Source organism: Pseudomonas sp. B111 (genome assembly GCF_026428275.1).
GTDB classification, from domain to species: domain Bacteria; phylum Pseudomonadota; class Gammaproteobacteria; order Pseudomonadales; family Pseudomonadaceae; genus Pseudomonas; species Pseudomonas aeruginosa.
The window spans coordinates 1,065,587-1,122,706 of record NZ_CP097857.1; the positions used below are offsets into that span (position 1 = coordinate 1,065,587).

General features: G+C 68.3%; 45 protein-coding genes (2 of these 45 only partly in view). 13 read left to right on the plus strand and 32 right to left on the minus strand.

The features are described from left to right. Positions 1–1,083 carry the 3' portion of a CynX/NimT family MFS transporter gene (locus M6E97_RS04905; RefSeq protein WP_033938692.1) on the plus strand. 144 nt of this gene lie to the left of the window's left edge, so only the last 1,083 of its 1,227 coding nucleotides appear in the window; its start codon lies off the left edge, out of view; the stop codon is at positions 1,081–1,083. Positions 1,084–1,126: 43 nt separating this feature from the next. Here M6E97_RS04905 and M6E97_RS04910 read toward each other — a convergent pair whose 3' ends face one another. Continuing rightward, positions 1,127–1,294 carry a hypothetical protein gene (locus M6E97_RS04910; RefSeq protein WP_003089849.1) on the minus strand — a complete coding sequence of 56 codons (168 nt, stop codon included), beginning with the start codon at positions 1,292–1,294 and terminating at the stop codon, positions 1,127–1,129. Between the two features lie 103 nt (positions 1,295–1,397). After that, the gene (locus M6E97_RS04915) at positions 1,398–2,738 is read right to left on the minus strand and encodes a leucine-rich repeat-containing protein kinase family protein (protein WP_015502838.1); all 1,341 of its coding nucleotides are present in this window, start codon (positions 2,736–2,738) and stop codon (positions 1,398–1,400) included. A gap of 117 nt (positions 2,739–2,855) precedes the next feature. Here M6E97_RS04915 and M6E97_RS04920 point away from each other — a divergent pair, with 117 nt between their 5' ends. Continuing rightward, the gene (locus M6E97_RS04920; RefSeq protein WP_023091712.1) at positions 2,856–4,109 is read left to right on the plus strand and encodes an SMI1/KNR4 family protein; all 1,254 of its coding nucleotides are present in this window, start codon (positions 2,856–2,858) and stop codon (positions 4,107–4,109) included. 3 nt (positions 4,110–4,112) lie between these two features. On the opposite strand, the gene M6E97_RS04925 is transcribed toward M6E97_RS04920, so the two are convergent. Beyond that, the gene (locus tag M6E97_RS04925) at positions 4,113–4,730 is read right to left on the minus strand and encodes an immunity protein Imm33 domain-containing protein (protein ID WP_003089860.1); all 618 of its coding nucleotides are present in this window, start codon (positions 4,728–4,730) and stop codon (positions 4,113–4,115) included. 251 nt (positions 4,731–4,981) lie between these two features. After that, positions 4,982–6,328, minus strand: a complete 1,347-nt coding sequence (locus M6E97_RS04930; protein WP_003139115.1) for an OprD family porin — start codon at positions 6,326–6,328, stop codon at positions 4,982–4,984. Positions 6,329–6,690: 362 nt separating this feature from the next. Between M6E97_RS04930 and M6E97_RS04935 the strand changes: the two genes are divergently transcribed. Beyond that, complete coding sequence (locus M6E97_RS04935) at positions 6,691–6,909, plus strand: hypothetical protein (protein WP_033938693.1); 219 nt, start codon at positions 6,691–6,693, stop codon at positions 6,907–6,909. A 157-nt stretch (positions 6,910–7,066) separates the two neighbouring features. Here the strand turns inward: M6E97_RS04935 and catA are convergent, their stop codons facing one another. Genes catA through M6E97_RS04950 form a run of 3 tightly spaced genes read right to left on the minus strand, consistent with a single transcriptional unit; the run spans position 7,067 to position 9,487 of the window. After that, positions 7,067–7,999 (minus strand): catechol 1,2-dioxygenase, encoded by a 933-nt coding sequence (catA, locus tag M6E97_RS04940; RefSeq protein WP_009314156.1) that lies wholly within the window; start codon positions 7,997–7,999, stop codon positions 7,067–7,069. 44 nt (positions 8,000–8,043) lie between these two features. Continuing rightward, positions 8,044–8,334 carry a muconolactone Delta-isomerase gene (gene catC / locus M6E97_RS04945; RefSeq protein WP_003089864.1) on the minus strand — a complete coding sequence of 97 codons (291 nt, stop codon included), beginning with the start codon at positions 8,332–8,334 and terminating at the stop codon, positions 8,044–8,046. Between the two features lie 31 nt (positions 8,335–8,365). Continuing rightward, positions 8,366–9,487: a muconate cycloisomerase family protein gene (locus M6E97_RS04950; RefSeq protein WP_003139111.1), complete on the minus strand. Its 1,122-nt coding sequence runs from the start codon at positions 9,485–9,487 to the stop codon at positions 8,366–8,368. 161 nt (positions 9,488–9,648) lie between these two features. On the opposite strand from M6E97_RS04950, the gene M6E97_RS04955 reads away from it, so the two are divergent. Then, entirely contained in the window at positions 9,649–10,521 is an 873-nt protein-coding gene (locus M6E97_RS04955) for a LysR family transcriptional regulator (protein WP_003089870.1), read from the plus strand. A gap of 8 nt (positions 10,522–10,529) precedes the next feature. Here the strand turns inward: M6E97_RS04955 and M6E97_RS04960 are convergent, their stop codons facing one another. Beyond that, entirely contained in the window at positions 10,530–11,531 is a 1,002-nt protein-coding gene (locus M6E97_RS04960; protein WP_003089872.1) for an AraC family transcriptional regulator, read from the minus strand. 316 nt (positions 11,532–11,847) lie between these two features. On the opposite strand from M6E97_RS04960, the gene antA reads away from it, so the two are divergent. The 3 genes from antA to antC are packed head-to-tail and all read left to right on the plus strand — an operon-like array spanning position 11,848 to position 14,771. Then, the gene (antA, locus tag M6E97_RS04965; protein WP_003139109.1) at positions 11,848–13,242 is read left to right on the plus strand and encodes an anthranilate 1,2-dioxygenase large subunit; all 1,395 of its coding nucleotides are present in this window, start codon (positions 11,848–11,850) and stop codon (positions 13,240–13,242) included. Beyond that, entirely contained in the window at positions 13,239–13,730 is a 492-nt protein-coding gene (gene antB / locus M6E97_RS04970; RefSeq protein WP_003131295.1) for an anthranilate 1,2-dioxygenase small subunit, read from the plus strand. The genes antA and antB overlap by 4 nt, the downstream gene beginning before the upstream one ends. An 18-nt stretch (positions 13,731–13,748) precedes the next feature. Then, positions 13,749–14,771: an anthranilate 1,2-dioxygenase electron transfer component AntC gene (antC, locus tag M6E97_RS04975; RefSeq protein WP_033938699.1), complete on the plus strand. Its 1,023-nt coding sequence runs from the start codon at positions 13,749–13,751 to the stop codon at positions 14,769–14,771. A gap of 5 nt (positions 14,772–14,776) precedes the next feature. Here antC and M6E97_RS04980 read toward each other — a convergent pair whose 3' ends face one another. The 8 genes from M6E97_RS04980 to M6E97_RS05015 form a co-directional block, all read right to left on the minus strand. After that, complete coding sequence (locus M6E97_RS04980; RefSeq protein ID WP_003089880.1) at positions 14,777–15,538, minus strand: 1,6-dihydroxycyclohexa-2,4-diene-1-carboxylate dehydrogenase; 762 nt, start codon at positions 15,536–15,538, stop codon at positions 14,777–14,779. A 25-nt stretch (positions 15,539–15,563) separates the two neighbouring features. Beyond that, complete coding sequence (gene benC, locus M6E97_RS04985; RefSeq protein ID WP_003109537.1) at positions 15,564–16,577, minus strand: benzoate 1,2-dioxygenase electron transfer component BenC; 1,014 nt, start codon at positions 16,575–16,577, stop codon at positions 15,564–15,566. 33 nt (positions 16,578–16,610) lie between these two features. After that, positions 16,611–17,099 (minus strand): benzoate 1,2-dioxygenase small subunit, encoded by a 489-nt coding sequence (gene benB, locus M6E97_RS04990; RefSeq protein WP_003120077.1) that lies wholly within the window; start codon positions 17,097–17,099, stop codon positions 16,611–16,613. Beyond that, complete coding sequence (gene benA / locus M6E97_RS04995; RefSeq protein ID WP_003139108.1) at positions 17,096–18,463, minus strand: benzoate 1,2-dioxygenase large subunit; 1,368 nt, start codon at positions 18,461–18,463, stop codon at positions 17,096–17,098. Before benA ends, benB begins: the two co-directional genes overlap by 4 nt. Before the next feature lie 116 nt (positions 18,464–18,579). Continuing rightward, a complete protein-coding gene (locus tag M6E97_RS05000) occupies positions 18,580–19,536 on the minus strand; it encodes an AraC family transcriptional regulator (RefSeq protein ID WP_003109534.1) in 957 nt (318 codons plus the stop codon). A gap of 206 nt (positions 19,537–19,742) precedes the next feature. Next, positions 19,743–22,898 carry an efflux RND transporter permease subunit gene (locus M6E97_RS05005; RefSeq protein WP_019486587.1) on the minus strand — a complete coding sequence of 1,052 codons (3,156 nt, stop codon included), beginning with the start codon at positions 22,896–22,898 and terminating at the stop codon, positions 19,743–19,745. A gap of 22 nt (positions 22,899–22,920) precedes the next feature. Then, positions 22,921–24,375 carry an efflux RND transporter periplasmic adaptor subunit gene (locus M6E97_RS05010; RefSeq protein ID WP_003109532.1) on the minus strand — a complete coding sequence of 485 codons (1,455 nt, stop codon included), beginning with the start codon at positions 24,373–24,375 and terminating at the stop codon, positions 22,921–22,923. A gap of 52 nt (positions 24,376–24,427) precedes the next feature. Continuing rightward, on the minus strand, positions 24,428–25,714 hold the full coding sequence (locus M6E97_RS05015) for a TolC family protein (protein WP_003139105.1): 1,287 nt from the start codon (positions 25,712–25,714) through the stop codon (positions 24,428–24,430). Between the two features lie 511 nt (positions 25,715–26,225). Between M6E97_RS05015 and M6E97_RS05020 the strand changes: the two genes are divergently transcribed. After that, positions 26,226–26,900, plus strand: a complete 675-nt coding sequence (locus M6E97_RS05020; protein WP_003089900.1) for a heavy metal response regulator transcription factor — start codon at positions 26,226–26,228, stop codon at positions 26,898–26,900. Further along, positions 26,897–28,315, plus strand: a complete 1,419-nt coding sequence (locus M6E97_RS05025; protein ID WP_003089902.1) for a sensor histidine kinase — start codon at positions 26,897–26,899, stop codon at positions 28,313–28,315. The genes M6E97_RS05020 and M6E97_RS05025 overlap by 4 nt, the downstream gene beginning before the upstream one ends. A gap of 8 nt (positions 28,316–28,323) precedes the next feature. Here the strand turns inward: M6E97_RS05025 and M6E97_RS05030 are convergent, their stop codons facing one another. From M6E97_RS05030 to muxA, 5 genes are all read right to left on the minus strand, one after another. Further along, on the minus strand, positions 28,324–28,578 hold the full coding sequence (locus M6E97_RS05030) for a hypothetical protein (protein ID WP_003111752.1): 255 nt from the start codon (positions 28,576–28,578) through the stop codon (positions 28,324–28,326). Positions 28,579–28,690: 112 nt separating this feature from the next. Next, a complete protein-coding gene (opmB, locus tag M6E97_RS05035) occupies positions 28,691–30,190 on the minus strand; it encodes a multidrug efflux RND transporter outer membrane subunit OpmB (protein WP_003120075.1) in 1,500 nt (499 codons plus the stop codon). Continuing rightward, positions 30,187–33,297: a multidrug efflux RND transporter permease subunit MuxC gene (muxC, locus tag M6E97_RS05040; RefSeq protein ID WP_034005385.1), complete on the minus strand. Its 3,111-nt coding sequence runs from the start codon at positions 33,295–33,297 to the stop codon at positions 30,187–30,189. The genes opmB and muxC overlap by 4 nt, the downstream gene beginning before the upstream one ends. Next, positions 33,294–36,425 carry a multidrug efflux RND transporter permease subunit MuxB gene (muxB, locus tag M6E97_RS05045; protein WP_003089920.1) on the minus strand — a complete coding sequence of 1,044 codons (3,132 nt, stop codon included), beginning with the start codon at positions 36,423–36,425 and terminating at the stop codon, positions 33,294–33,296. The genes muxC and muxB overlap by 4 nt, the downstream gene beginning before the upstream one ends. Next, positions 36,422–37,702 (minus strand): multidrug efflux RND transporter periplasmic adaptor subunit MuxA, encoded by a 1,281-nt coding sequence (gene muxA, locus M6E97_RS05050; protein ID WP_003111498.1) that lies wholly within the window; start codon positions 37,700–37,702, stop codon positions 36,422–36,424. The genes muxB and muxA overlap by 4 nt, the downstream gene beginning before the upstream one ends. A gap of 256 nt (positions 37,703–37,958) precedes the next feature. On the opposite strand from muxA, the gene M6E97_RS05055 reads away from it, so the two are divergent. The 3 genes from M6E97_RS05055 to M6E97_RS05065 all read left to right on the plus strand — a co-directional run bounded on the left by M6E97_RS05055 (position 37,959) and on the right by M6E97_RS05065 (position 42,038). Next, positions 37,959–39,392 (plus strand): TldD/PmbA family protein, encoded by a 1,434-nt coding sequence (locus tag M6E97_RS05055; RefSeq protein ID WP_034005387.1) that lies wholly within the window; start codon positions 37,959–37,961, stop codon positions 39,390–39,392. Continuing rightward, complete coding sequence (locus M6E97_RS05060; protein ID WP_023111720.1) at positions 39,392–40,717, plus strand: TldD/PmbA family protein; 1,326 nt, start codon at positions 39,392–39,394, stop codon at positions 40,715–40,717. Before M6E97_RS05055 ends, M6E97_RS05060 begins: the two co-directional genes overlap by 1 nt. Before the next feature lie 196 nt (positions 40,718–40,913). After that, complete coding sequence (locus M6E97_RS05065) at positions 40,914–42,038, plus strand: pyridoxal phosphate-dependent aminotransferase (RefSeq protein ID WP_023111719.1); 1,125 nt, start codon at positions 40,914–40,916, stop codon at positions 42,036–42,038. Positions 42,039–42,187: 149 nt separating this feature from the next. Here the strand turns inward: M6E97_RS05065 and tpx are convergent, their stop codons facing one another. The 3 genes from tpx to M6E97_RS05080 all read right to left on the minus strand — a co-directional run bounded on the left by tpx (position 42,188) and on the right by M6E97_RS05080 (position 45,235). After that, positions 42,188–42,685: a thiol peroxidase gene (gene tpx, locus M6E97_RS05070; protein WP_058187926.1), complete on the minus strand. Its 498-nt coding sequence runs from the start codon at positions 42,683–42,685 to the stop codon at positions 42,188–42,190. A 134-nt stretch (positions 42,686–42,819) separates the two neighbouring features. Further along, positions 42,820–44,169 carry an alanine/glycine:cation symporter family protein gene (locus M6E97_RS05075; protein ID WP_003089954.1) on the minus strand — a complete coding sequence of 450 codons (1,350 nt, stop codon included), beginning with the start codon at positions 44,167–44,169 and terminating at the stop codon, positions 42,820–42,822. A gap of 154 nt (positions 44,170–44,323) precedes the next feature. Further along, the gene (locus M6E97_RS05080) at positions 44,324–45,235 is read right to left on the minus strand and encodes a LysR family transcriptional regulator (protein WP_009314146.1); all 912 of its coding nucleotides are present in this window, start codon (positions 45,233–45,235) and stop codon (positions 44,324–44,326) included. A gap of 118 nt (positions 45,236–45,353) precedes the next feature. On the opposite strand from M6E97_RS05080, the gene M6E97_RS05085 reads away from it, so the two are divergent. Next, positions 45,354–46,349, plus strand: coding sequence for an aldo/keto reductase (locus tag M6E97_RS05085; protein ID WP_024947863.1), 996 nt, complete (start codon positions 45,354–45,356; stop codon positions 46,347–46,349). Positions 46,350–46,536: 187 nt separating this feature from the next. Here the strand turns inward: M6E97_RS05085 and M6E97_RS05090 are convergent, their stop codons facing one another. The 8 genes from M6E97_RS05090 to M6E97_RS05125 form a co-directional block, all read right to left on the minus strand. Continuing rightward, positions 46,537–47,472, minus strand: coding sequence for a phosphatidate cytidylyltransferase (locus M6E97_RS05090; RefSeq protein ID WP_003089962.1), 936 nt, complete (start codon positions 47,470–47,472; stop codon positions 46,537–46,539). Between the two features lies 1 nt (position 47,473). Beyond that, positions 47,474–48,103 (minus strand): lysophospholipid acyltransferase family protein, encoded by a 630-nt coding sequence (locus tag M6E97_RS05095; RefSeq protein ID WP_003112154.1) that lies wholly within the window; start codon positions 48,101–48,103, stop codon positions 47,474–47,476. A gap of 11 nt (positions 48,104–48,114) precedes the next feature. Further along, entirely contained in the window at positions 48,115–48,567 is a 453-nt protein-coding gene (locus tag M6E97_RS05100; protein ID WP_003139079.1) for a hypothetical protein, read from the minus strand. Continuing rightward, entirely contained in the window at positions 48,560–49,909 is a 1,350-nt protein-coding gene (locus M6E97_RS05105) for a phosphatase PAP2/dual specificity phosphatase family protein (RefSeq protein ID WP_003116853.1), read from the minus strand. Before M6E97_RS05105 ends, M6E97_RS05100 begins: the two co-directional genes overlap by 8 nt. Continuing rightward, positions 49,909–51,669, minus strand: a complete 1,761-nt coding sequence (locus tag M6E97_RS05110; protein ID WP_033995243.1) for a bifunctional alpha/beta hydrolase/class I SAM-dependent methyltransferase — start codon at positions 51,667–51,669, stop codon at positions 49,909–49,911. The genes M6E97_RS05105 and M6E97_RS05110 overlap by 1 nt, the downstream gene beginning before the upstream one ends. Before the next feature lie 89 nt (positions 51,670–51,758). Beyond that, complete coding sequence (locus M6E97_RS05115) at positions 51,759–52,394, minus strand: CDP-alcohol phosphatidyltransferase family protein (protein ID WP_003139074.1); 636 nt, start codon at positions 52,392–52,394, stop codon at positions 51,759–51,761. Between the two features lie 134 nt (positions 52,395–52,528). Next, a complete protein-coding gene (locus M6E97_RS05120) occupies positions 52,529–56,194 on the minus strand; it encodes a translocation/assembly module TamB domain-containing protein (RefSeq protein ID WP_019484365.1) in 3,666 nt (1,221 codons plus the stop codon). After that, positions 56,191–57,120 carry the 3' portion of an autotransporter assembly complex protein TamA gene (locus M6E97_RS05125; protein WP_003122638.1) on the minus strand. Its footprint extends 810 nt past the window's final position, so the window shows 930 of its 1,740 coding nt (coding positions 811–1,740); the start codon falls outside the window, past its right edge — the gene reads right to left on this strand; its stop codon occupies positions 56,191–56,193. Before M6E97_RS05125 ends, M6E97_RS05120 begins: the two co-directional genes overlap by 4 nt.

A 57,120-nucleotide genomic window follows, 5' to 3' on the forward strand; every position in this document is an offset into this window, starting at 1 on the left:
ATCACCGCCGGCACCGGTCTCGGCTTCCAGGGCGCGTCGCTGCTGACGGTGTTGCCGGTGCTCTGCATGGGCCTGGTGGCGCTGTTGCTGCCCTGGCTCGGGCGCTGGCTGGCCGAGCACCGCGGCATCGTCTGCGGACTGCTGGCCATCGCCGCGGCCTGCCTCTGGCGCCTGGAACTGGATAGCGGGCTGGCGCTGATCGCCAGCGCCGCGCTGGCCGGCAGCGGCGTGGCGATCATCCAGGCGCTGGTACCGGGCGTGGTCAAGCGCTGGTTCCCGAGGCGGGTCCCGGCGGCGATGGGCCTCTACTCGGCCTCGCTGATGGCCGGCGGCGGAACCGCGGCGGTGCTCAGCCCACGGATCGCCGACCACTTCTCCAGCTGGCAGGCCGGCCTCGGCGCCTGGGCCGTACCGGCCCTGCTGGCGCTGCTGCTGTGGATGTTCGCGCGGCCGAGGGAGGTGCTGCCGAGCGCTGGCGAGGGGCCGGTCCGGCACTTCTTCGGCAATCGCCGTGGCTGGCTGCTGGCGGTGTATTTCGGGTTGATCAACGGCGGCTACACCAGCATGGTGGCCTGGTTGCCGGTGTACTACCGCCAGCTCGGCTGGAGCGCCCAGGACAGCGGCGGGCTGGTCGGGATCATGACCATCTTCCAGGTGCTCGCCGCGCTCAGCGTGCCGCTGCTGATTCGCCGCCGCCTCGACCGCCGGCCCTGGCTGCTGGCCGCGCTGCTGGTCCAGCTCGGCGGCTTCTGCGGCCTGCTGCTGATGCCGCTGCAGCACGCGGCGCTGTGGGTGGCGTTGATCGGCTACGGCCTGGGCGCCTGCTTCGCCCTCAGCCTGACCCTGACCCTCGACCACCTCCACGAGCCGCGTGCGGCGGGAAGCCTGGCGGCCTTCGTGCAGGGCATCGGCTTCATCATCACCGGCATCGTGCCCTACCTGACCGGCTGGCTGCGCGACGCCACCGGCAGCTTCCAGGCCTCCTGGCTGCTGCTCGCGGCGAGCGTGGTGGCGATGTTGCTGGTGACCCTGCGCTTCGCCCCGTCCGGCTATGCCCGGGCCATGGGCGATACGCGCGACTGAGCGGCGGACCTCCGCGCCCGCCATTGCGGGCGCGGGTGGCGCTTCAGTAATGGGTGGCGATATAGATGCGGTAGCTGATGATGGCCAGCATGCAGATCACCCCGACCCACATGAGGAACAGGCCGAACGGCGTGTCGCGCTTGGTGAAACCCGTGCCGATGAAGAGCATGCCCAGCACGATGATTGCGAAAGTGACGCCGTAGGAATCCATGTTTACCCTCGTTGGCCGCGTTCCTGACATACTTGTCAGTCTAGCTCCAAGCCCGCTAGAACTGCGTTGATATTTATCAGCCTGCGGTCAATCTCGGGCAAATTCATCGAACTTGAGGAAACGCCTGGCTGCGAGCGGCAAGGTCGCGCAAGATCGCCTGGATCTCGCCGAAGTCCGGCCGCTCGCTCACCCGTGGCAGCGCGCAACGTCGCTGCAACTCGACCAGCGCCGCACGTAGCGAGGCCTGCCCCGGCAGCGCCTCGCTGCGCTCGAGCAACTCTTCCAGCAGGCAGGCGAAGGCACGCACTTCCAGGCGCCGCAGGGCGCCGGCGAGCACGGCGTCGTCCGGGAGGAAGGACGCGGCGCCGAAATCGCCCAGCAGGCAGGCACCCTCCTCGCGCCAGAGGATGTTATGCGCATAGAAGTCGCCATGGCTGATGCCGCGTCCATGCAGATGGGCCATCAACCCGGCGAGCGAGGCCGCCAGGCGCAGCGCCGTGGCCAGCTCGAAGCGCAGTCCCGGCGGATAGACGTCGCGGGTACAGGACTCCAGGCTCGGCGGCCCCGCCAGGTTGCGATAGGCGTCGTCGAGCAGCTCCAGCACCAGCCCGTCGCGCCCTTGCGGATGCCCGGCGAGCCGGCCGAGCACCTCGATCAATTGCGCATGGCGCCCCGCCGCCAGGCAGGCGGCCATCTCGCTGGCAGGGGTGCCATCGCTGGTCACTTCGCCCTTGAACAGCTTCAGCGCCACCGTGCGCGTCGAGCCGTCCGGCTGGCGCCAGCCGGCGCGATGGATGACCCCGGAGGCTCCTTCGCCGATCAGCCCTTCCAGGCTCAGCTCGCTCCAGTCCAGCGCGGCGATGCCGCTGTCGGCCAGCGCCGGCAGGCGGCACAACGGGTTGCCGGCGTAGGCCAGCCAGGCCAGGCGCGGCAGCGTCGCCAGCCAGGCCGGCAGGCGCTGGAAACGGTTGGCGGCGATCCGCAGCAGTTCCAGGCCTTCGCAAGCGGCCATGCTCTCGGGCAAGGCCTCCAGGCGGTTGCCAGCCAGCATCAGCTTCTGCAACGGCCGGCGACCCAGTTCCTCGGGCAGCGTGGCAATCCGGTTGTCGGTGAGGATCAGCCAGCGCAACGCCGGCGGCAGGGCCGCGGCCGGCACCCGCTCGATGCGGTTGGACTTGAAGCCGACCATGCTCAGCGCCGGACAGTCGCCCACCGCCGCCGGCAATTCGGCGAAGTCGTTGGCGGAACAGAACAGCACCTTGAGACGATGCAGCCGGCCGAGGTCGTCCGGCAGGCTGTCCAGGGCGTTGCCGCTGAGGTTGAGCACCTCCAGGGAGTCGGCCAGTTCGAAGATTTCCCGGGGGAACTCGCGCAGGCCGCAGGACAGGTCCAGGCGCGTGGCGCCGGCCAGTTCGCCGCTGCGCAGTTGCTGCAAGGTGTGCATGGTTCGACGGACTCCGGCCAGGGCGGATGGAAAGCCGCGCATGATAGCCAAGGCGTTGCGGAACGCGCACCCTCGCCGTGCTAGAGTGGCCGCCCCGAATCGACAGGACCACAGAGAATGGAACTCTCCCCCGCCGAACGCCAACTCCTGCTGGCCCATCGCCTGGCCGTGTTCGACGGCTGCGTGGTATACGACGCCCAACCGCCGGTGTCCGCCGAACACGTCCAGCGTCTTGCCGAAGGCCTGGCCGGACCGATTCCAGAAGACCTGCTGCGCCTCTGGCGCACCTGTTTCGGCGGGCGCCTCGGCTATGACCTGGAAGTCGACTACGACGGCCACCGCCACCCGTTCTCTTTCAGCGAACTGTTCTATCCGGACAGCGACGGCTACCACGACCTCTGGGGCTGGATCGAACACGAGCGCGAGCTGGCGGCGGAAGCCGCGGCAGAAGAAGGCTGCGACTGGAACGGCAAGCTGGCCTACCTGCCGTTCGGTGGCTTCGAGTACCTGGAGCGGCTCTACGTCTGCGTCGAACCCGGCCCCGAGTATGGCGCGGTAATCGCCTGGAGCCACGGCCTGCCGCCGGCCTGGGCCGGACGCCTGCACCAGGATTCGCTGACGCGCCTGGCCGACGACGTCGGCGGGCTGTTCCGCCTGCTGTCCTTCGAACAGGACCCGTTCGACGCCGAGAACGCCTGCGGCGTGGCCGACGAGCTACTGGAAGCGCTGGACGCCCTGGAGGCCGCCGGGGAGCCCGGCAAGGCGCTGAAGGGCCGCCTGGAAGTCCTGCTGCGCCAGCGCATCCTCGACTGGCGGCCGGCCCTCGCCGACGGCAGCCTGGCCGCCGAGCCAAGGCTGCGTCAACTGGCCCTGGCCGAAGCTGCGCAAGACGGCGATATCGACCTGCTGCAACGCCTGCGCGATGCCGGCTGCGACTTCGCCGAAACCTTGCGCGGACGCGGCGGCGTGCTGGAGGCCTGCCTCGCCCGCGGGCGCCTGGAGGCCGCCGGATGGCTGCTCGACCAGGGCGTCGCGGTGCACCAGGACAGCCTGCAGATTGGCGCCGCGCACCTCGATGCGCTCCTGGCCGAACGCCTGTTGCGGCTCGGCGCGATCTCCGACCCGAATACGGTGCTCCTCGCCCTGCAATACGGCGACGCCGACGCCGCGCGGATCATGGCGCGACCGCTGCTGGAGGAGTCGCCGGCGCGGGCCAGCGCCCTGCGCCTGGCCCTCGCCAGCCGCGCCGAGCGCGAGCGCAGCGACGCCAGGCGGGTCAGGTCGGGAAAGATGGGCAGCAACCGCAGTCCCGACGACTACCTGGCCCTGGCCGAGCGCCTGGAGCGCTTCCTCGCCGAGCTGCCTGGCTGAGGCTCAACCCTCCGGTCCCTGCACCTCGATGAAGGAACCGTCGGCCAGTCGCTCGAACGCCCGTCCCGGCGGCGCGTCGAGCAGCGGCAGGATGCTGTCGTCGGCGTTCAGCACCGAGCCCAGGCTGACGTAGGCGGTGGTCCCGGCGGTATTCATGTAGTCGTCCGACTCGTCGCCGGCCATCAGCCGCCAGCCGCTGTCGTTTTCCTCTTCCGGCGCCTCGCGGTAGAGGTAGCCGACCGCCTTCCCCTCGTCTATCACCCGGCGCGTCACGAAGCAGCGCCGGGCATAGCGCGAGATCGGCGTTTCCCGCGGGTCGTGCTCGGTGTTGATGATGTGCCGCGCCTCGAAGACGATGCGCTCGCCCAGCGACAGGTCGCGGATGTATTGCGGATAGTTGTCCAGGCGGCCGCTGAAGGCGCCATCCGCCTCGATGCCCTCGACCGTCACCCAGAGCCGCTCGGCGCGCGGCGCATCGGGGTTGTCGGTATCGAAGGCGAAGATCAGCTTGACGCTTTCCCCGGCGGCGACCCGGTCGATGGTCTCCGCGTCCGGTTTGTAGAAGGTGTAGGGATGGCGGACAGCGATCGCGCTGGCGTCCACCAAGGTCCACGAGGCCATGTCGACTCCCGCTTGGCTGGCTACGCGGCGCCCGTAGCCTGGGCTGCCACGGGCACGCCGGTGCCCGGGCGGCATGGGTGGAATGGCGTGGCCGAGGTTCGGGTCGCGGCGCCCACCGGCAGGTCGAAGCCATGCCCGGCCAGGAACCGCCCTTCGGCCCGCCTACCCAGAGGAAAGTAGCAGCGCCGCCGCGCAGCCGCCAGCAACGGGCTGTCGCAGAGCGCCGCCCCGGATGGGGCGGCGGCGCGCCTTCAGAGGATTTGCAGCGGGTATTCGACGATCAGGCGGACTTCGTCGAGGTCCGACTCGAAGCTGTCGGAGCGCACCGTGGCCTGGCGCACGCGGAACGCCAGGTCCTTGGCCGCGCCGCCCTGCACCACGTACTTGACCTCCACGTCGCGTTCCCAGCGGCCCTGGTTGGTCAGCGGGTTGCCGTTGGCGTCGGTGCGCATGTAGACGCTGTTGGCATTCGAATAATCGGCGTCCCAGCCCTTGCCATAGCGGGTCATGAAGCTCAGCCCCGGCACGCCGAAGGCGGCCATGTCGAGGTCGTAGCGGAGCATCAGCGAGCGTTCCTTGGGCGAGTTGAAGTCGCTGTACTGGATCGAGTTGTCCAGGTAGATGGAGTCGGTCTGGCGCAGGTAGTCGAAGTCGTCGTCGCCGTTGTTGCGCTGGTACGACAGCAGCACCTGGTGCGGGCCGTAGGCGAAGCCGCCGCGCACGCTCCAGATGTCGTTGTCGAGTTCGCCCATCACCTGCCTGCCCTGGTCCTTGACCTTGTAGTAGTTGGCGCCGCCGAGCAGGGACAGCTTGTCGTCCAGCGGATAGTTGAAGCTGGTGCCGGCGTAGTACTGGTCCCAGGCGTCCTTCTGGCGGCTGCCGTAGAGGCTGACGCTCCAGTGCTCGGTGGCCTGGTAGTCGCCGCCGGCGTAGGCGACCCACGGCGAGTCGATGCGCCGGCCGGTGTAGAAGCTGTAGAAGTCGTCGCTGCCGCTGGTGCTGTTCGGCTGGGTCATCGAGTTCAGCTTGCCGGCCTGCAGGGTCAGGCCCTTCGCCAGGCTGTCGTTGACCAGGGTAAAGCCGCGGAAGCTGGAGGGGAACAGCCGGCTGTTGCCGTACTGGATCACCGGGGTTTCCGGGAACACGTCGCCGACCCGCAGCACGGTGCCGTACCAGCGCAGCTTGACCGCGCCGCCGGCTCGCGAATAGTCGTCCTGCGGCCGACCCTGGTCGTCATAGGGCAGCAGGTCGACGCTACCGCCGGCGCCGGAACGCCCGCCGCCGCTGTCCAGGCGCACGCCGAGCTGGGCGAAGGCGTCGATGCCGACGCCCAGCGTGCCCTGGGTGAAGCCCGAGGAGAAGTTGGCCATGAAGCCCTGCACCCATTCCTCGGTATAGCCGCCGCCCGCCGGGCTCGATTGGCCCTTGCGGAAGTCGCGGTTGAAGTAGAAGTTGCGCAGCAGCAGGTTGACCTCGCTGCCCTCGATGAAACCTTCCTTGCTCCGCTCGGCGTTCTCCTCGGCGACGGCCGAGGCCATCACTCCAGCGCCCAGCAGCAGTGGAAGCGTCCACAGTCGTTTCTTTCCATCCCCTTGCATGGCGATTGCTCCAGATCGGTTCATGTCTGTTTTTCTTCTGCGGCCATGCCTTGCGGCGCTGGCTGTGCGTGAACTTCTGGTCGATCGCGCCCCCGCGCAGTCCTGCCGCAACCGGCATTGACCGTGAGGCTGATTCTGGATCCGGGGAAATGACGCAGACATGAGGCGGGGATTACCTTTCCGCAATCTTAACTCGCACTTAATGCGCTTCGCGCAGACTCCTCCGCCATGCAACGGAGCATCGCCGAAGTTATCGGAAACGTAATTTTCCACTCACCCTCGGGTAATCCGTCCGCTCTTACTCTTTGCTCAAACGGGACGAATACCTCGCCCCGGCGACGAGCCAACCCGAGAGGTTTGCCATGAAGATCATCCCGATGCTGCTGGCCGCCCTGCTGGCGACCGGCGCCGGCACTGCCCAGGCCCAGGACGGCAGCGAACGCTCCTGGCAGTACAACGCCGAATTCCGCGCCGCGCAGAAAGAACTGCGCGAGAAGCGCCTGCAGAAGCAACAACTGGAAGCGCAAGCGCAGAAGACCGACCGCAGCAAATGCGCCGAGCGCAAGAACGGCAACGGCTGAGCAGCCTTTCACCGAGCAATACACTTGTCCTTTTTGGGTTGCTCCTTTGGACAAGTCCTGAGGCGCCAGTCATGGCGCCTTTTTTTATCCGCCGTCGCGCCTGGCGGAAGAAGGCGGCATGGTCGCCAGCGACCAGCCGCCCTCCCCGCTCCCCGCCTTACTCCTGCAATGCCCGCGGCCGCTGGCTGCGGCGCTCGGCGGCAGGCGCCGGGCTGGCCTGGAGCTGGAAGTCGAAATCCAGTTCGGCGAAGCGTCCGCCCTCCACGCCGCGGTCGCGGGCCGCGGCGGGGTCGTCGTTGAAGCGCAGGTCGCCGATCAGCCCATCGCGGGTGGCGTAGGCGAAGTCGTCCCACAGGTAGCGGTCGCCCGCCAGGTTGATCTGAGTGGTCAGGTGGCGATGGCCGGGCGCCGAGACGAAGAAGTGGATGTGCGCCGGCCGCTGGCCGTGGCGGCCGAGGCGGTCGAGCAGTTCCTGGGTCGGGCCGTCGCTCGGGCAACCGTAGCCGGAGGGCACGATGCTGCGCGCACGGTAGCGGCCGTCGGCGTCGGTGCGGATGCGCCGGCGCAGGTTGTATTCGGACTGACTGCTGTCGAAGTAGGAATAGGTGCCTTGGGTATTGGCGTGCCAGACGTCGACGATGGCTCCGGCCAGCGGCTGGCCGTCGGGACCGCTGACGCGGCCCTGGAGGAACATCACGGTGCCGGGGTCGCGGCCGTCGTCCATCCGTGCCTCGCCGTCGCTCAGCGGCGCGCCGGCGACGTACAGCGGCCCTTCGATGGTGCGCGGCGTGCCGCCGGTGAGGCCGGCCTCGGCGTCCTGGGCGTCGAGCAGCAGGTCCAGGTAATGCTCCAGGCCCAGCCCGGCGGCCAGCAGGCCGGCCTCCTGGCGGCTGCCCAGGCGGTTCAGGTAGTCCACCGCTTTCCAGAATTCGTCGGGCGTGACCTGCATCTCTTCGATCAGCTTCGCCGTGTCGTCGAGGATGCGCCGCACCAGGGCCTTGGTGCGCGGATCGCCGCGTTCGTTGAGCTGGCCGCTGGCCTCTTCGAAGAAGCGCTGGACGTCGGCAGTCTGGGAAATCTTCACGGTCATGGCGTTTGCCTCTGCTTGTTGTTGTCGGGCGTGGGAAGGGAATCTCAGCGGTCGTCGGCATGGATCGACGAGGGATGCCGGCAAAGCCCGTCGATCTCGATGTCCATGTAGGGAAACAGCGGCAGCCGGGTCAGGGTGTCGTGCAGCGCCTCGACGCTGGGCAGGTCGAACAGGCTGTAGTTGGCGTAGTGCCCGGCGATTCGCCAGAGGTGCCGCCAGCTGCCCTCGCGCTGGAGGCGCTGGGCCATTTCCTTCTCCTCGGCCTTGAGCCGCTCGGCCTGTTGCGGGTCCATGTCGACGGGCAACTTCACGGTCATCTTCACGTGGAACAGCATCGGTCGTTTCTCCTCTGTCTGCGGAATGGCTTCAGCGCCGGCGGAAGCGCGCCAGGCGCTCCTCGTCGAGCGCCAGGCCGAGACCCGGCGCACGCGGCACGTGCAAGTGGAAATCCTGGTAGCGCGGCGACTCGAGGAGGATGTCCTCGGTCAGCAACAACGGGCCGAACAGTTCGCTGTGCCAGGCCAGGCGGTCGAGGGTGACGAAGGCGTGGGCGGCGGCCAGGGTGCCGATGCCGCCCTCGAGCATGGTCCCGCCGTACAGGCCGATCCCGGCCGCCTCGGCGATCGCCGCGCTACGCAGCACCGCGCGCGGTCCGCCGTTCTTGGCGATCTTCAGGGCGAACACCGGGGCGGCGCCCTCGCGAGCCAGGTGGAAGGCATCCTCGACGCTCTCGATGGCCTCGTCGGCCATGATCGGCGCGCCGCCGCGGCTGCTCAGGCGCGCCAGGCCGATGCGGTTGTGGCGGGCGATGGGCTGTTCGATCAGGGCGATGCCGTTGTCGCCGAGCGTCGCGCAGGCACGCTGGGCAACGCCTTCGTCCCAGGCCTGGTTGACGTCCACCCGCACGCTGGCGCGCTCGCCAAGGGCGCGCTTGATGGCGATCGCGTGGGCCACGTCGGCATCCACCTCACCGGCGCCGATCTTCAGCTTGAAGTGCCGGTGGCGGCGCAGGTCGAGCATCCGCTCGGCTTCCTCGATGTCGCGGCCGGTGTCGCCGCTGGCCAGGGTCCAGGCCACCTCCAGGCTGTCGTGCAGGCGGCCGCCGAGCAGTTCGCTGACGGCCAGGCCGAGGCGCTTGCCATGGGCGTCGAGCAAGGCGGTCTCGACCGCCGAGCGGGCGAAGGTGTTGCCCCTGATGTGCCGGTCCAGGCGCTGCATCGCGGCATTCACGTTGTCCGCCGGCTGGCCCAGCAGCAACGGGGCGAAATGCGCGTCGAGATTGCTCTTGATGCTCTCCGGGCTCTCGCTGCCGTAGGCCAGGCCACCGATGGTGGTGGCTTCGCCGAGGCCCTCGATGCCGTCGCTGCAACGCAGGCGGAGGATCACCAGGGTCTGCCGGTTCATGGTGTGCATGGCCAGCTTGTGCGGGCGGATGGTCGGCAGATCGACGATGATCGACTCGAGGCTTTGGATCACGGCTTGGCTCATTCTCGGGGGTCCACCAGGGTTGCGGTCGGGTTTTCGACGGTTCGCCGCTCAAGGCTCGCTCGATACCGAGCAGGTTTCGCCGTCGTTTCGGCCAAGCATCCATCGCCTTCTTCACTGGGGTCCAATATCATCTTCCTCTCGAACCATACCCTGGAGGTATCATGGAGCTTCGTCACCTGCGCTACTTCCAGGCGCTGGCCCGGACCCTCAACTTCACCCGCGCCGCCGAGCAACTGCACATCGCCCAGCCACCGCTGAGCCGGCAGATCCAGCAACTCGAGGAAATGCTCGGGGTGGCCCTGCTGGAGCGCGGCCGGCCGCTGCGCCTGACCGAAGCCGGGCGCTTCTTCCACGAACAGAGCGCGACGCTCCTGGACCAACTGGAGAGCATCTGCGACAGCACCCGGCGGATCGGCCAGGGCCAGCGCCAGTGGTTCGGCATCGGCTTCGTGCCCTCGGCGCTGTATGGCGTGCTGCCGGAGCTGATCCGCCACCTGCGCGGCGACCCGGAGCTGGAGCTGGGCCTGCTGGAGATGACCACCCTGCAACAGGTCGAGGCGCTGAAGAGCGGGCGCATCGACATCGGTTTCGGACGCATCCGCATCGACGACCCGGCGATCCGCCAGAGCGTGCTCAGCGAAGAGCCGCTGGTCGCCGCCCTGCCCGCCGGGCACCCGTTGCTCGGCCAGCCGCTGAGCCTGGAGCGCCTGTCGCGCGAGCCGTTCGTGCTCTACCCCGGCCAGCCGCGGCCGAGCTACGCCGACCACGTGCTGGCGCTGTTCGCCACCCACGGCCTGAGCCTGCGCGTGACGCAATGGGCCAACGAGATGCAGACCGCCATCGGCCTGGTCGCCGCCGGACTCGGCGCGACCCTGGTGCCGGCCTCGGTGCAGTTGCAGCACCGCGACGACGTCGCCTACCAGGCCCTGGCCGACGCCTCCCTGACCTCGCCGATCATCGTCAGCCGGCGCCAGGGCGACGGCTCCCCGCACCTGCGGCGCTGCCTGGCGCTGATCGGCCGCGAGGACGCCTGAGTGCCCTCTCAGGAGCGCCGCGCGGCGCGGCGCTGGGTCATGCTCGGGGTTTCCTCGAAGCGCTTGCGGTAGTCCACGGAGAAGCGTCCGAGGTGGCTGAAGCCCCAGCCCAGGGCGATCGTCGAGATGCTGCGGGCGCCGCCGCTGGCGAGGATCTCCTCGCGCACCGCGGCGAGCCGGTAGTGCTTCAGGTAGCTCATCGGCGATACCCCGAAGTAGCGACGGAAGCCCTCGAACAGCTTGAACCGCGAGACCCCGGCGGCGCGTTCCACGTCCTCCAGGCTCAGGGTCTCGCGGGCGTTGGCCTGGAGAAACTCGCGAGCGCGCAGCAGGTAGTGCGGCGGGCGCCCGCCAAGGCCCTGCTGCAGGGCCTCGCTGTAGTTGTTCGGCTGGGCCAGGATCAGTCCCTTGATCAGCGCGCGCTCCAGGTCGCTGCTGAAAAACGCCTGGGCGTAGAGTTCGCTGCGCGCCATCTCCTCGCTGATGTGCCGCACGGTGCGCCACCAGGACGCGGAGGCGCCGTCCAGGGCATCCATTTCCGGATCGAAGCGCAAGGGCGTATCGATCGGCCGCTGCAACATCTCCTCCAGGACCTTGCGCATCGCCGTGCGGCCGATCACCACCTGCAACTTGCGGCAGTCCCCGGCGATGCTCAGCTCCTGGCGCTCGTTGGGCGCGATGATCACCCCGCGGCGGACGTCGGAGAGCAGGCGCAGCCCGCCCCGGCACAGCTCCTGCTCGCCGCTGAGCGGCAGGCTCAGGCTGTAGGCGTTGAACGCCGCGGCATCCTCGACGGTGATGGTGACGTCGGTACCGTAGCCGATGTAGCCAAGGGTGGTGCACATCGACTTCAGCACGTTGCCGTGGTGCTGGAACTGCACCAGTCCCGGGCTCGCCGCTTCGAGCCGGTGCGGCCCGCAGACCTTCGACATCCAGGAACGGGCGGCGGCCAGGTCCAGGTGGTCGGCATGGAGATCGCCACGATCGGCGACGGGATGGCTCCTCATCATGGTTCGGCACTCGACACGGCAAGGCTGGGGGTGCGCTCTGCTGGCGCTCTGTTTTCAGCAAAATGCAAGGCATGTGCCGGCGCAAGGCCGACTCCCCGCATCCTCCACTATCCGGATAGCGTTCGCCGACTTTCCGGACAAAGCGTCCGCCGCAAGCGCCGCTCGAACCCGGAACGAGCCCTCCGCGAGGCCCTCGGCCGCTCCTCGGCGGCCGCACATTTTCGGGATGCGCATCGTCGACTAAGCGGATAGCCCGCCCCCGCTCGTGGCCGTTGAATGGGTCACCCATAACGACAACGCACAAGGGTGAGAACGCATGAACGCTACCCGCAGAAGCCTCGAACAGTGGCGCGACTATGTCGGCGGCTGTCTCGACTTCCGTCCCGAGGAAGGCATCTTCCGCATCGCCCGGGACATGTTCACCGAACCGGAGCTGTTCGACCTGGAGATGGAGCTGATCTTCGAAAAGAACTGGATCTACGCCTGCCACGAAAGCGAACTGGCCAGGCCCCACGACTTCGTCACCCTGCGCGCCGGACGCCAGCCGCTGATCGTCACCCGCGACGGCAACGGCCAGTTGCACGCGCTGGTCAACGCCTGCCAGCATCGCGGCGCGACCCTGGTGCGGGTCGGCAAGGGCAACCAGTCGACCTTCACCTGTCCGTTCCATGCCTGGTGCTACAAGAACGACGGCCGGCTGGTGAAGGTCAAGGCGCCGGGCGAATACCCGGAAGGCTTCGACAAGGCCACCCGCGGCCTGAAGAAAGCGCGCATCCAGAGCTACAGGGGCTTCGTCTTCGTCAGCCTGGACGTCGCCGGCGAGGACGACCTGGTGGACTTCCTCGGCGACGCCCGGGTGTTCCTCGACATGCTGGTGGCGCAGTCTCCCAGCGGCGAGCTGGAAGTGCTGCCCGGCACCTCCACCTACACCTACGAAGGCAACTGGAAGCTGCAGAACGAGAATGGCCTGGACGGCTATCACGTCAGTACCGTGCACTACAACTACGTAGCCACCGTGCAGCACCGCCAGCAGGTCGAGGCCGAGCGCGGCGGCGCGGCCGCCACCCTCGACTACAGCAAGCTCGGCGCCGGCGACGCGGCCACCGACGACGGCTGGTTCTCCTTTGCCAACGGCCACAGCGTGCTCTTCAGCGAGATGCCCAACCCCGCCGTACGCCCCGGCTACGCCAGCGTGATGCCGCGGCTGGTGGCGGAATACGGCCAGGCCCGCGCCGAGTGGATGATGCATCGCCTGCGCAATCTCAATCTCTACCCCAGCCTGTTCGTCATCGACCAGATCAGCTCGCAGCTGCGCATCGTCCGCCCGCTGGCCTGGAACCGTACCGAGATCGTCAGCCAGTGCATCGGCGTCAAGGGCGAGTCGGACGCCGACCGGGAGAACCGGATCCGCCAGTTCGAGGACTTTTTCAACGTCTCCGGGATGGGCACGCCCGACGACCTGGTGGAGTTCCGCGAAGCCCAGCGTGGCTTCCAGGCCCGCCTGGAGCGCTGGAGCGACATCTCCCGCGGCCACGGCAAGTGGCTCGAAGGCGCGACGCCGAACAGCCAGGCGCTGGGTATCGCGCCGCTGCTGACCGGCACCGAGATCACCCACGAAGGCCTCTACGTCAACCAGCACGCGCATTGGCGGCGCTTCCTCCTCGACGGCCTGGAGCGCCTGGCCCTGCGCGCGAAGGAGGTGACCCCATGAACGCCGGACTGCAGTACCGCGTCGAACAGTTCCTCTACCGCCACGCCGAACTCTGCGATGCCCAGGACTGGGACGGCTACCTCGCGCAGTTCGACGAACAGTGCGAGTTCCACCTGCCGCAGTGGGAGTCCGAGCACCGCTACACCCGCGATCCGAAGCGCGAGATGTCGCTGATCTACTACCCCAGCCGTGCCGGCCTGGAAGACCGGGTGTTCCGTATCCGCACCGGCAAGGCCGCGTCCACCGTGCCGATGCCGCGCACCCTGCACCAGATCGGCAACGTGCGCATCGCCGAGGAAGGCGAAGGCCTGCTGCGAGTGCGGGTCAACTGGCAGACCCTGTTCCAGCGCCTGGACCAGACCGGCAGCTTCTTCGGCCATGCCACCTACCGCCTGAAACCCCATGGCGAGGCCTGGCTGATCGCGCGCAAGCACATCGTCCTGCTCAACGACCGGATCGACTCGGTCCTCGACTTCTACCACCTCTGAACGGCGGGCCCCGTCACGATGAATCACAAAGTCGCCCTCAGCTTCGCCGACGGCAAGACCCTGTTCCTGCCCGTCGGCCACGACGACCTGCTCCTCGACGCCGCCCTGCGCCACGGCATCAACCTGCCGCTGGACTGCCGCGAAGGGGTCTGCGGCACCTGCATGGGCCGCTGCGAGGCGGGCAGCTACAGCCTGGACTACGCCGACGAGGACACCCTCTCCGCCGCCGACCTGGAGCAGCGCAAGGTGCTCGCCTGCCAGACCCGGGTGCGCTCCGACGCGGCCTTCTACTTCGACTTCGCCTCGACCCTCTGCCACGCCGCCGCGGCCCAGGCGCACAGCGGCGTGGTGCGCGAACTGCGCCTGCTCTCCGAGGACACAGCGCTGCTCCGCCTCGACGCCGGCGCCGCGGGCCGCCAGCTGGACTTCCTGCCCGGCCAGTACGCGCGCCTGCAAGTACCCGGCAGCGACTGCCGGCGCGCCTACTCCTTCGCCAACCGGCCGAATCCGCAGAACCACCTGCAGTTCCTCATCCGCCTGCTCCCGGACGGCGCCATGAGCGACTACCTGCGCCAAGGGTGCCGGGTCGGCGACGAGATCCGCTTCGAGGCGCCGCTGGGCACCTTCTACCTGCGCCAGGTGGAGCGCCCGTTGCTGCTGGTGGCTGGCGGCACCGGCCTGTCGGCGTTCCTCGGCATGCTCGACGAACTGGCCGAGCGCGGCTGCGAGCGGCCGGTGCATCTCTACTACGGGGTACGCCGCGCCGCCGATCTCTGCGAATTGCAGCGGATCGCCGGCTACGCCGAGCGGCTTCCCGGCTTCCGCTTCGTCCCGGTGCTCAGCGAGGCGGACGCCGACTGGGACGGCCGGCGCGGCTACCTGCACGAGCATTTCGACGCCGCCCGCCTGCGCGACGAAGCTTTCGACCTCTACCTGTGCGGGCCGCCGCCGATGGTCGAGGCGGTCCGCCAGTGGCTGCGCGAGCGCTCCCTGGAGCATCTGCGGCTGTACCTGGAGAAGTTCACCGAAAGCGGCGACTGATGCGCTCAGCCGAGGTCGCCGCCAGCTACCGGCAGGGTCACGCCGGTGATGTAGGACGCCTCGTCGGAGGCGAGGAAAAGGATCGCCGCGACCTGCTCGTCGATGCTGCCGTAGCGCTTCATCAGGCTGCTGTCGAGGGTCTGCTCGACGATCTGTCGATACCAGCGCCGCTCCTCCTCGCTCTGCGCCGCGGCGTTGCGCGGAATCCTTCGCGGCGGCGCGTCGGTGCCGCCCGGCGCCACCGCGTTGACGCGGATGCCCTGGTCGGCGGTCTCGAACGCCAGGCAGGCGGTCAGCGCGTTCACCCCGCCCTTGGCGGCGCCATAGGGCACCCGGTTGACCCCGCGGGTGGCAACCGACGAGACGTTGACGATCGCCCCGCTACCCTGCCCCAGCATCGCCGGCAGCGCCGCGCGGCAACACCACAAGGTGGGCAGCAGCGAACGCCGCAGCTCGGCCTCGATCTCGTCCTCGGCGTAGTGCTGGTAGGGCTTCGCCCAGAGGGTGCCGCCGACGTTGTTGACCAGGATGTCCAGCCGGCCGAAACGCTCCAGGGTCCGCTCCAGTGCCCGCTGGCATTCGGCGTAGCGCTCCAGGTCGGCGGTCAGGCACAGGCAGGCGTCGCCGGCCAATTCGTGGACCAGCTCGGAGCGGTCCACCGCCACCACCCGCGCGCCTTCCTCCAGCAGGCGCCGGGCCACGCCCAGGCCGATGCCCTGGGCGGCGCCGCTGACCAGGGCGACCTTGTCGCGGAATCTGTCGTTCATGGGAATCTCCTTGGCTCGCTCGGGTTCAGGCCGCGCTGGCGGCGAACTTTTCGTAGTAGAAATTCGCCGGGCGCACGCCCTGCTCGCGCAGGTAGCGCTCGACCGCCTCGACCATCGGCGGCGGCCCGCACAGGTAGATGTCGACGTCGCCCTCGTGCAGGTGCTGCGCGGCGATGTGCTCGGTCACGTAGCCCTTGCGCGGATAGTCGCTGTCGGCGCTGGCCACGCAGGCGCTCCAGGTGAAGCCGGGAATCCGTTCGGCGAACGCCTCCAGGCGCTCGAGCCCGACCAGGTCGACGTCGTGGGTCACCCCGTAGACCAGGTGCAGCGGGTGCGCGCTGCCCTGCTCGGCGATCCGTTCGAGCATCGCGGTGAACGGCGCCAGGCCGGTGCCGCCGGCCAGCATCAGCAGTGGCCGGTGAATCTCGCGCAGGTAGAAACTGCCCAGCGGGCCGTCCATCGCCAGGCTGTCGCCGGCCCTGGCCGTGCCACTGAGGAAGCCGCTCATCAGCCCACCGGGGACGTTGCGGATCAGGAAGCTGACCTCGCCGTCCTTCGCCAGCGAGCTGAAGGAGTAGGCGCGGCGCTGCTCGCTGCCGGGCACCTGGAGGTTGACGTACTGCCCGGGCAGGAACGCCAGGCTGGCCAGCGCCTCGCCGCGCAGCGACAGGCCGATGGTGCTCGGCGACAGTTGCCGGACTTCGCTGATGCGCGCCTCGTAGCGCGCCTGGCCGGTCCTGCACAGGGTCGAGGACGCCGGCACGCGCAGCACGCAGTCGCTTTCGGCGCGCATCTGGCAGGTCAGCACGTAGCCGCGGGCGGCTTCCTCGGCGCTGAGGGCATCGTCGATGTAGTCCTGGCCCAGCGCATAGCGCCCGGCCTCGGCCAGGCACTTGCAGGTGCCGCAGGCGCCGTCGCGGCAGTCCAGGGGGATGTTGATGCCCTGGCGGTAGGCCGCGTCGGCCACGGTCTCGCCGGGCGCGGCATGGATGAAGCGGGTCACCCCGTCTTCGAAGTTGAGTGCGATCCGATGGTTCATGGCATGTCCCTCGACAGCCCGCCGGCGCGGGCGTCAGACGTGGTAGACGTCGATCAGCTGGCGAACGTAGTCGTTCTTCAGGATCACTTTCTTGGCCTTGATCAGCGGACTCTCGCCGCGTACGTCGAGGTCGTAGAAGGTGGTGCCGAAGTAGCTGTCCACGGTCTTGTAGCGATAGCTCAGGGTGTGCCAGTTGCAGCGCGCGCGGCAGATGCCGTCGTCCTCACCGAGCAGTTCGATGTTGCTCAGGTTGTGCGAGGTGCGGGTGTCCGGCAGGGTCGCGCTGGAGCGCTCGGTGCGGATGCGGAATACCCGGTCCTCCAGACCGCCGCGGTTGCCGTACCAGATCAGCGAGATTTCCCGCTGCGGGTCCTCGGTGAGCTGGTCGCGGTCGTCCCAGGACGGCATCCAGAAACTGGCGTCCGCGGCGTACAACGCCAGCCAGGCGTCCCAATCCTTGTCGTCGAGATAGCGCGCCTCGCGGTAGAGGAAATCGCGCAGGGCGTCGTAGCCCAGGCTCATGACGCCACCTCCCGCAGCGCCACGCGCTGCGTCCGTTCGCGTTCCAGGGCGGCGAGCAGCGCCTCCTGCCAGTAGCGATGCTGCAATACGAACAGCCCTTCGTCCTCGGTGCGCACGCCGCTCAGGCGCGGCCGCAGGTCGATGGCCGCTGCCGCCGCGTCGGCGCCCTCTATCCAGTGTTCGGCGCCGCGCGACAGGTCGTTCCAGCCGACCACGCTGCCCTGGTAGCCCTGCTGGCAGGAACGGAACTCCTCCAGGTCGTCCGGGGTGGCCATGCCGCTGACGTTGAAGAAGTCCTCGTACTGGCGGATGCGCCGGGCGCGCGCCTCGGCGCTCTCGCCTTTCGGCGCGATGCAGTAGATGGTGATTTCCGTGCGGTCCACCGACAGCGGCCGGGCGATGCGGATCTGCGAGCTGAACTGGTCCATCAGGTAGACGTTGGGGTACAGGCAGAGGTTGCGCGAGTTCTCGATCATCCAGTCGGCGCGGGCCTCGCCGAAGTCGCGGGCAAGCTCGGCGCGGCGCTCGAAGGCCGGCCGGTCCTCGGGGTTGGCCCAGCGACTCCAGAGCAGCATGTGGCCATGCTCGAACGAGTAGAAGCCGCCGCCCTGCCGGGCCCAGCCGGCGGCGCTCATGGTCCGCAGCTGGTCCGCGGCGTCGCGCTGCTGGCGCTGGCTCTGGGTCGCCGCGTAGTTCCAGTGCACCGAACTGACGTGGTAGCCGTCGGCGCCGTTCTCGGCGGTAAGCTTCCAGTTGCCTTCGTAGACATAGCTGGAAGAGCCGCGCAGCACTTCGAGGCCTTCCGGCGACTGGTCGACGATCATGTCGATGATCTTCGCCGACTCGCCCAGGTGCTCGGCCAGCGGCCTGACATCGGGGTTGAGGCTGCCGAACAGGAAGCCACGGTAGGACTCGAAGCGCGCGACCCGGGTCAGGTCGTGCGAGCCCTCGCAGTTGAAGCCCTGCGGGTAGCCGGCCTCGGCCGGGTCCTTGACCTTGAGCAGCTTGCCGGAGTTGTTGAAGGTCCAGCCGTGGAACGGACAGGTATAGCTGCTGCGATTGCCGCTCTTGTGCCGGCAGAGCATTGCGCCACGGTGGCTGCAGGCGTTGATGAAGGCGTTGAGCTGGCCGTCGCGGTTGCGCGCGATGACGATCGACTGGCGGCCGATCTGGGTGGTCAGGTAGTCGTTGATTCCGGCAACCTGGCTTTCGTGGGCGAGATAGACCCAATTGCCCTCGAAGATGTGCTTCATCTCCAGTTCGAACAGGCGTGGGTCGGTGAACATCTCCCGCTTGCAGCGGTAGACGCCGCGCTCGGGGTCTTCCTCGAGCAGAGAACGCAAGTAATCGCTACCCAGGGACATGGCCGGGGCCTCCGTTGTTATTGTTCAGGCCCGGTCAGGTTAGGTAGCGCGTACTGCTGGGGATATCCGTTGCCTGCGGATCGCTGGCCGATTCCTGCACGCCGTGGCGGTCGGCGCTAGGCGCGCCGGCGCAGGGTTTCCGAAGGCAGCTCGCCGAACTGCCGGCGATATTGCTCGGCGAAGCGGCCGAGGTGGGCGAAACCGAAGTCCAGGGCCAGTTCGGTGAGGTTGCGTACCCGGCAGCCGGGGTCTTCCAGGCAGGCGCGGATGCGCTCCAGGCGCAGCCGGCGAATGTATTGCCGAGGGCTCTCGCCAAGCTGGCGCTCGAACAGCGCGTACAGCGAGCGAGTGCTCATGTGCGCCTGCTCGGCCAGCGCCGCGACCTCGATCTCGCTCTGCAGATGGCGGCGGATGTAGGCATCGAGGCGGGCGAAGACGACCTGCGCATCGCCGGGGTCCTCGCGGCTGACATTGGTCTTCAGCAGGGTCAGCAGCTTGCTGCCGAGGATCTGCTCGAAGTGGCTGTCGACCCGCGCCAGCCGCTCGCCGGACTCGGCCTCGCGGCAGACCAGGGCGAGCAGGCCGACGAAGCCTTCCAGCTGGTCCAGGCGATAGCGATGTTCGAGGAAGCGCACGCCGCGTGCCGGATGGCTCCAGCGCTGCTCGGCGCAGATCGCTTCGAGCAGCGCGCAGGGCAGCTTGACGATGAATTTCTCGCAGTCCGCCGAATAGGTCAGGTCGACCGGATCGTCCGGGTTGATCAGCAACAGCTCGCCCGGCGCCAGGGCGTGTTCCTGCCCGCCGCCGCGCCACAGGCAGTGGCCGCGCAGGAGGATCTGCAGGTGGAAGATGCTTTCCAGCGCCGGCGAGGTGACCCGTACCGCCGCGCCGTAGCTGATCCGGCACAGGTCGAGGCTGGCGAAGGTGCGGTGGTCGAGGCTGGCTTGCGGCCTGCCGGCGGCCGGCAGGCGTATGCAGTGCGTACCGACGTGCCGGTTGACGTAGCCGGACACCGCATAGGGGTCGGCACGTTCGAACACCCGGCTGCGCTCGCTGAGCAAGGAGGCATTCATGGGCAGGACACTCAGGCTGCTATCGTTGTTGTTATCGTCGCGCGGCGCCAAGCGCCGGGCGCGGAACGTCCGCCCACACTACGCAAGCCCTCCGCCGGCGACAATCCGGGCCGGCAATCGCGTGCGGTAATCGAACGGAATCCGTCCAACGGCCAACGAAAAAGGGCCGCCAGGGTTTCCCCTGCCGGCCCGCTTGCGCGCCCGCTTCAGCCGGCCGCCGGCGTCTCCTCGCGCGGACCGGCGTCGCGCCCGTGGGTCCAGCGATAGAGCACCGGCAGCACCAGCAGGGTCAGCATGGTCGAGGACAGGATGCCGCCGATCACCACCGTCGCCAGCGGCCGCTGCACCTCGGCGCCGGTGCCGGTGGCCAGGGCCATCGGCACGAAACCGAGGGACGCCACCAGGGCGGTCATCAGCACCGGACGCAGGCGGGTGATGGCGCCCTCCCACACCGCCTGGTCGAGGCTGCGTCCTTCCTGCAACAGGTTGCGGATGAAGGAGATCATCACCAGGCCGTTGAGCACCGCCACCCCGGACAGGGCGATGAAACCCACCGCCGCCGAGATCGACAGCGGTATCCCGCGCAGCCACAGGGCCAGCACCCCGCCGGTGAGGGCGAAGGGGATACCGGTGAACACCAGCAGGCCGTCCTTGACGTTGTTGAACATGGCGAAGAGCAAGGTGAACACCAGCAGCAGCGCCACCGGCACCACTACCTGCAAGCGCTTGGCGGCGGACTGCAACTGTTCGAACTGGCCGCCCCAGGTGGTCCAATAGCCGGCCGGGATCTTCACCCCGTCCTGCAGCTTCTGTTGCGCTTCCAGCACGAACGAGCCGATGTCGCGGCCGCGCACGTTGGCGCTGACCACGATGCGCCGCTTGCCGTTCTCCCGGCTGATCTGGTTCGGTCCCGGCGAGAGGTCGAGGCGCGCCACGTCCGACAGCGGGATGAAGTCGATCCGCGCCAGGTTGTTCGGCGGCAGCGGGATCAGCAGGTTGGACAGTGCCGGCAGGTCGGCGCGCAGGGTTTCCGGCAGGCGGATGACGATGTCGAAGCGGCGGTCGCCCTCGAACAGGGTACCGGCATTGCGTCCGCCGAGGGCGGTGGCCACGGTGTCCTGGATGTCGCCGACATTGAGGCCGAAGCGTGCCGCCTTGTCGCGGTCGATGTCCACCGTCAGCACCGGCAGGCCGGTGGTCTGCTCGACCTTCACCTCGGAGGCGCCGTCGATGCCTTGCAGCACCTTGGAGATCTTCTCCGCGGTGTCGTTGAGCACCTGCATGTCGTCGCCGAAGACCTTCACCGCGACGTCGCTGCGCACCCCGGAGATCAGTTCGTTGAAGCGCAACTGGATCGGCTGGGAGAACTCGTAGACGCTGCCCGGCACCTCAAGGGCCGCGGCCTGCAACTCTTCCAGCAGCGCCTCCCGCGACTTCTTCGGGTCCGGCCACTGGCTCTGCGGCTTGAGCATCACGTAGCTGTCGGAGGCGTTCGGCGGCATCAGGTCGGAGGCGATCTCGGCGGTCCCGGTGCGGGCGAAGACCCGCTCGATCTCCGGGAACTTGCCCATCAGCTTCTTCTCCAGGGTCTGCTGCATCTCGACCGACTGGGTCAGGCTGGTGCCCGGCACCCGCAGGCCCTGCATGGCGAAGTCGCCCTCGCTGAGGCTGGGAATGAACTCGCTGCCCATCCGCGAGGCCACCAGCGCGGTGAGCAGGATCACGCCGAGGGCGCCACCGACCACCAGCGCGCGGTGCCCGAGCACCCAGCGCAGCGCCGGTTCGTAGGCCAGACGCGCGCGGCGCATGACGAAGTTCTCCTCCTCCTTGACCTTGCCGGTGATGAACAGCGCGATCGCCGCCGGGACGAAGGTCACCGAGAGGATCATCGCGCCAAGCAGCGCGGTGACCACGGTGAACGCCATCGGGTGGAACATCTTCCCCTCGACCCCGGTGAGGGCGAAGATCGGCAGGTACACCACCATGATGATGATCTGGCCGAAGATCAGCGCCCGGCGCGCCTCCCTGGACGCGGCGAAGACCTCGTGGAAACGTTCCGCGCGGGTCAGCTGGCGGCCGTGGTGGGCCTGGGCGTGGGCCAGGCGGCGGATGGCGTTCTCGACGATCACCACGGCGCCGTCGACGATGATGCCGAAGTCCAGCGCGCCGAGGCTCATCAGGTTGGCGCTGACCCTGTTGCCGACCATCCCGGTGAAGGTGAACAGCATCGACAGCGGGATGATGGTGGCGGTGATCAGCGCCGCGCGGATGTTGCCGAGGAACAGGAAGAGCACCGCGATCACCAGCGCCGCGCCTTCCACCAGGTTCTTCTTCACCGTGGCCACGGCCTTGTCCACCAGGGTGGTGCGGTCGTAGACGGTGATCGCCTTGACCCCCTTGGGCAGGGTCCGGTTGATCTCCTCCAGGCGCTGGCCGACCGCCTGGGCCACTTCCCGGCTGTTCTCGCCGATCAGCATGAACACCGTGCCGAGCACCACTTCGCGGCCGTTCTCGGTGGCCGCGCCGGTGCGCAGCTCCTTGCCCAGACCGACCTCGGCGACGTCGCGGATACGGATCGGCACGCCGTCGACGTTGGAAACGATGATCCCGCGGATATCGTCCATGTCCTTGACCTGGCCCGGCGCGCGGATCAGCAACTGCTCGCCGCGCCGCTCGATGTAGCCGGCGCCGACGTTCTCGTTGTTGCGCAGCACGGCGTTCTGCAGGTCGCCGAGGGTCAGCTTGTAGGCCGCGAGCTTCTTCGGATCCGGGGCGATGAGGAATTGCTTGGCGTAGCCGCCGATGGTGTTGATCTCGGCCACGCCCTTCACGTTGCGCAACTGCGGACGGATGATCCAGTCCTGGATGGTGCGCAGGTCGGTGGGCGTGTAGGCGCTGCCGTCCTCCTTGGTCGCGCCCTCCTCGGCCTCCACCGTCCACAGGTAGATCTCGCCGAGACCGGTGGAGATCGGCCCGAGGGTCGGCGAGATGTCTTCCGGCAGTTGCTCGCGCGCCGTGCTCAGGCGTTCGTTGACCTGCTGGCGGGCGAAGTAGATATCGGTGCCCTCCTCGAAGATCACCGTCACCTGGGAAATCCCCGGCCGCGACAGCGAACGGGTTTCCTGCAAACCCGGCAGGCCGGCCATGACGGTCTCCACCGGGTAGGTGATCCGCTGCTCCACTTCCAGCGGCGAGTAGCCGGGGGCGGCGGTATTGATCTGCACCTGGACGTTGGTGATGTCCGGGACCGCGTCGATGGACAGCTTCTGGTAGCTGCCGATGCCGACCCCGGCCATCCCCAGCACCGCCAGCAGGACCAGCCAGCGTTGCTCGATGGCGAATTGGATGATGCGTTCGAACATGCGAAGACTCCTGGAGCGGGACTCAGTGACCGTGTTCCGCCGAGCCCTTGCCCAGTTCGGATTTGAGGATGAAGCTGCCGCTGGCGGCGACCTGGCTGCCGGCGCGCAGGCCCTCGAGGACCTCGACGCGCTGGCCGTCGCTGATGCCCAGCTTGACCGGCTGGACCACGAAGCCGTCGGCCACGCGGACGAACACCACGTCCTCGCCGTCGACGTTCTGCACCGCGCCGTCGGCGACCGTCAGGACTTCCTTGCGGGTCGCCTCGGCCACCTGCACGGAAACGAACAGGCCCGGGCGCCAGGTGCTCTCGGGGTTGCTCAGGGTGACCCGGGCGGTGGCCGCGCGGGTCTGCTCGCCGAGCAGGTCGCCGATGTAGGACACGGTGCCCTCCACCTCGCTATCCAGCGCCTGGGCGAGCACCTTGACCTTGCTGCCGACGCGGACCTGGCCGAGCAGTTGCGCGGGCACGTTGAAGGTGGCCCAGACCGAGGACAGGTCGGACAGGGTGAAGACGTTGGCGGTGCCGTCCACCGGCTCGCCCTGGGTCAGGTGCTTTTCCACCAGCACCCCGGCGAACGGCGCGCGCAGCTCGTAGCGGTTGCCGCCCTGCAGGCTGGGATTGCCGCCGAGCGCGGCGATCTTCGCCCGCGCGTTGTTCAGCGCGATCTCGGCTTCCTGCAAACCCTGGCGGGCGAGCAGGAATTCCTGCTCGGCGGAGATGCCCTCCTTCCACAGCTGCTGCTCGCGCTTGTAGGTGCTCTGCGCCAGGCTCAGGCGGCGCTGGGCGGCGGCGAATTCGCTGCGCTGGTCGGACAACTGCGGGCTGCTGATCACCGCCAGCAGCTCGCCCTGCTTCACCGCCTGGCCAAGGTTGGCCGGCACGCTGTCGACGATCCCCGGCAGGCGCGGGACGATATGCGCGGTGCGGTCCTCGTTGAAGCGGATCTCGCCGGGCAGCGAGACCACCTGGGCCAGGCTGATCGTCCGCGCCGTATCGAGGGTGATGCCGGCGGCCTCGATCTGCTCGGCATCCAGCTCCAGCTTGCCCTCCTCGCGGGTGAAGGCGAAGTCGTAGCCCTGCTTGCCGGCCATCAGCTTGAGGCGCGCGGTGAAGGCATGCGGCTCGGCGATCCCGGCATTGGCCACCAGGCCATCGCCGCTGGCCTTGAACAGCAGGTCCTCGACCTCGCCGGTGGCGCGCTCGACGTCCGCGCCGAGGACCACCTCCTGCGGCGCCAGCGCCTTGCCGCCGCGCTCGACCCAAGCCTTGAGCGGGCTGCCGTCCTCCGGCACCAGCAGTTCCAGGGTCAGGTCGCCCTGGCGCAACAACATGCCGCCACGCGGTCCGCTGCCCTCGCCCTCGGCGGCCGCTTCGCCGGCGCCGGCCGGCGCCTTGCCGCCCAGCTCCAGGTAGGCGCCGCCGCCCAGGCCGAGCAGTGCCAGTGCGGTCACCGCGATAATCGTCTTCTTGCCCATTCTGTTCTCCCGAACCGTTCGGGGGGCGCGCCGGCGGCCCGCCCCGGAAATCTCACTGGCCGAGGTGGCCGATGTCTTCGCCGAGCAGGCGCTCCATGCTCACCCGCGCCTGCGCCGCGGCGTCCAGCGCGCGCACGTACTGGGCACGGACGCCGACCAGGGTGCGCTGGGCATCGAGCACGTCGAGGAAGTTGAACTTGCCCATCTCGAAGCCGCGGGTCATCGAGTCCAGCGCGCTCTGTGCGCCGGGCAGCAGGTCGCGACGGACCAGCGCCAGCTCCTGTTCCGAGGTGCGCAACTGGTCGTAGGCCTGTACCGCTTCGCTGCGCAGGCGCAGCAGGGTCGCGCGCTGCAGGTCGCGGGCCTGGTCGGCGCGGCTCTGGGCGGCGTAGATGTTGCCCTGGTTGCGGTCGAACAGCGGCAGCGGCATCGACAGGCCGATCAGGTTGACCCGTTCGCCACGTCCGTCGCGGGCGGTCTGGTCGTACTTGCTGCCGATGCTGACCGTCAGGTTGGGGATGCGCTGGCGCTTCTCCAGGTCGACCTGGGCCTCGCCGCGCGCTACCTCCTGGGCCGCCAGGCGCAAGGTCGGCGACTCGTCGAGATGGCGCAGCAAGGCGCCGCGGGTGATGCTCGCCGGCACCGCGTCGAGCGCGCCGCCGACCTTGGCGAAGCCTGGCTGCGGCTCGTCCCAGGTGCTCGACAGCTGCACATAGGTGCGCTGCTGCTCCAGCTCCGCCTGGCTCAGGTCGAGCTGGGCGTTGTCCGCCAGGACCTGGGCGCGGACCCGTTCCACCGAAGAGATGCTGCCGGCCTTGACCCGCCGGTCGGCGGCCTGCAGCGCACGCCTGGCCAGGTCCAGGGAGGTCTTCGCCAGGCGCACCCGCTCCTGCGCGGTCAGCGCCGCGTAGTAGGCGCCACGGACCTGGGCGCGCAGTTCGGCGCGACGGACTTCCAGTTGGGTCCAGGCGATCTCGCTGCCGCGTTTCGCCACCTCCACCCGCGCGCCGCGCTTGCCGCCCAGCTCCAGCGGCTGGGCGATGCTGACGCTGGTCTGGCGATTGCCCTGGCGGGTGTCCTCGACGCTCCAGGACAGATCCGGGTTGGGGATCAGCCCGGCCTGCTGCCGCGCGCCGCTGGCGATCTCGGTCTCGCGCCCCACCGCCGCCAGCTCGGGGTTGCTCCGCAGGGCCCGCTCCAACGCCTGCTCGAGGCTGATCGAAGTGCCGTTGAAACTCACCGGCGCCTCGTTCGCCAGGGCCGGCAGGCCCAGGCAGAGTCCCATCAGTAGCCAGCAGGCGCGTTTCCCCGCGCTGGCCAGTGGCCGAAGTATCGGCATGTTCCGCTCCTCGTCTGCTGATCGTCGTCGGCGACGGCGATCCATTACCGGCCCGGAACCACGCAACCGTTCATCGGCGATATCTCGCCGGCGATATTCGAAGTTGCACTTCCGGGATGCGGCAGATGTTAGGTAGCGGGGCTTATCGGCAAGGTGACGGAAGAATTACAAGTCGGTAATGAATATTCTCCACGGACAATTAGCGGTTACACTTCGGCAACCTTCGAAGAGACTGGCAATAGTTGGATGAAACATAGGGACAAAGCAACATGCGCTTACAAAAGGCATTGCCCCTCACGCCCAGCGGTGCTTGCGCCGCGGACATTTCCAAAGTTTTCAGGCGGACTCCCGGGAGAACTACCCGGTCATTCGATAATTATCATCGAAGCAGCGCAACGATATGAAATTACATTTCCAGGACTCTATCCAGGCAACGCCCGCAATGTAACTTTATAGCAATGCACTTAAACATTTACTTGCAAATGAATCCATACTTTATATAGGGGCGAACATGCGCATCCTTATTATCGAAGATGAAGTCAAGACTGCCGACTACCTGCACCAGGGCCTGACCGAAAGCGGCTACATCGTCGACCGCGCCAACGATGGTATCGACGGCCTGCACATGGCCTTGCAACACCCTTACGAACTGGTGATCCTCGACGTCAACCTGCCCGGCATCGACGGCTGGGACCTGCTCCGCCGCCTGCGCGAACGCAGCAGCGCGCGGGTGATGATGCTCACCGGGCATGGCAGGCTGACCGACAAGGTGCGCGGCCTCGATCTCGGCGCCGACGACTTCATGGTCAAGCCGTTCCAGTTCCCCGAACTGCTGGCGCGGGTCCGCTCGCTGCTGCGCCGCCACGACCAGGCACCGATGCAGGACGTCCTGCGGGTCGCCGACCTGGAGCTGGACGCCAGCCGCCACCGGGCCTTCCGCGGCCGGGTGCGGATCAACCTGACGACCAAGGAGTTCGCCCTGCTGCACCTGCTGATGCGGCGCAACGGCGACGTCATCACCCGGACGCAGATCATCTCGCTGATCTGGGACATGAACTTCGACAACGACTCCAACGTGGTGGAAGTCGCCATCTGCCGCCTGCGGGCGAAGATCGACGACGGCTTCGACCTCAAGCTGATCCATACCATTCGCGGCGTCGGCTACGTCCTGGAAGCGCGCCGATGACGCCACCAGGCCGACTGTCGCTGCGCCTGGCCCTGCTGGTCGGCGCCCTCGGCGCGCTGCTGGCCCTGGCGCTCGGCGCGATGGCGCACTGGAACCTCGGCCGCGAGCTGGAAGCCCGCGAGCGGGAAAACCTGCAATTGAAGCTGGAGCAGATCCGCCACAGCCTGGAAGACGATCTCGACCTGCGCAGCGACCCGGCCGTACAGGCGCATGCCCTGCAGGACCAACTGGTGGCCCACAGCGGCCTGCACCTGAGCATTCTCGACAGCCGCAGCGGCCAGCCGCTGATGAGCTTCGGCGACCAGGCCGCGGCCAGCGTCGCGGCCAACCGCGCGCTTCTCGCCCGCTTGCAGGCGGACGCCCGCCAGCCGGTGTTCCAGAGCTGGAGCACCGGCAACGACCAGCGCCTGCTGAGCATCGGCGCTTCCATGCGCATGAAGAACGGCACCCCGGTACAGGTGTTGCTGAGCAGCGAGCGCAACGCCGACGAGCGCCTGCTCGACGGTTTCCTCCGCGCCACCCTGCTGGCCCTGCCCTTCCTCCTGCCATTGATCGCCCTGGCCGCCTGGTGGGTGGTGCGTGCCGGCCTCGAACCGTTGAACCGCTTCCGCCGGGTGGCCGCCCAGGTCAGCCCGCAGGATCTCTCCTACCGCATCCCCGAGCAGAACCTGCCGCGCGAGCTGGACAGCCTGGCCCGCAGCTTCAACCACATGCTCGGCCGCCTCGAGGATGGCGTACGCCAGCTCTCGCAGTTCTCCGACGACCTGGCCCACGAACTGCGCGCGCCGATCTGCAACCTGCTGGTGCGCAACCAGGTGCTGCTCAGCCAGCATCGCGACAGCGCGGCATACCGCGAAGCCCTGGAGTCCAATGCCGAGGAACTGGAGCGGCTGTCGCGGATCGTCACCGACATGCTGTTCCTGGTGCAGGTGGACAACCCGGCGATCCAGGCCCAGTTCGGCTGCGTCGCCCTGCACGAGCAGGCGGCCAAGGTCATCGACCTGTACGAGATGGTCGCCGAGGACAAGGGCGTCGAACTGCGCCTGTCCGGCAGCGGCTTCGCCCACGGCGACAACCTGATGATCCAGCGCGCCATTTCCAACCTGGTGTCCAACGCCGTGCGCCACACCCCGCAAGGCGGGCGCATCGACGTGCGGATCGGGGAGCGCGCGGGGCACACCGAGGTGAGGGTCAGCAACGACGGCCCGGGCATCCCACCGGAGTACCTGCCGCACCTGTTCGAGCGCTTCTACCGCCGCGCCGGACGCCAGACTGGAGCCCAGGCCGGCACCGGCCTGGGACTGGCCATCGTGCAATCGATCATGGCCTACCACGGCGGCCGCGCCGAAGCGGAAAGCGTACCGCAGCAGAAGACCCACCTGCGCCTGCTGTTCCCTTCGACGGGCGCTGCCTGACGCCGGTTTCAGCAACCGGCGCGGCGCCGCCACAGCCGGTACTCGCCGCAGAAACCGGCGAGGAACAGCGCCAGGCCGAGCGCCAGCAGGGTCCAGGGCGTCCGCAGCGGGGCGCGCTGGAGCGGCGGATCGCCGTGCAGCAGGACGAAGCATTGCAGCAGCGCCCAGAACATCGCGGCGACGCCGCCAAGCATGGCCAGGCGGCACAACCAGCCGAGCCAGTAGCCTCGGCGCGAGGGCTTTTCCGGAAACTTCCCCGACACGTATTCACCTCCACATCCGCCGCCGCACTCTAGCCGAGACGCGGACGGCGGTGTGTCATGCAAGCGCAATAGCGGGGAAAGGCATTCGTCAGGAACAGGCAGCGAGAAGAACTCAGGGCGAAGGCGGCAGGCCCTCCTCGACCCGGCCGAGCCGCTCGTCGGTCCGCTCGATGTCGGCGCTGTCCCAGCCGCCGCCCATTGCCGCGATCAACTGGACGCTGGCGGTCAGGCGGCTGCCGAGCAGGGTCAGCACGGTGCGTTCGTTGCTCAGCGCGGTGGCCTGGTTGGTGACCACGTCGGTGTAGTCGACGGTGCCGGCCTTGTACTGGTTCTCGGCCAGGCGCAGTGCCTCGCGGGCCGACTCCAGGGCTTCGCGCTGCACCCCGCTCTCCTCGTCGAGGACGCTCAATTGCACCAGGTAGTCCTCCACCTCGCGGAAACCGTCGAGCACGGTCTGCCGGTAGGTCGCCACGGTCTGGTCGTAGGTCGCCTCGGCCTGGTCCACCTGGGAGCCGATCAGGCCGCCGTCGAACAGGGTCATGGCAAACTGCGGGCCGATCGACCAGAAGCGGTTCGGCGTGCTGATCCAGTTGCTCAGGCTGCCGCTGCGGTAGCCGCCGGCGGCGCTCAGGGTGAGGTCGGGGAAATAGGCGGCCTTGGCCACGCCGATCTGGGCATTGGCGGAAATCACCTTGCGTTCCGCCGAGGCGATGTCCGGCCGTCGTTCGAGCAATTGCGACGGCACCACTGCCGGCAGGTCCGGCAGCTTCGGCACGCTCGCCACCGGCGGCAGGTTGAATTGCGCCGGCGGCAGGCCGACCAGCACGGCGATGGCGTGCTCCAGCTGGGCACGCTGGTACTTCAGGTCGATGGCCTGGGCCTGGGTGCTTTTCAGCTGGGTGCGGGCCTGGGCCACGTCGGCCCTGGTGACGATGCCGGCGCGGTATTTGTTCTCGGCCACCTTCAGCGAACGCTCGTAGGCCGTCACCGTGTCGTTGAGCAGGCGGATCTGTTCGTCCATCACCCGCAGTTGCAGGTAGTTCTGCGCCAGTTGCGACTGCTGGCTGAGGCGCACCGCGGCGAGGTCGGCGGCGCTGGCATGCAGGCTCGCCTGGTTGGCCTCCAGTTGCCGGCGCAGCTTGCCCCAGAGGTCGACCTCCCAGCTGACGCCGAGGCTGGTCGAGTAACTGTTGCTGATCGCACCGGAGCCACCGCCGCTGCTCACAGTGGAGCCGTCGGGAAGGCGCACGGTGCTGTCGCCGCCGCCCTGGCCGCTGCGGGTCTTGCCCACGTTGCCGGTGATCGACGGGAAGAACGCGGCTCGCGCGCCGCGCACCAGCGCCTCGGCCTGGCGGAACTGCGCCACCGACTGGGCCAGGGTCTGGTTGGAACGTTCCAGGTGCATCTGCAGGTCGTTCAGGGTCTGGTCGCCGTACAGCTCCCACCAGGCGCCGCGCTGGAACACGTCGCGCGGCTCGGCGCGGCGCCAGCCTTCGGCTTCCTTGAATTCGGCGGGCACCGCCAGGTCCGGTCGCTGGTAGTCGGGGCCGATGGCGCAGCCGCCGAGGGCGGCGACCAGGGCCAGGGCGAGCAACGAGGGGGTGTGTTTCATAGGGGTGTCTCCAGCGCACCGTCCGTGCGTACGCCGCGTTTCTGGTTGACCCAGTGGCGCAGGCGGTCGAGATAGAGGTAGACCACCGGGGTGGTGTACAGGGTCAGCAACTGGCTGCCGATCAGCCCGCCGACGATGGTGATGCCCAGCGGCCGGCGCAGCGCGGCGTCGCCGCCGATGCCGAAGATCAGCGGCAAGGCGCCGAGCAAGGCGGCCAGGGTGGTCATCATGATCGGCCGGAAGCGCATCATGCAGGCCTCGAGGATCGCCTCGCGCGGGCTCAGGCCGTGGTTGCGCTCGGCCTCCAGGGCGAAGTCGATCATCATGATCGCGTTCTTCTTGACGATGCCGATCAGCAGGATGATGCCGATCAGCGCGATCAGGCTCAGCTCGCTGCGGCAGAGGATCAGCGCGAGCAGCGCGCCGACCCCGGCCGAAGGCAGGGTCGAGAGGATGGTCAGCGGGTGCACGTAGCTCTCGTAGAGGATGCCGAGGACGATGTACACCGCCAGCAGCGCCAGGAGGATCAGCCAGGGCATCTGGTTCTGCGTGTCCTGCACCGCGCCGGCGTTGCCCTCGAAGCTGGTCTGCACGTCCACCGGGATGTGCAGCGGCTCCAGGGCCTGCATGATGGCCTCGCGGGTCGGGCCGATCTGCGCGCCCGGCGCCAGGTTGAAGGACAGCGTGGTGGCGGCGAACTGGCCCTGGTGGTTGACCTCCAGCGGTGCCCGGCTCGGTTCGTAGTGGCTGAACGCGGACAGCGGCACGCGCTGGCCGTCGTTACCGATCACCTGGACCTGGCGGAGGATCTCCGGGCTCTGCTGGTACTGCTGGTCGACCTCCATCACCACCCGGTACTGGTTCAGCGGGTTGAAGATGGTCGACACCTGGCGCTGGCCGAAGGAATCGTTGAGCACCGCGTCGACCATTTCCACGTTGATCCCCAGGGTCGCCGCACGGTCGCGGTCGATCACCAGGCGGGTCTGCACGCCCTTGTCCTGGGAGTCGCTGTTGACGTCCACCAGCTGCGGCAGCTTGCGCATCGCCGCCTCGACCTTCGGCGCCCATTCGCGGAGCAGGGTCAGGTCGTCGCTGCGCAGGGTGAATTCGTACTGCGCGTTGCTGTCGCGGCCGCCCAGGCGCACGTCCTGGCCGGCATTGAGATAGAGCGCCGCGCCGGGCACCTTGGCGATCCGATCGCGCAGCCGGGTGAGGACCTTCTCCACCGGGTCGCGTTCGCCGATCGGCTTGAGGGTGACGAAGAACGAACCGGTGTTGCTCGACTGCCAGCGGCCGCCGCCGATGAAGCCGACCACGTTTTCCACCGCCGGATCGGAAGAGAGGATCTTGCGGTACTCGCCCATCTTCGCGCTCAGGGACTGGAACGAGATGCTCTGGTCGGCCACCGCGTAGCCGCGCAGGCGCCCGGAGTCCTGCTGCGGGAGGAAGCCCTTGGGCACCACCACGAACAACCAGAGGTTCATGGCGATGCAGGCCAGCATGATCACCACCATCAGCCGCGAGTGCTCCAGCGCCCAGCCCAGGCTGGCGCGGTAGCGCAGCATGAAGGCGGCGAAGAAGCGATCGCTGCGCCGCGCCAGGGAGGCGCCCTCGGGCCGTTTCAGCGGACGCAGCAGACGCGCGCAGAGCATCGGCGTGAGGGTCAGGGATACCACCAGGGACACCAGGATCGCCGCCGAGAGAGTCACCGCGAACTCGCGGAACAACCGCCCGGTGAGGCCGCCCATGAGCAGCAGCGGGATGAACACCGCGACCAGCGAGAGCGTCATCGACAACACGGTGAAACCGACCTGGCGGGCGCCGGTGATCGCCGCCTGGATCGGCGGATCGCCCTCCTCGATGCGTCGGGCGATGTTCTCCACCACCACGATGGCGTCGTCCACCACGAAGCCGGTGGCGATGATCAGCGCCATCAGCGACAGGTTGTTCAGGCTGAAGTCGCACAGGTACATGACCGCGAAGGTGCCGATCAGCGAGACCGGCACCGCCAGGCTGGGGATCAGCGTGGCGCGGCCGTTGCGCAGGAACAGGAAGACCACCAGGATCACCAGCGCCACCGAGATCAGCAGGGTCAGCTCGGCCTCTTCCAGCGACGCACGGATCGACGGGCTGCGATCATCCATCACGTTCAGCTTGACCTGCGGCCCGAGCAGTTCCTGCAACACCGGCAGTTGCGCGTGGATGGCGTCGGTGGCCTCGATGATGTTGGCGCCGGGCTGGCGGGTGACGATCAGCAGCACCGCCGGCAGGTCGTCGGAAAAGCCGGCGTTGCGCACGTCCTCCACCGAGTCGCTGACCTTGGCCACGTCGCCGAGGCGCACCGCGGCGCCGTTGTCGGCGTTGTAGTGGATGACCAGCGGCTCGTACTCGCGGGCCTTGCGCAACTGGTCGTTGGCGTCCACCTGCCAGTGCTTGTCGTCCTTCTCGACGGCGCCCTTGGGGCCGTTGCTGTTGGCCGCGGCGATGGCCGTGCGCACGCTGTCCAGGGACAGCCCGTACTGGCTCATGGCATCCGGGTTGAGGTCGACCCGCACCGCCGGCAGCGAGCTGCCGCCGATGCTCACCTGCCCTACCCCCTGCACCTGCGACAGCTTCGGCGCCAGCACGGTCGAGGCGAGGTCGTACATCTCGCCGCGACTCTGGGTCTCCGAGGTCAGGGTGAGGACCATGATCGGCATGTCCGAGGGGTTGGCCTTGCGGTAGCTGGGATTGTTCGGCATGCCGCTGGGCAGCAGGCTCATCGCGCCGTTGATCGCCGCCTGCACCTCGCGGGCGGCGCCGTCGATGTCCTTCTCCAGGTCAAACACGAGCACCACGGTGGTCGAGCCCAGCGAACTGCTGGAGGTCATCTCGCTGATCCCGGCGATCCGTCCCAGCGAGCGCTCCAGCGGCGTGGCCACCGACGAGGCCATGGTTTCCGGGCTGGCGCCCGGCAGGCTGGCGCTGACCACGATGGCCGGAAAATCGACGTTGGGCAGCGGCGCCACCGGCAGCAGGCCGAACGACAGGGTGCCGGCCAGCAGCAACGCCAGGGTCAGCAGCGTGGTGGCGACCGGGCGGCGGATGAAGGGCGTGGACAGGCTCATCGCCCGGCATCCCCGTCGAACCCGGCCTCGGTGTTCAGGTCCAGCCCGCGCTGCTTGCGCCAGGCCGCCCAGCGACGGGCCAGGCGGTCGAAGTAGAGATAGATCACCGGGGTGGTGAACAGGGTCAGGACCTGGCTCAGCAGCAGGCCACCGACCATGGTGATGCCCAGCGGCTGGCGCAGCTCGGCGCCGGCGCCGCCGGCGAGCATCAGCGGCAGCGCGCCGAGCAGCGCGGCCATGGTGGTCATCAGGATCGGCCGGAAGCGCAGCAGGCAGGCCTGGTAGATCGCCTCATGGGGCGGCTTGCCTTCGTTGCGCTCGGCGTCGAGGGCGAAGTCGATCATCATGATCGCGTTCTTCTTGACGATGCCGATCAGCAGGATGATGCCGATGATCGCCACGATGCCGATCTCCTGCCCCGCCAGCATCAGCGCCAGCAGCGCGCCGACCCCGGCCGAGGGCAGGGTCGAGAGGATGGTCACCGGATGGATGAAGCTCTCGTAGAGGATGCCCAGGACGATGTACATGGTCACCACCGAGGCGAGGATCAGCAGCAGCGTGTTCGACAGCGAGGCCTCGAAGGCCAGCGCCGCGCCGCGGAAGCTGCCCTGCATGCTCAGCGGCAGCTCCAGGCTGGCCTCGACGCCACGGATCGCCTCGACCGCCTCGCCCAGGGAGTAACCCTTGGCCAGGTTGAACGACAGGGTCGCCGAGGGGAACTGGGCGATATGGTTGATCGCCAGCAGGGTATGCCGCTCCTCCACCTTCGCCAGGCTCGACAGGCGCACCTGGGTGCCGTCGCTGGACGGCACGTAGAGCTGCTCCAGGGCCTGCGGGCCGAGCTGGAACTGCGGCGCCACCTCCAGCACCACGCGGTACTGGGTGGCCTGGGTGAAGATGGTCGAGATCAGCCGCTGGCCGAAGGCGTTGTAGAGCACGCTGTCGATGTCGGAGAGCTTCACGCCGAGGCGCGAGGCGGTGTCGCGGTCGATGTTCAGGTAGGCCTGCAAGCCCTTGTCCTGCCAGTCGCTGGCGACGTCGGCGAGCTGCGGCAACTCCTGCAGCCGCGCCACCAGCTTCGGCACCCACTCGGCGAGCACGTCCGGGTCGGCGTCCTGCAAGGTGAACTGGTACTGGGTGCGGGCGACCCGGTCCTCGATGGTCAGGTCCTGCACCGGCTGCATGTACAGCTTGATCCCGGGCAGGTGGTCGAGTTCGGGCTGCAGGCGCTGGATCACTTCGCTGGCGGTGACGTCGCGCTCGCTGTGCGGCTTGAGGTTGATCAGCAGGCGGCCGGTGTTGAGGGTCGGGTTGCTGCCGTCGACGCCGATGTAGGAGGACAGGCTGGCCACCGCCGGGTCCTTCAGCACCACCTCGGCGAGGGCGCGCTGGCGCTCGGACATGGCCTGGAAGGAGATCGACTGCGGCGCTTCGGCGACGCCCTGGATCACCCCGGTGTCCTGCACCGGGAAGAAGCCCTTGGGCATGGCCAGGTAGAGCAGCGCGGTCAGCGCCAGGGTGGCGATGGCCACCAGCAGGGTCAGCGGCTGGTGCCGCAGGACCACCCGCAGGGCCTTGGCGTATTGTGCGATCAGGCCATCGATGACCCGCCCCGCGGCGCGCGCGAAGCGGCCCTGCTGGTCCTCGTCGATGTGGCGCAGCAGCTTGGCGCTGAGCATCGGCGTAAGGGTCAGGGAGACGAAGCCGGAAATCAGGATCGCCACCGCCAGGGTGATGGCGAACTCGCGGAACAGCCGCCCGGCGACGTCGCCCATGAACAGCAGCGGGATCAGCACGGCGATCAGCGAGAAGGTCAGCGAGATGATGGTGAAGCCGATCTGCTTCGAGCCCTTGAGCGCCGCTTCCAGCGGCGAGTCGCCCTGCTCCAGGTAGCGGGCGATGTTCTCCACCATGACGATCGCGTCGTCGACCACGAAGCCGGTGGCGATGGTCAGCGCCATCAGGGTCAGGTTGTTGATCGAGAAGCCGGACAGGTACATCACGCCGAAGGTGCCGATCAGCGACAGCGGCACGGCGAAGCTGGGAATCAGGGTGGCGTAGACGTTGCGCAGGAACAGGAAGGTGACCATCACCACCAGCGCCACCGCCAGCGCCAGCTCGAACTGCACGTCCTTGACCGAGGCGCGGATGGTGGTGGTGCGGTCGGTCAGCACCTGCACGTCGAGATTCCCCGGCAGGGTCGATTGCAGCTGCGGCAGCAGCGCCTTGATCCGGTCGACCACCTCGATCACGTTGGCCCCCGGCTGGCGCTGGATGTTCAGCACCACCGCCGGCAGGTTGTTGGCCCAGGCGGCCAGGCGCACGTTCTCGGCGTCGTCCTCGACGCTGGCGACGTCGCGGATGCGCAGCGGCGAGCCGTTCTTGTAGGCGATGATCAGGTCGCGGTAGGCGTCGGCCGAGCGCAACTGGTCGTTGGCGTCCAGGGTCGAGGCACGGGTCGGGCCGTCGAAGCTGCCCTTGGGGCCGTTGAGGTTGTTGCTGGTCACCGTGCTGCGCAGGTCCTCCAGGCTCAGCCCGGCCGCCGCCAGCGCCGTCGGGTTGGCGCGCACCCGCACCGCCGGACGCTGGCCGCCGCTGATGCTGACCAGGCCGACCCCGGAGATCTGCGAGATCTTCTGTGCCAGGCGGGTATCCACCAGGTCCTGGATCTGCGGCAGCGGCATGCCATCGGACATCACCGCCAGGGTCAGGATCGGTGCGTCCGCCGGGTTCACCTTGCTGAACACCGGCTGGTTCGGCAGGTCGTTGGGCAGCAGGCTCTGCGCGGCGTTGATCGCCGCCTGGACTTCCTGCTCGGCGACATCGAGGTTGCTCTGCAGGCTGAATTGCAGGGTGATCACCGAGGCGCCGCCGGAACTGCTGGAAGACATCTCGTTGAGCCCCGGAATCTGCCCGAGCTGGTTCTCCAGCGGCGCGGTGATCGACGAGGTCATGATCTCCGGGCTGGCACCGGGGTACAGGGTGACCACCTGGATGGTCGGGTAGTCCACTTCCGGCAACGCCGAGATCGGCAGGAAGCGGTAGGCGATCAGGCCCGAGAGCAGGATCGCCACCATCAGCAGGGTGGTCGCGACCGGCCGCAGGATGAACGGGCGGGACGGGTTCATTCAGCGCTCCCGCTACCCACCGAGTCGCCCTGGAGGCCGCTGGGGCGGCCAGTCTGCGGTTTCTGCGGCTCGCCCTCGAGGACCTGCGGGGAGGCCTCGGCGACACGCACTTCCATACCGTCGCGCAGGCGGTCGGTGCCTTCCACCACCACCTGCTCGCCGGCCTTCAGGCCGCTTTCCACCACCACCCGCTCGTTCTCGCTGGTGCCGATGGCGACGCTGCGCTGGCTGACCTTGTTGTCGGCGCCGACCACGTACACATAGATACCGTTGGTGCCGCGCTGCACGGCGTTGGCCGGAATGGTCAGCACGCCCTTGAGGGTCTGCGCCAGCAGGCGCACGTTGACGAACTGGTTGGGGAACAGCTTGCCGTCGGCGTTCTCGAAGCGTGCCTTGAGCTTGACCGTGCCGGTGGTGGTGTCGATCTGGTTGTCCAGGGTGGTCAGGGTGCCTTCGGCGAGAACCTTGTCCTGGTTGCGGTCCAGCGCGGTGACCGCCAGCTTGCCGGGGCCGTTCATCTGCTCGACGACGGTGCCGATCTGCTGCTGCGGCAGGCTGAACACCACCGAGATCGGCTTGACCTGGGTGATCACCACCAGCGGCGTGGTATCGCCGCTGGTGACCAGGTTGCCGATGTCCACCTGGCGCAGGCCGAGGCGCCCGGAAATCGGTGCGCGGACCTCGGTGAAGGTCAGGTTGAGGCGGGCGTCGTCGACCTGGCCCTGGTTGGTACGGATGGTGCCCTGCAACTGGCGGACCTGGGCTTCCTGGGTATCCAGGGTCTGCTTGGCGATCGAGTCCTCGGCGTACAGCCCCTTGTAGCGCTGCAGGTCGATCTCGGCGTTCTTCAGTTGCGCCTGGTTCTGCATCAGCGTGCCCTCGGCCTGGGCCAGCGCCGCCTTGTAGGTACGCGGGTCGACCACCGCCAGCAGGTCGCCGGCCTTGACCTCCTGCCCCTCCTGGAACAGCACCTTGACCAGCTCGCCGTTGACCCGCGGCTTGACGTTCACCGTGTTGAAGGCGGTGACGGTGCCAAGCGCGTTGAAATGCAGCGCCAGGTCGCCCTGCTCCACCCTGGCCACGCCGACGGTGAGCGCGTTGGCCTTGGGCAGCGCGGCGCCCGGCTTGCCGCCGCGACCGGGTCGCCCGTCGGAGGACGGTGCCGAGGCGGGCGCCGCCAGCCACATCACCAGGCCGATCACGGCGGCGAAGGCCAGGGCGGTGATCAGCCACGGGCGCAGGGTACGGAACTTGGATTTACCGGTCGTTGGAGTCATGGTTCTTCTTCAGGCTTAGAACGGAGGCGCTTTTTCCAGGCTGCACGATAAGCATTGCGGGGGCCCAGGCAAAGCCTCTTTACCCGCTATTTACCCTTGCTTTACCGATAGTTAGGCATTCCGCCCGCATGCTTCGGCGAGCCATCCGCAGCCTGGCACCAGGCTATGACAACAAACGGCTTGCTCCGTTACGGGCGAAGGCTTGAAATAGAGCGTCCTGCACTCGCCCACTCCGCAATCGGCCAGGGACGCACAGATGATCGACCCGTTGAAACACCGCTTCGCGGCGCTCCGCAGCCGCGCCGAATTCCACTCCTTGCGCTACGTCCAGCGTAGCGGCGAGTACCTCTCGGTGCGCCGCAACGTCAGCGAACCGCCGCACTTCAGCCAGGACCGCGGCGCCATGCTCTGCGTACGGCTGAACGGCGTGGAAGCCTACGCCGCCACCAACGATCTCTCCGCGGCCGGCCTGCAGGCCGCCCTGGAGCAGGCCGAGCGGCAAGCCGAGCGGATCGCCCGGCACGCCCTGTTCGACGTCCGCGGATTGCCGCCGGCAAGCGGCCGCTCGCAGTATCGCTCGCCGAACCAGGACGCCCCTTTCCCCTCCCTCGCCGAGTGCTACGAACTGCTCGCCGAGGAGTCCGCCAAGGTGCCGCGCGACGAGCGCCTGGTGAACTGGAGCGTATTCCTCGAAGTCAGCCGCCAGGAACAGCTCTACCTGAACAGCGCCGGCGCCGAGCAATACCACGAGCAGCGCTTCGTCTATCCCGGCGCCAGCGTCACCGCCTACGACGGCCATGACAGCCAGACCCGCAGTTTCGGCGGCCACCATGCCGGCCAGCAGGGCGGCGCCGAAGTGATCGAGCGCCTCGGCCTGGTCGGCGCCGCGCCGCGCATCACCGACCAGGCCCTGCAACTGCTGGCGGCGCCGAACACCCCGAGCGGCCGCTGCGACCTGCTGCTGATGCCGGACCAGATGATCCTGCAGATCCACGAGTCGATCGGCCACCCGCTGGAGCTGGATCGCATCCTCGGCGACGAGCGCAACTACGCCGGTACCAGCTTCATCAAGACCGAGGACTTCGGTCGCTACCAGTACGGCTCCAGCCTGCTCAACGTCAGCTTCGACCCGGAAATCCCCGAGGAGCTGGCCAGCTACCGCCAGGACGACGACGGCAGCCTCGCGCGCAAGGAATACCTGATCCGCGAAGGCCGCCTGCTGCGCCCGCTCGGCGGCGCCCTGTCGCAACACCGCAGCGGCCTGGAGGGCGTCGCCAACAGCCGCGCCAGCAGTTGGAACCGCGCGCCCATCGACCGCATGGCCAATCTCAACCTGGAGCCCGGCGACAAGAGCTTCGCGCAGCTGGTGGCCGGTATCGAGCGCGGGGTGCTGATGTCCTACAACCGCTCCTGGTCGATCGACGACGCACGCAATAAGTTCCAGTTCGGCTGCGAATGGGGCCAGTTGATCGAGGACGGCGAACTCAAGGGCGTGGTGAAGAACCCCAACTACCGAGGCATCTCCGCGCAGTTCTGGCGCAACCTCAGCGCGGTGGGCAACGCCGGCACCTTCGAGGTGCTCGGCACGCCCTACTGCGGCAAGGGCGAGCCGAACCAGGTGATCCGTGTCGGCCATGCCTCGCCGGCCTGCGTATTCAGCGATGTGGACGTATTCGGGGGAGACGCCTGATGCACCAGAGACAGCATTTCGAAGCCCTCGCCGAGGACCTGCGCCGGCATCTGGCCGAGGGCGAGGACTTCACCCTCTGGTACAGCGCCGAGGACTCCGAGTTCATCCGCTTCAACCGGGCGCGGGTGCGCCAGGCCGGCCGGGTGCGCCAGGCCAGCGCGCTGCTCCGGCTGATCCGCGACGAACGCCAGGCGAGCCTCGACCTGACGCTCTCCGGCGCGCCGGAAGAAGACCGCCAGCGTCTGGCCGAAGGCCTTCGGCAACTGCGCCAGAGCCTGGCCTGGATTCCCGCCGATCCCTATCTGCTGCTCGACACCACGGCCTGGCAGCGAGAGAACCAGGACCTCAGCGCAGCGCCCGACAGCGGCGCGCTGCTGGCCAGCCTCGAACGCCAGGCGCGCGACCTCGACCTGGTCGGCATCTATGCCGCCGGACCGCTGTTCCGTGGCTTCGCCAACTCCTGGGGCGCCTTCGGCTGGCATGCCGGCAGCAGCTTCAACTTCGACTGGAGCCTGTTCCACGGCAACGGCCAGGCGGTGAAGGCCGACTACGCCGGCCAGCGCTGGGACGACGAAGCCTTCGCCCGGCGCTTCGAACAGGCCCGGGAGCAGCTCGGCCACCTGGGCAAGCCGCTGCGCCAGTTGCGCCCCGGCGACTACCGCGCCTACCTGGCGCCGGCGGCGCTCGAAGAAGTCATGCAGATGCTCTGCTGGGGCGGTTTCTCCGCGCGCGCCCTGGCTACCGGCGAAAGCCCCCTGCAACGCCTGCAGAACGGCGACGCCCTGCTCAGCCCGCTGCTGAACCTAGCCGAGCGCCCTGCCACCTCGCCCTCCCCGGCATTCAGCGCGGAAGGCTCGCCGCGCGCCGAGGTCGAACTGGTCGGCAACGGCCGCCTGAGCGGACGCCTGGTGAGTTCGCGCAGCGCCCGCGAATACGGCCTGGTAGCCAATGGCGCCGGGGCCAACGAGGCGCCCACGGCGCTGGACATGGCCGGCGGCAGCCTGGAACAGGCGCGCATCCTCGAGGCCCTGGATACCGGCCTGTACATCGGCAACCTGTGGTACCTGAACTACTCGGACATGCCCGCCGCGCGCCTGACCGGAATGACCCGCTTCGCCACCTTCTGGGTGGAGAACGGCCAGATCCGGGCGCCGGTCAGCACCATGCGCTTCGACGACAGCCTGTACAGCTTCCTCGGTGCCCACCTGGAAGACCTCAGCCACGAGCGCGAACTGCGCCTGTCCAGCAATACCTACGGCGAACGCCAGACCGACTCGATGCACCTGCCGGGCGCGTTGACCGGGCGCTTCACCCTCACGCTCTGAGCCCGCGCGGCGCTCCCCGGCGGTTCGCCGCCCGGGAGCGCCGCGTGCGCAATCCGAAGAACACCCGCCGATATTCTGGCGCCATTATCACGCCACCATAAACGGACCGGCTCCCTCCTCGTTCTCCACTCTGGTGACACACGCCCGAGAGGAACCCACCGCACGCATATCCCATTCGGTACACGGAGGTGAAGCTATGCCCGCTTTGAGTCGTCGTTCGTTCGTGACCCTGACCGCCCTGGCCTCCAGCAGCATCCTGCTGAGCCCGCGAGCCTTCGCCGGGAGCGGCGCGACAAGCGCCGCCGGGAAGCCGCAAGAGACCTTCCTGGATTTCAACGAAAGCCCCTACGGCCCCTCCGCCAAGGCCAGGGCCGCCATGCAGCAGGCGGCCGCGCTCTGCGGCCGCTACGACTACGACGCGCAGGACGCCCTGGTCGGCCTGTTCGCCAAACAGAACGGCATCCCCGCCGAATCCGTGCATGCCTACTGCGGCTCGCGCCAGCCGCTGCAATACGCCGTCGCGGCGTTCACCGGCAAGGAGCGCAGCCTGGTCATGGCCGATCCCTCCTACGACTCCGTGCTCGGCGCCGCCCAGGCCCAGGGGGCGAAGGTCGCTGCCGTGCCGCTGGACGCCGAGGCGGCCCACGACATCGAGCGCATGCTCGCCGCCGCGCAACGCGACGCCGGGCTGATCTATATCTGCAACCCGAACAACCCGACCGGCACCCTCACCCCGTACGAGCGGATCGTCAGGGCGATCGAACGCAAGCCCGAGCGCAGCGTGGTGCTGGTCGACGAGGCGTATATCCATTTTTCCGACGCACCCAGCGTCGTTGGCCTGGCCGTCCAGCGCCAGGATGTGCTGGTCCTGCGTACCTTCTCGAAACTCTACGGGATGGCCGGCGCCCGGCTCGGCCTGGCCATCGGGCATCCGCAGCTGCTGGCGCGACTGGAGCGCTTCGGCGGCCACAACGTGGTGCCCTCGCCGACCGCCCACGCCGGGCTGGAAAGCCTGCGTGACGACGATCTGGTGCCACGGCGCAAGCAGCAGAACGCAGAGGTCCGCGAGCGCACCATCGCCTGGCTGCGCCAGCAGGGCTTCCGCTGCACCGCCTCGCAGTCCAACTGTTTCATGGTGGATATGCGCCGTCCCGCCGAGCTGGTCATCGCCGAACTGGAGAAACAGCGGGTGCACGTCGGCCGCCCGTGGGCCTCCTGGCCCAACTGGGTCCGTGTGACGGTAGGCAGCGAGGAAGAGATGCAGGCGTTCCGGAGCGCCTTCGCCAGCGTCAGCCGGCGCCATCAGGTCGCCATGCGCTAGCGCTGCGTCTCTGCGACGCAGGGCGGATGACCGCGCTGCGATTATCCGCCCTGCTCATGGCCCGAGGCGAGCAGCCAAGGGAATCGGGTTCGCCCGTTACCAGCCAGCCTGGCCGACGGTCATGGGACGAAGCGGGTTGGCCGTGGGGCTCAGAGAGCCGCCAGGGCCGCCGCGTAGTTCGGCTCGTCGGCGATTTCGCCGACCAGTTCGCTGTGCAGCACCTTGTTCTGCTCGTCGAGCACCACCACGGCGCGCGCGGCCAGGCCGGCCAGCGGGCCGCTGGCGATGGCCACGCCATAGTTCTCGAGGAACTCGCGACCGCGCAGGGTCGACAGGTTGACTACGCTCTCCAGGCCTTCGGCGCCGCAGAAGCGCTTCTGCGCGAACGGCAGGTCGGCGGAGATGCACAGCACCACGGTGTTGGCCAGCTTGCCGGCCTCGACGTTGAACTTGCGCACCGAGGTGGCGCAGGTCGGGGTGTCGACGCTGGGGAAGATGTTCAGCACCTTGCGCTTGCCGGCGAAGTTTTCCAGGGTCACGTCGGCGAGGTCGCCGCCGACCAGGCTGAAGGCCGGAGCCTGGGCGCCTTTCTGCGGGAGCTGGCCATCGACGTTGACCGGGTTGCCCTTGAGAGTCACTTGAGCCATTGCGTTGATCCTTCTAGTCAGTGAGAAGCCGCCGGCCCTGTGGCCGGCAGCGGAAGCATTCGGGGCCGGCGACGATGCTAGCACGCTTTACCCGAGCGAAAACCTCGGGTTTGAGCGTCGCCGTCCCCCGAGGCTCAACTCCTGGCCTTGGCGAAATACTCCCGGGTCAGGCGGAACACCACCGGACTCAGTAGCAGCAAGGCGATCAGGTTGGGAATCGCCATCAGCGCGTTGAGGGTATCCGCCACCAGCCAGGCGAAGTCCAGCTGGGTCATGGCGCCGAACGGAATCGCCAGGGTCCAGACGATCCGGAACGGCAGGATCGCCCGGGTGCCCACCAGGTACTCCCAGCAGCGCTCGCCGTAATAGCTCCAGCCGAGGATGGTGGTATAGGCGAACACCACCAGGGCCAACGACAGGATGTAGTGGCCGACGCCCGGCATCGCCGCCTCGAACGCCGCCGAGGACAGCGCCGCGCCGCTGGCGCCGCTGGTCCAGACGCCCGAGGTGATGATCGCCAGGCCGGTCAGGCTGCAGATGATCAGGGTATCGATGAAGGTGCCGAGCATACCGATCAGGCCCGAACGCACCGCGCTATGGGTCGTGCCGGCGGCCTGGGCGATGCCGGCGGTGCCGAGGCCAGCCTCGTTGGAGAAGATCCCGCGTGCGACGCCGAAACGGATTGCCGCCATCACCGCTGCGCCGGCGAAGCCGCCGGTGGCGGCGATCGGCGTGAAGGCGTGGGTGAAGATCAGTTGGAACGCGCCGGGAATCGCCTCGGCATGGACCACCAGGACGATCACCGAGGCGACGATGTAGCCGACGCACATGAACGGCACCAGGGCTTCGGCGACCTTGCCGATACGGCGGATGCCGCCAAGGATCACCAGCCCGGTGACGAGCATGGTGGCGACCCCGGTGACCCAGTCGGGCACGCCGAAGGAAACCTCCAGGGCATCGGCCATGCTGTTGACCTGGACCATGTTGCCGATACCGAAGCCGGCGAGCCCGCCGAACAGCGCGAAGGCCGCGCCGAGCCAGGCCCAGCGCTTGCCCAGACCGTTCTTGATGGCATACATCGGACCGCCGACGTGTTCGTTGCGCTCATCCTTCTCGCGGTAGTGCACCGCCAGCACCACTTCGGAGAACTTGGTGGCCATTCCCACCAGCGCGGTGCACCACATCCAGAACAGCGCGCCCGGGCCGCCGAGGAAGATCGCCGTGGCCACCCCGGCGATGTTGCCGGTACCGACGGTGGCCGCCAGGCAGGTCATCAGCGCCTGGAACGGGCTGATCTCGCCGCTGCTCTCGTCATCCTTGCTACGCCCCTGCCAGAGCAGGCGAAAGCCGACTCCCAGGCGCACCAGGGGCATGAACTTCAACCCCAGCATCAGGTACAGGCCGGTGCCGAGAATCAGCACCAGCATCAACGGCCCCCAGACCACGCCGTTCAGGTCGACCACCCACTTCTGCAAGCTTTCCATCAGCGATCCTTATTCTTGTTCGAATGAATGCGGCCTGGCGGCAGTGGGCATCCGGAACTCGGACGAACATCCCTGCTCGACAGGCCAAGGCTGCCGATCCTAACGAGGTTATCCCGGCGAAATCGAGAAAAATCTTCACCAGGAAGCCTGCGTCTCATTGCGTCTCGCCGGCCGCCTGGCGACCGAACAGTTCCACCAGCCAGTCGACGAACACCCTCACCCGCGGCGACAACTGGCGCTGCGAGGGATACACGGCATGCAGCGGCAGCGATGGCGGCAACCATTCGCCGAGCACTTGTCGGAGGCTGCCGTCGGCCAGGCCGGCGGCGACGTGATAGTGCGGCGCCTGGATCAGCCCGAGCCCGGCCCGGCAGGCGGCGACGTAGGCATCGGCGTTGTTGACGCTGACCCGGCTGCGCATCGGCAGCGTGCGTAGGCGCCCGTCGACGCTGAACTCGAAGTCGGCGGTACGCCCGCTGGAAGGCGACTGGTAGTTCACCGCGAGGTGCCCGCCGAGTTCGGCGAGCTGCCGCGGATGGCCATGACGCTCCAGGTAGGCGGCGCTGGCGCAGGTCACCTGCGGCAGGTCGGCCAGGTGCCGGCCGACCAGGCTGGAATCGTGCAGCTCGCCGACCCGCAGCACGCAGTCCGCACCCTCGCGCAGCAGGTCGACCAGGCGATCGTTGCTGCTCAACTGCAGCTCCAGTTCCGGGTAGCGCTCGCAGAACTCCGGCAGGAACGGAATCACCCGCATCCGCCCCAGTGCGCCCGGCAGGTCGACCCGCAAGCGCCCGCGCGGGTTGTTCAGGACGCGTGGAAAGCAGCTTTCCGCCTCCTCCAGGTCCGCCAGCAGGCGCACGCAACGCTCGTAGTAGGCCTGCCCGTCGAGGGTCAGGCTGACCTGGCGGGTGGTGCGCTGCAGCAACTGCACGCCAAGGTGCGCCTCCAGTTGCTGGATCGCCTGGGTCACGCTGGCGCGCGGCAGCTCCAGGCTGTCCGCGGCCTTGCCGAAGGCGCCCAGCTCGACGATGCGGGTGAAGGCCTGCATGGCCTGGAAACGATCCATCGGACGTCCTCGATTATTTGGAAAATACGAATGGTAAAACCGTAATTATGGGCTTTATCCAGGCCAATGCGGAGCGAAGAATGACGGCGTTTTCCTTCCCTCCCGCGAGGCTCGACACATGAAAACCCGTCAACTCGGCCACAACGGCCCTTCCGTCTCCGCCATCGGCCTCGGCTGCATGGGCATGACCGACTTCTACACCACCGGCGGCGACCGCCAGGAGGCCATCGCCACCCTGCATCGCGCCGTGGAACTCGGGCTGAACTTCTTCGATACCGCCGACATGTACGGCCCGCACAGCAACGAGGAACTGCTCGGCGAGGCCCTGCGCGGCAAACGCGAGCAGGTGTTCCTGGCCAGCAAGTTCGGCATCGTCCGCGACCCTGCCAATCCCCAGGCGCGCGGCGTCGACGGCAGCCCGGCGTATATCCGCCGCGCCATCGAAGGCAGCCTGAAGCGCCTCGGTACCGACCGCCTGGACCTTTACTATCAGCACCGCATGGACCCGCAGGTGCCCATCGAGGACAGCGTCGGCGCCCTCGCCGACCTGGTGAAGGCCGGCAAGATCCGCCACATCGGCCTCAGCGAAGCCTCGGCGGGAACCCTCGAACGTGCCCACCGGGTGCACCCGATCAGCGCGTTGCAGAGCGAGTACTCGCTGTGGACCCGCGATCCGGAGGACACCGGGGTGCTCGCCGCCTGCCGTCGCCTGGGCATCGCCTTCGTCCCCTACAGCCCGCTGGGCCGAGGTTTCCTTACCGGCACCCTGAAGCGCCCGGAAGACTTCGCCGCCGACGATTACCGTCGTTTCAGCCCACGCTTCCAGGGCGAGAACTTCGCGAAGAACCTGAAGCTGGTGGACAAGGTCGGCGAACTGGCCGCGGCCAAGGGCGTGAAACCCTCGCAACTGGCGCTGGCCTGGGTGCTGGCGCAGGGCGATGACCTGATCCCGATTCCCGGCACCAAGCAGCGGCGCTACCTGGAGGAGAACGTCGCCGCGACGGAACTGCGCCTGAGCGCGGCGGAACTGGCCGAGCTGGATGCGATCTTCCCCGCCGAGGCGGTCGCCGGCAGTCGCTATAGCGAGGAAGGCATGCGCCTGGTCAATCTCTGAGACAGTGAAGCTGCGGTCACGTCTCCATATGCCGGAGCCTGGTTGTAGGGCGAATCACCGCTTGCGGTTATCCGCCGCTTATCCGGGGTTTCGGCGGATACCGCCTGTGGCGGTATCCGCCCTACGGGTCTCTATCGCTCGCAATTTCCTGGCTGCCTACACGGCGGGGAACGGCGACGGGCGAACCTCAGGGCGTCCACCAGTAGCGCACCACGTGGAAGAAGATCGGCGCGGCGAAGCACACCGAGTCCAGGCGGTCGAGCATGCCACCGTGACCTTCGATCATGTGCCCCCAGTCCTTGACCCCACGGTCGCGCTTGATCGCCGACATCACCAGGCCGCCGAAGAAGCCCAGCAGGTTGATCAGCAGCGCGATCAGCGCCGCCTGCCAGAGGTTGAACGGGGTGATCCACCACAGCGAGGCGCCGATGGCGGTGGCCAGGGCGATGCCGCCGACGAAGCCTTCGACGGTCTTCGACGGCGACAGGTTGGGAGCGATCTTGCGCTTGCCGAACAGCTTGCCGCAGATGTACTGCATCACGTCGGAGAGCTGCACGACGATCACCAGGTAGGCGATCAGCAGCAGGTTGCGCCCCTCGAAGCCGGGAATGTCGAGGGTCAGCAGCGCCGGCACGAAGGAGATACAGAACACCGCCAGCATCAGGCCCCACTGCACTTTCGAGGCGCGCTCGAGGAAGTGCTTGGTGTCGCCGCCCAGCGAGGCGAGGATCGGCAACAGCAGGAACACGTACACCGGGATGAAGATCGAGAACATGCTGTACCAGTCGATGTAGATCAGCAGGTACTGCATCGGCAGCACGAAGTAGAACGCCGCCACCAGCGCCGGGTAGTCGCTGCGCCGGGTCGGGGTGAGGGTGATGAACTCGCGCAGGGCGTAGAACGACACGCCATAGAACAGCAGGATCACCGCCGCCTGGCCGAGCCAGAAGGCGAAACCGATCACCAGGACCATCGCCCACCAGGCGTTGATCCGCGCGTTCAGGTTGTCGATCACCGCGTTCGGGCCGGGACCGGCGCGCCACTTGAGGACGAAGCCGACCAGCGAGGCGAGCAGCAGCAGCGCGCCGATCCCGCCGAAGAGCATCCAGGTCTGTTCGTTCATCTCAGGCCTCCTCTTCCGGCGCCAGGTCCAGCAGGGCCATGCGCGCTCGTTCGAGGAACGCCTCCTTGCCTTCTTCCGCCGTGGCGACCAGCGGCTTGCCGAAGCTCAGGGTGCAGAGCAGCGGCAACGGCAGCATGCGGCCCTTGGGCATGACCCGGTTGAGGTTGGCCAGCCAGACCGGCACCAGCTCGACCTCCGGGTGGGCCAGGGACAGGTGGTAGATACCGCTCTTGAATGGCAACAGCTTGACCTCATCGTCCAGGTTGCGGGTGCCCTCGGGGAAGATGATCAGCGAGTCGCCGCCGTCCAGGGCGCGGTCGAGGGGTTCGAGCGGATTGGCATTGGCATCGCTGCGCTGGCGGTCGACCAGCACGCCGTTGAACACCTTGTTGATCACGTAGCTGCGCAGGCCGGCCTTGTTCCAGTAGTCGGCGCCCGCCACCGGCCGGGTACGCCGCCGCACCTCCGGCGGCAACGAGGCCCAGAGCAGGACGAAGTCGCCATGGCTACTGTGGTTGGCGTAATAGATGCGTTGCTTGGGGATCGGCGTAGTGCCCAGCCAGAGGCTGCGCAAGCCGGTGATGGCGCGGGCGCCGGCGATGATGCCATAGGCGACGACTGATTCGAGCATGGGAAGACTCTTCAGGTTTGAGCGTTGAATAGAGGGATCGACAACAGGCACGACAAGGCCAGCAGGAACTGGGCGCCACAGGCCAGCGCCTGCCAGCGTAGCAGGCGCAGGGCGCCGCGGCTGCGCTGGTTCCAGGTGCGCCCCGCGGCGTCCGCGCGGGCCAGGCCGAGGTCGGCCAGGGCCCGGTCCAGGTCTTGGGTCTGCGCCTCCAGCCTGTCGCCGGCGCGGCTGAAACGTTCGAACAGTTCGGCGTCCAGGGCCACTCGCAGCGCCCAGTACTTCTGCCACAGGCCGAGCATGGCGATCGCCAGCATCGCCGCAGCGAAATAGCGCCAGCCGATGCCCTGCACGGCCTGGTACAGGCCCAGCCCGATGGCCAGCAGGGTCAGTGCGGCGGACAGCCGGTCAAGCTCGCGGCCACGGCGCAGCAGGGCCGCCACCAGGGCCAGGGATTGCTCAGGCATGGCGCACCTCGCCCAGTTCCGCCGATGGCTCCGGCACGCTCCCGCTCAGCGCCGCGAGGGTCCGCCGCTGGGCCTCGCCCAGCAGCACTTGCGGTCGCGCCCGACGTAACACGGCCACGGCCGACTCGACGTCCGCCGCGCGGCCGCTGAGCAGCAGCCAGGCGGCGACCAGCGTGGCGCTGCGCGAATAGCCCAGGGCACAGGCCACCAGCAGCGGCCCTTGCGCCAGCAGTTCGTCGATCAGCACCGCGGCGCGCCGGCAGTCCTCGACGTCCGGCGCGACCAGGTCGAGCAACGGCAGGCTGCGATAGGCCAGCCCCTGCGGCTCGCAGGAAAGTTCGGCGGTAGCGTCGAGCAATGCGCGGAAGCGGCCGTCGGCCAGTTCCGCGGACGACGGCAGGCGCCCCAACCAGAGGCCCGGCAGCACCTCGTCCGGCTGCGGCCGGCGACGGGTCCAGAGCCAGGCGTTGATCCGCGCGGCAAGCAGATATGGCGCCAGCAGCCAGCGCGCGGCGGCGCTCAGGCGGCCAGTGCTGCCCTTCTGGAAGCCGGCGGCGCCGAACAGCAGGTAGTTCAGCGCCACCAGCGCCAGCGCCAGCGCCGGCCAGCACAGCCACAACGCCGCACCGCCGACGGCAAAGGCGACGGCGGCGCAGGCCAGCGCGCCGAGGCCGTAGCGAGCGGCCAGCCGCCGCCGTTGCCGGTCGCGGCTCAGACTGGCGCGGGCGAACGGCGCGGGCTGCGCCTGCGGCCACAGCCAGACGCACAGCCAACCGGCCAGCGCGCCGGTGGGCACGTCGATGAAATGGTGCTGCCAGGTGGTCAGCACCGACAGCCCGATCAGCGCGAACCAGCCATGCAGCAGCCAGCGCCAGGCGCCGCTGGCGTAGCGCGCGTAGCAGACCCAGAGCACTACCAGCAGGGCGATGTGCAGCGACGGTGCCTGGTTGTACGGTTTGTCGAACCCCATCAGCACGTCGAACAGCCAGCCGAACACGCCGCCCAGTTCCGGCCGTTCGAAGGTGAAGCGCAGGGGGAACAGCAGGAAGCAGGTCACCGACAGCACCTGGGCGCTGAGCAGGCGCAGGCAGTGGGTGTCCAGCTCGCGCTTGTCCCGCGGCAACAACAGCGACAGGCCGTAGAGCAGGTCGATCGACCAGTACGGCAGGATGGTCCAGGGCCACAGCGGCATCCCGCGTTCCCAGTCGAAGACCAGGCTGCCGACGTCGCCGCGCTGGCTGGTCAACCAGTTGGCCAGGCCATAGCTGGCGAAGAAGAACGGGCCGAGGAACAGCAGCCAGAGCACCGCCCGCTTCAGTACCCCCGGCTCGCGCGGCGCCATCAGCGGGCGACCTTCTGCGCCAGCGATACGCTGAAGATGCCCCACTGGTCGACCCGCTGGGTGATCTTGCGGAAGCCGGCGGCGGCCACCAGTTGGTCCATTTCCGCCTGGGTCCGGCGTCGCATCACCCAGGCCTGGCCCTGGCGGTGGCTGGTCAGCGCGCGGGCGATCAGTTCCAGCTGCGGGTGCCAGGGCTGTCCGGTGTAGACCAGGTAGCCGCCCTCCTCCAACGCCTCGCCGAGGCCGGCGAGGGAGTCGCCGACCATGCGGTTGTCGGCGAACAGCTCGTAGAGCCCGGAAACCACCCCGAGGCTCGGCTTCGGTTGCAGCGCCGCCAGGTCGGCGCGATCGAAGGCGTCGCCCTTGACGAAGCGGGCGATGCCGGCGAGGCCCTTGCTTTCGATCAGGGCGCTGCCGTCACGCACGTTGATCTCGCTGTAGTCGCGCAGAAGGATGCTTTCCGGCAGCGGCTCGACGCCTTGCAGGGCTTCGAGGATGTAGCGGCCGTGGCCGGCGGCGATGTCGACGATGCGCACCTCGCGCTGCTCCTCGCGCAACCGCTGCATGGCCAGGCGCAGCAGCTCCTCGGCGTGCAGCTTGCGCTGGCGGATGCCGCGCCAGCCGATGGAGTCCAGGTAGTTGCGGTCGATCAGGCGACCCAGCGGGCCGCTGCCGCTGGGCTGGTTGCGGTAGACATAGTCGAGGGTGCTGCCGGAATCGAAACCGGTGTCGAAGCCCAGCTTGACCCCGTCCGACCACAGGCTGCCCAGGCGCAGGCCGGCACGGGTGGCGCGCCAGTAGAGATCGCGCGGCGAGTTCTTCGGCAACGGCGCGGCCAGCGCCTCGGCCTCGGCGCAGGTATGACCCAGGCGGTCGGCATCGAGCAGGCTCGGTCGTTCGGGGACCGTGGCGAATGCCTCGAGGAGGAAGCGCCGGGCACGGCCGACGGCCAGGTGACGATCGCGCTCGCCAAGGGTGTCGTGGAAGAAGCCGGGCAGGATGTGCTTTTCCTTGCGCAGGCTGCCGAGACGCTCGAAGAAGCGCTCCTGCGGCGCACGGTGGACGACGAAGTCGGCCCCGGAAATCAGCAGTTGGGTGGGAATCTGGATCGCCTGTGCGTCCGCTACCACCCGCTCGGCAGCTTCGTAGAGGCCGAGCAGGATGTTCACCGAGATCGCCTTGGCGATCAGCGGGTCGCTGTCGTAGGAGGCGATCCGCTGCGGGTCGTGACTGAGGAAGCGTGCCTTGACATAGCTGTTGACGAAGAAATTGCCGCGCCACAGGCGCATCAGTTTCAGCCCGCTGCGGGCGAACGGCACGTAGAGCTTGACCTGGAACGCCGGCGAAGCCAGCACCAGTGCGCGCACCTTCGGCGCGTAGTCGTGGGCCCAGGTGGCAACCAGCACCGCGCCGACGCTCTGCGCCACCACCGCCATCCGCTCTTCGGCGATACCGTGGACGGCCTGGATATGGTCGACGAAGGTCTGTACGTCGCGCACGCTGGTGGCGAAGCTCGGGCTGTCGCCGCGGGCGCCTGGCGAGAGGCCGTGGCCACGGGCGTCCCAGGCGAAGAAGTCGTGTTCCGGCAGGTCGAGTTCGTCGACCAGGTGGGCGATCCGCCCGGAGTGCTCATGGCCGCGGTGGAACAGCAACACCGCCTGGCGCGTGCCGTCCGGCGCCGGGCGGCTGGCCGGCCAGTGGCGGTAGAAGAGCTCTACCCCGTCGTGGGTGGTGAAACGCAATTCCTGTACGTCGCGCATGTGATGTCCCTATGTCGTTGCCCCGGCCGGGAACCCGGCGGGGTTGCATCCTGCGGGCGCCCACCTCCATGGTGCTCGCCCATTCCCGCTCAGGCCTGCTCGTCGCGGCCCCGCCGACTCGCGGCCAGCTCGGCCAGGCCCTGGCGCACACGGTTGCCGATGGTCAGCAGCAGCAGGGCCGCGATCAGCAACATCAGCCAGTCGATCCAGGCCAGCGGCAACAGGCCGCTGGCCACCCCGGCGCCGATCACGCCGAAACACAGCGCCCGGTCGCTCTTGCCCATCGGGCCGTCGTAGCGGCGCGAAGCGCCGACCATGGTGCCCAGCGCACCGGCATATTCGCTGATCACCGCCAGCAGCACCACCAGCACCACCCACAGCGGATTGACTCCCGGCAACAGGGCGAACGGCAGGTACAGGCCGCTGTCGGCGATCACGTCGGTGAGTTCGTTGAGGTAGGCGCCCAGGTCGGATTTCTGGCCGAACTCGCGGGCGAGCATGCCGTCCACCGCGTTCAGCGCCATGCGCAGGAACATCCACAGCGGAACGAGGGCGAACAGCCAGAGATGGCTGGCGAAACCGGCGACCAGCGCGCCGACCAGCAGCGACAGCAGGCAGGCCGCCAGGGTCACCTGGTTGGCAGTGATGCCGCGCTGGTAGAGGCGCTGCACGCCGGGACGAAGAAGATTCTGAAAGCGCGGTTTGAGTTGATAGACGGAAATCATGTCAGCCAGTCCTTGTGCCGAGTTGCTTCGGGCACCGACCTGGCGGTCGGCGCCCGCTCCATTCTACGACGTCGATGCGCCGCTAAAAGTGACACACTTTTATGCGTTACGCATGGCCCGTATCAGCGCATCCGTCAGAAATCGCGCTTGAAGAACAGGTCCAGCGAACTGGCCAGGCCGCTCGCCGCTTCGAGATAGAGGCGTTTGGTCAACTGGTAGCGCAAGGCGATGGTATTTGCCGGTTCGAACACTCCAACACCATAGCGCAGGCTGAGCTTGTCGGTGATATTCCCGCTGGCGACCACGCTGGTGCTGTTGCCGGTGCCCTCGGTGTCCAGCTGGAAGTCCTGGATGCCGAGCTGCTTGGCGATTTCCCCGGTGAGCGGTGCGCTACCGGCCAGGCCCAGGGCCAGGGCCGCCTCGCCGAGCATGTTGCTGTCTTCGCCGGTGCTCATCGGCCGCCCCAGCACCAGGTAGGACAGCGCCTGCTCCTGGCTCATCGCCGGTTCGGAGAATACCGCGCTGGTCGGCTGCTCGGCGCTGCCGGTCAGGCGCAGGCCGGCGACCACATCGTCGACCCGGCGGATCGCCTCGATATCCAGGTACGGCTGGTCGATCGGTCCGGCGAAGAACAGCCGCGCCCTACGGATCGTCAGGCGCTGGCCGTAGGCACGATAGCGGCCCTTGTTCAGGTTCAGCTCGCCGCGGGTATCCAGGTTGTCGCCGATGTGCAGGTGGCCGGCCAGTTCGGCGCTGAGGCCGAAGCCGGAGAACGCCAGCTTGTCCTGGCCGACCTCGACATCGATGTCCATCTTCATCTTCAGCGGCTGCTGCTCGGGCTGCTCGGAGCCGACGATCACCGCATCGTCGGAGACCTTGACCGTCGATGGCGGCAACTGGCGGATGGTGATGTCGCCACGCGGCACCAGGACCTTGCCGGAGATCGCCAGCTCCTGGCCGGCCATGCCGATCTTCAGGTCCGGTTCCACCTCCAGTTGCGCATAGGGATCGACCACCACCGGCAGGCGGTTGCCACGGATGTTCAGGGCGACGTTCAGCGCCTCGCCCCAGCTCAGGTTGCCGGACAGGCTGCCCTGGCCGTACCTGCCGCTGCGCCAGCCGCCGCCGAGTTCCAGGCTTTCGCCAGCGATGCGAGCGTCGAGGGAAAGGTTCTCGAAGCTGGTCGGCAGCTCGCCGCCGCCGATGTTGCCGTCGCTCAGCGTCACCCGTCCGTCGACCCGCGGCGCCAGCAGGCCGCCGGACAGCCGGCCGCTACCGTTCAGCCTGCCTTGCAGTTTCTCCACCATCGGCACGAACGGGCGCGCCACCGACAGGTCGAGGCCGGCCAGGCTGAACTCGCCGCTCAGCGGCTTGCTCGCCGGGCGCGGGTCGATCTGCGCCTGCACCCGCAGCTCGCCGAGCTTCGGTCCGCGGAAGTCGAGGGAGGTATCGACGCGGTTGGGCGCCAGCCGGCTCTCCAGGCGCAGGCTGTCGTAGCCGACGTCGACCCACTGGCCCTGGTCGCGCAGGCGCAGCGTACCGCTGCCGGCGTCCAGGCTGACCACGCCGCTCGGGCCGCGGGCCGGAACGTCCAGTTGCAGGTCGCCGTTCAGCTTGCCCTGCCAGGCGAAATCCTCGGGGAACCATTGCTTCAGGCTGTCCAGCGGGAAGTCGCGCAAGGTGTAGCGCAGCCGCGGCTCGGGCAGCAGGCGCTGCTCGCCGCCGCAGAGGCTGGCAGCGCCGGATACCCAGCAATGTGCGCCGAAATTGACCTTGCCGTCGGCCAACCGCTCCAGGCGCGCCGGCTGCTGTAGCTTCCAGTCCTGGCCGCCGCTGCTCAACTCGCCGCGCGCCAGGCGACCGCGCCAGTTGCCGCGCTCCAGTTGCCCGTCGAAGGCCAGGCCGAGCTTGAGCAAGGCACCTTGCAGGTCCAGTTCCAGTTGCTGGCGGCGTTGGTCGCCGCGGGCATTGGCCTTGAACAGGCCGAGATCGGTTTCGCCGCTGCGCAGGCCGGAAGCGACCAGCGCCAGGGTGCCGTTCTGCCGGGCATCGAGGTTCGCCTGCAGGTCGAGGCCGGCGATGCGCTGCTCGGCGTAGGCGATCTGCTGTCCCTTGAGGTTCAGCCTGCCTTGCGGCGCCGCGAGGCTGCCAGCCAGGTCGAGGCGTCCGTCGAGGCGACCGAAGAGTTGCGGCCAAAGCTGGCCGAGACGGTTCAGGGCGATGTCCAGGCGGCCTTGCAGGCGCTGGTCGAGCGCCCCGCTGCCCTGCACCTTGTTATCCCCCAGGCGCAGGTCGAGGTTGCCCAGCGTCCAGCGCTGCCCCTCGCCTTCGGCGCGCGCCTGGAATAGCGCCGGCTGGCCGCGCAGGCGGCCCTTGACGTCGAGATCCACGCCCAACGCCAGCCGCTCGTCGCGAACACTTCCCTGGCTGCGCAAGGGACCGGCCAGTGAACCCGGCAGCTCGGCGACCCAGTACGCCGGGTTCAGTTCGCTGAGCTGCAGGGCGGTATCCCAAGCCACGCCATTGTCGAAACGCAACGTCACCCGGCCCTCGGCCTGGCCTTGCCCGGCGCGGAGCTGCAACGACGGCAGGTTGAGCTGGACGAGGTCGCCGGACACCGGGCTGGCCAGCGTGAAGTCGCCCGCCGGACCGCTCGCCGCCGCGCTGAAATTGCCCAGGTAGCGCTGGTCCTGGTAATGCACTTCCGCCTTGAAGGTCTTCAGCGTCACCGGCGGCGGCTCCGCCAGCGGATACAGGCGCAGCCAGGGGAAGTCCTTCCAGTCCAGGGTCGCGTCGGCGGCCAGGCTTTCGCGCCAGTCCAGGCGTCCGACCAGCTCCAGGCGCTGCTCGCCGCCAGCGTCCAGGCGCAGTTGGCGGATATCCGCGCCCTGGGCGTCGACCCGCCCGTCCAGGCTCAACGCCACCGCCCCGCCCTCGCCCGGCAGGCTGGCGCCGCCGCGGATCAGGTAACCGCTCTTGAGATCGCCGCCGGCATCGAGCTGGATGGCATTCAGGGTCAAGGTGTCCGGTAGTCCGGCCGTACCCTTGAAACCGTCGGCGCGGATCAGCAATCGTGCCGGCAGGTTTTCCGCCAGCGCCTGCAACTGTCCTTCCAGGCTGCCGTCCAGGTAACCGCTGCTGCGGCCTTTCAGGGTCAGCGCCTGCTGCAGCTCACCGCCGACCTGGACGGCCAGCTTCCACGGCTTGCCTTCGGGAGCGGGCAGGCCGAGCGTGGCTTCGGCCTGCAAGGGCCAGTCGCCGCTCGGCTGCAAGCGCCCCTGGAGCGCCAGGTCCAGGCCGAAGCCCCGCGCCGTCAGCGAGTCGATGTGCAGGCCGTCGGCCAGCCAATGGGCCGCCAGCTTGAGTTCGGCGACCTGCTGGTTGCCGTCGAGCAGGAAGCTGCCGACCGCCACTTCGCCGAGTTCGATGCTCAGCGGCAGTTTCAGCGTCGGCAGGCTGATCGGCCCGCTGTCGGCGCTGTCGCCGCTCGGCGGCAGGTCCAGCGCGACCCGCTCGGCGGCCACCCGCTGCAGGCAGAGGCGCAGCCCCGCCAGGCAAGCCGGCGACCAGCGCAGTTCCGGCCGCTCGACGACCAGTTGCGTACCGTCCTGCGCCCAGGACAGCCGCTGTGCCTGCCAGGCGCCACCGAGGCGACCCTCGAAGCCGCTGACCTGCAGGCCCGGCACGCGGCCGAGCAGCCAGGCGCTGCCGGCCTGGGTGCCGAGCAGCGCAGCGAGTCCCAGGAGCAGCGCGAGGAGCAGCCCGACTATGGCCAGCAAGGTGATCTTCAGCGCCTTCACAGTTCTGGCCCCATGGAGAAGTGCAGGCGGAAACCGCCGTCGTCGTCGAGCGCATGGGCCAGGTCGAGGCGCAACGGGCCGACCGGCGAGACCCAGCGCACGCCGAAGCCGACCCCGGTCTTGATCGACGGGAAGTCCAGCGAGTTGAAGGCGTTGCCCTGGTCGACGAAGGTCGCCAGGCGCCAGCGCTCGGCCAGCGGATATTGATACTCGACGCTGCCGGCGATCATGTAGCGGCCGCCGATCTTGTCGCCATCGGAATTCTCCGGCGACAGCGTCCGGTAGTCGTAGCCGCGCACGCTCTGGTCACCGCCGGCGAAGAAGCGCAGCGAGGGCGGGATCGACTTGTAGTCGTTGGTGGCGATTCCGCCTACCTGCAGGCGGCCGAGCAGGCGATGGCCGCCGGCGAAGCTGGTCAGGCCCTTGGCCATGGCGTCGACATGGAGGACGTCGGCGTCGGCCAGCAGGCCTTCCTTCGCCCCCTTGACGTTGAACTGCAGGCGGTAGCCATGGCTGGGGTCGACCTTGTTGTCGGTCTCCAGCAGCGAGTAGCCGATCCCCGGCATCAGGAAGCTGCTCAGCCCGGAGTCGTCGCCCAGCTTGTACTCCTCGCGCATCCAGTTCAGCGAAACCACCCGCTGCCAGCCATCGGGCTGCTTGCTGTGCCATTCGCCGCCAAGGGTCAGCAGCTTGCTCTCGGTGTCGACCAGGTCTTCGAACTGGTAGCCGCTGGTGAAGCGCAGCTTGTCGGTGAGCGGCGGATCGAGGGGAATCTCGTACCAGGCGCCGACGTTCTGCCGTGGTGCGGAGATTTCCGACTCGAATCCCAGGCTATGCCCTTCGGCATTCACCCAATGGCGGGTCCAGTTGAACCTCGCGCGCGCCCCGACGTCGGTCGAGAAACCGAGGCCGACGCCCATGGTCCG

Coding starts and splice junctions, on each gene's coding strand:
- M6E97_RS04910 (WP_003089849.1), bottom strand. CDS start 1,294: ATGGATTCCTACGGCGTCACTTTCGCAATCATCGTGCTGGGCATGCTC.
- M6E97_RS04915 (WP_015502838.1), bottom strand. CDS start 2,738: ATGCACACCTTGCAGCAACTGCGCAGCGGCGAACTGGCCGGCGCCACG.
- M6E97_RS04920 (WP_023091712.1), top strand. CDS start 2,856: ATGGAACTCTCCCCCGCCGAACGCCAACTCCTGCTGGCCCATCGCCTG.
- M6E97_RS04925 (WP_003089860.1), bottom strand. CDS start 4,730: ATGGCCTCGTGGACCTTGGTGGACGCCAGCGCGATCGCTGTCCGCCAT.
- M6E97_RS04930 (WP_003139115.1), bottom strand. CDS start 6,328: ATGCAAGGGGATGGAAAGAAACGACTGTGGACGCTTCCACTGCTGCTG.
- M6E97_RS04935 (WP_033938693.1), top strand. CDS start 6,691: ATGAAGATCATCCCGATGCTGCTGGCCGCCCTGCTGGCGACCGGCGCC.
- catA (WP_009314156.1), bottom strand. CDS start 7,999: ATGACCGTGAAGATTTCCCAGACTGCCGACGTCCAGCGCTTCTTCGAA.
- catC (WP_003089864.1), bottom strand. CDS start 8,334: ATGCTGTTCCACGTGAAGATGACCGTGAAGTTGCCCGTCGACATGGAC.
- M6E97_RS04950 (WP_003139111.1), bottom strand. CDS start 9,487: ATGAGCCAAGCCGTGATCCAAAGCCTCGAGTCGATCATCGTCGATCTG.
- M6E97_RS04955 (WP_003089870.1), top strand. CDS start 9,649: ATGGAGCTTCGTCACCTGCGCTACTTCCAGGCGCTGGCCCGGACCCTC.
- M6E97_RS04960 (WP_003089872.1), bottom strand. CDS start 11,531: ATGATGAGGAGCCATCCCGTCGCCGATCGTGGCGATCTCCATGCCGAC.
- antA (WP_003139109.1), top strand. CDS start 11,848: ATGAACGCTACCCGCAGAAGCCTCGAACAGTGGCGCGACTATGTCGGC.
- antB (WP_003131295.1), top strand. CDS start 13,239: ATGAACGCCGGACTGCAGTACCGCGTCGAACAGTTCCTCTACCGCCAC.
- antC (WP_033938699.1), top strand. CDS start 13,749: ATGAATCACAAAGTCGCCCTCAGCTTCGCCGACGGCAAGACCCTGTTC.
- M6E97_RS04980 (WP_003089880.1), bottom strand. CDS start 15,538: ATGAACGACAGATTCCGCGACAAGGTCGCCCTGGTCAGCGGCGCCGCC.
- benC (WP_003109537.1), bottom strand. CDS start 16,577: ATGAACCATCGGATCGCACTCAACTTCGAAGACGGGGTGACCCGCTTC.
- benB (WP_003120077.1), bottom strand. CDS start 17,099: ATGAGCCTGGGCTACGACGCCCTGCGCGATTTCCTCTACCGCGAGGCG.
- benA (WP_003139108.1), bottom strand. CDS start 18,463: ATGTCCCTGGGTAGCGATTACTTGCGTTCTCTGCTCGAGGAAGACCCC.
- M6E97_RS05000 (WP_003109534.1), bottom strand. CDS start 19,536: ATGAATGCCTCCTTGCTCAGCGAGCGCAGCCGGGTGTTCGAACGTGCC.
- M6E97_RS05005 (WP_019486587.1), bottom strand. CDS start 22,898: ATGTTCGAACGCATCATCCAATTCGCCATCGAGCAACGCTGGCTGGTC.
- M6E97_RS05010 (WP_003109532.1), bottom strand. CDS start 24,375: ATGGGCAAGAAGACGATTATCGCGGTGACCGCACTGGCACTGCTCGGC.
- M6E97_RS05015 (WP_003139105.1), bottom strand. CDS start 25,714: ATGCCGATACTTCGGCCACTGGCCAGCGCGGGGAAACGCGCCTGCTGG.
- M6E97_RS05020 (WP_003089900.1), top strand. CDS start 26,226: ATGCGCATCCTTATTATCGAAGATGAAGTCAAGACTGCCGACTACCTG.
- M6E97_RS05025 (WP_003089902.1), top strand. CDS start 26,897: ATGACGCCACCAGGCCGACTGTCGCTGCGCCTGGCCCTGCTGGTCGGC.
- opmB (WP_003120075.1), bottom strand. CDS start 30,190: ATGAAACACACCCCCTCGTTGCTCGCCCTGGCCCTGGTCGCCGCCCTC.
- muxC (WP_034005385.1), bottom strand. CDS start 33,297: ATGAGCCTGTCCACGCCCTTCATCCGCCGCCCGGTCGCCACCACGCTG.
- muxB (WP_003089920.1), bottom strand. CDS start 36,425: ATGAACCCGTCCCGCCCGTTCATCCTGCGGCCGGTCGCGACCACCCTG.
- muxA (WP_003111498.1), bottom strand. CDS start 37,702: ATGACTCCAACGACCGGTAAATCCAAGTTCCGTACCCTGCGCCCGTGG.
- M6E97_RS05055 (WP_034005387.1), top strand. CDS start 37,959: ATGATCGACCCGTTGAAACACCGCTTCGCGGCGCTCCGCAGCCGCGCC.
- M6E97_RS05060 (WP_023111720.1), top strand. CDS start 39,392: ATGCACCAGAGACAGCATTTCGAAGCCCTCGCCGAGGACCTGCGCCGG.
- M6E97_RS05065 (WP_023111719.1), top strand. CDS start 40,914: ATGCCCGCTTTGAGTCGTCGTTCGTTCGTGACCCTGACCGCCCTGGCC.
- tpx (WP_058187926.1), bottom strand. CDS start 42,685: ATGGCTCAAGTGACTCTCAAGGGCAACCCGGTCAACGTCGATGGCCAG.
- M6E97_RS05075 (WP_003089954.1), bottom strand. CDS start 44,169: ATGGAAAGCTTGCAGAAGTGGGTGGTCGACCTGAACGGCGTGGTCTGG.
- M6E97_RS05080 (WP_009314146.1), bottom strand. CDS start 45,235: ATGGATCGTTTCCAGGCCATGCAGGCCTTCACCCGCATCGTCGAGCTG.
- M6E97_RS05085 (WP_024947863.1), top strand. CDS start 45,354: ATGAAAACCCGTCAACTCGGCCACAACGGCCCTTCCGTCTCCGCCATC.
- M6E97_RS05090 (WP_003089962.1), bottom strand. CDS start 47,472: ATGAACGAACAGACCTGGATGCTCTTCGGCGGGATCGGCGCGCTGCTG.
- M6E97_RS05095 (WP_003112154.1), bottom strand. CDS start 48,103: ATGCTCGAATCAGTCGTCGCCTATGGCATCATCGCCGGCGCCCGCGCC.
- M6E97_RS05100 (WP_003139079.1), bottom strand. CDS start 48,567: ATGCCTGAGCAATCCCTGGCCCTGGTGGCGGCCCTGCTGCGCCGTGGC.
- M6E97_RS05105 (WP_003116853.1), bottom strand. CDS start 49,909: ATGGCGCCGCGCGAGCCGGGGGTACTGAAGCGGGCGGTGCTCTGGCTG.
- M6E97_RS05110 (WP_033995243.1), bottom strand. CDS start 51,669: ATGCGCGACGTACAGGAATTGCGTTTCACCACCCACGACGGGGTAGAG.
- M6E97_RS05115 (WP_003139074.1), bottom strand. CDS start 52,394: ATGATTTCCGTCTATCAACTCAAACCGCGCTTTCAGAATCTTCTTCGT.